Origin of the sequence: Pedobacter punctiformis, assembly GCF_027213715.1 — a bacterium.
Lineage (GTDB): Bacteria > Bacteroidota > Bacteroidia > Sphingobacteriales > Sphingobacteriaceae > Pedobacter > Pedobacter punctiformis.
Map to the genome: position 1 here is coordinate 519,043 of NZ_JAPWGM010000002.1, position 57,671 is coordinate 576,713.

The window sequence follows — 57,671 nt, forward strand, 5'->3', positions numbered from 1 at the left end:
TTGTTTAAGCGCAGAAACGTTAAGGTCAAAAACATCATTGCCAGGTTGAACCACCGCCTCGGCAACATTACCCCCTGCGGCATTAACCAAAGCATCTATCCTGCCGAACTCTTTTAAAATTTTGGTATTCGCTTCAATCAGATCCTGCTCATTTAATACATCGGCAATAATATAAATGGCTTTACAGCCGGCCTGAATCACTTCTTCTACTCTTTGTTTTGCAATGTCTTCGTTACGGCCAATTACCACTATGGATGCTTCTGCGGAGCAAAGCCCGTTTATAAAAGCCTCTCCCAGTACACCTGTAGCACCTGTAACCACTACAACCTTGTCTTTTAGAGAGAAAAGGCTTTCAACTTCTTTAATCATTATTTAGATTTTATTTTTTACTCAACAACTAATGTGGTTATAGAATGTGGTAAGCTGGTTGTTGTTGCCGCTTGTCCTTTTATCCATAAACTGTATTTTAATTTATCATCTGTTTGGTTCATAACCACCACAGCCAGCTTTCCATCGGCATTTAAAAATGCCGTAGTTTGTAATTTATCACGGCTTGATGCAGAACCAATTCTTTTTGCACCCGGACGGATGAATTTAGAGAAATGGCCCATGTAATAATAAGCATTGGTGTAAATCAATTTATCATTTTTAGTATCGGCGTGTACCGGAGCAAAACAGAAATTACCCACATGGTTAGGTCCGCCTTTTTCATCTAAAAGAATATTCCAGTCTGTCCATGCTGCTGTGCCCGCATTAAAATCGTTAATCATAGAGTAGCCATAGCGCTCACCTAAAGTCCAGTCGTCAAGCTTATTTACATCATATTTTTCTTTACAACCTTCAGTAAAAATTAAGGCCTTATCCGGATAGGCTTCATGGGTTTGTTTAACATTTCCAAACTGCATACCGCTGCCTGTCCAGGTTTCGTACCAGTGAAAACCAATACCCCAAACATATTTTGCAGCCTCTTTATCATTCAGGATTGTACTTGCCCGCTGGAAAATCTGATCACGGTTATGATCCCAGGCGATTAATTTTTTAGCGCCCAAACCTTCTTTTTGTAAAGTTGGCCCTAAGAAATTCTTGATAAAATCACGCTCTTCTTCTGCTGTGAACACACAAGACTCCCATTTTTGTTTAGCCATAGGTTCGTTCTGAACACTTAAGCCCCAAATTGGAATGCCCATCTTTTCGTAGGTTTTAATAAACTTGACATAATGATTAGCCCAGCTTTGACGAAATGCAGGCAGTAAATGGCCGCCTTGTATTAAACTGTTATTATCTTTCATCCAGGCTGGTGGCGACCATGGGCTTACAAACAAAGGTAATTTACCACCTGCTGCTGTCGTAGCCTGTTTAATTAAAGGGATTTTGTAGGTTTCATCATGTGCAACACTAAAAGTTTTCAAATCTTTATCGTTGTCCTGCACGTAAGTATAACTTCCGCTGGAGAAATCGCAGCTTGCAATATTGGTACGGGCTATAGTATAACCAATTCCTTTATCGGCGCTGTAATATGCGGTTAATAATTCCTGTTGATTTTTCTTAGAAAGTTTGGCAAAAGTTTCAGCTGATGCATCCGTTAATGCCCCACCGATCCCCACTAAAGTTTGATATTTAACTGTAGGATCAACAAAAATACAAGGCTCTGTTTCAAAGGGTTGTTTATTTTCTATAAAACTCAGCGTTTCTGTTTTACTTAATCTATAATCAGAGTTCTCTGCCGTAGCGTACACTGTAACCTTCTTATTTCCAACCGTATAGGCTTGTGCTGTTTTTGTATTGGTTTTAATTCCCTTTTTGTTTTGGGCGGATGCAGTAAATGCAGTAGCCAGGATCAAGAGAATACTTAGGTTTTGTTTCATTCTGTTTTGCGCTGTTTTCATATAAATTAGGTTCAGATGCTCAAAATAAGGCATTTTTAAAGATCATTTTGTATGCAATACTATTAAATAATTAAGGTGAATAACCATAATTGTGTAAACATTTATCATCATTTTTGTATTTGGTGTTGTATTTATCTTATTTCAAAGTTTTATTAATCTGATTAAGCAGATAACCATTTAAATCAGAATCATATTCCCAAAACATTACCCCACCCATATTATTTTTCAAAACGTATTTACATTTTTCCTTCACCGATTTCTCATCATCATAAGTCATATATTCGCGAGTTGCAGGATTATAAATGTAGGAGGCTACTGCTTCTTTATCGTGATATGCTGTAAAGCCTTTTTGATTAATCAAACTATCTTTAATAAAAGTATAACCTTTTCCATATCTGCTACTTAATACCGAATCACCTAAACCTTTTATTGAATTTTCTTTCAAAGTAAATGAACGGCTATAAAACGCAATTCCCATCACCAGTTTATTAGCCGGAACGCCGGCTGCAAGAAACTCCCTAAAGGTTTTATCTGCGTAATTTTCAGCGGGATATTTCTTAGAGTTATAAAGGTTGGTGTGGTGCCCGGCAAAATCTACATTATAAAAATCGTAGGTCATCAGGTTTACATAATCCAGGTATTGATGCACTTTATCCATTTCGCTATGGCGGATAAAATTGGTAAATCCGCCTACTGCAATGGTTAGCATCTTTTTAGCCTTATGAAGCTGTTCCAGGCTATCCAGTTCCAAACGAAGCTCTTTAAGCATAAAAGTAAAATTCTGTTTATCTTCAGGCCTGAATACATTGCCCTGTTCGCCTGCAATTGCCGGGTATTCCCAGTCAATATCCACACCATCGAGGTTATATTTTTCGATAATTTTAACGGCACTCGCCGCAAAGGCTTTTCTGGAAGTATCTGTCAAGGCCGCATCCGAGAAATTCTCGCTCCAGGCCCAGCCACCAATTGATATTAAAATTTTAAGGTCAGGGTTTTTAAGCTTTAACTTATTCAGATTTCTAAGGTTCACAGTATCTGTTGCTTCGCGATTCAGAAAGGCCCGGTTACCTTTTACATTCACAAATGCATAATTAATATGCGTAAGTTTTTCTGCAGCTATTTTGGTTACATCTGCAAGACCTTTATAGCCACCTACATAACCAATAACAACTTTCTTTTTCGGCAATTTTTCTGATCGCATAGCCATTAATGTAAAAGCAATAAGGGCAACAACGATAAAATACGACTTAAAAACCTTCATCATTTCTTATTTATTGCTTCTTAACAAAGCTTCCAGATAATAGTAATCGGCATAGTTAATTGGCACATCTATTTCAGATTTTGCAGGACGGTGCCCTGTGCTGTGTTCTAATATAAACCCGTAATTTTCGCCCGGTTTACTTACATATTTTGTACTCAAAGATTTCAAAATTTTATCGGCAGCAGCTTTATATTTCTTACTGTTGTTTTTACTATAACCAGCCAGCTCATACAATGCAGAAGCAGTTATGGCAGCGGCAGAAGCATCTCTGGATACATTTGGAATCATAGGATCGTTATAATCCCAGTAAGGAATGCCATCTTCCGGAGTTACTTTACTACTTAATATAAAGTTTACAATACCATCTGCATGAGCTAAATAAGCTTTATTTTTAGTTTCACGATAACACATGGTATACCCATACAATGCCCAGGCTTGTCCACGTGCCCATGCCGATTCATTTGCATAACCCTGTGCGGTAAGTTTTTGACGAACGTTACCGGTTAAAGTATCATAATCAATTACGTGCCACGAACTGTAATCAGGTCTGAAATGATTTTTCATGGTGGTATTGGCATGCAATACGGCAATTTTATAGAAAGAAGAATCTCCTGTTAATTTTGTTGATTCAAATAAAAGTTCAAGGTTCATCATGTTATCAATAATAACGGGATACTTCCACTTATCCGTATTATGATCCCATGATTTTAAAACACCCGCCTTTGCATTAAACCTTGTAGATAATGATTTTGCAGCCTGAATAATCACTGAACGATAGGCCGTATCCTGCGTTAATTGGTAACCGTTGCCAAAAGGGCAATAAATCATGAAACCAAGGTCGTGCGTTCCTTTATTGTACTGCTCTTTTTTTATGTCTTCCGTATATTTTTTAGCCAAATCGAGCCATTTCTTATCTTTGGTATACTGATAGAAATACCAGAGTTCGGCCGGAAAAAATCCACTGGTCCAATCCTTTGAGATAACCATTTTAAACTGTCCTTTTTCTACCGTTCTTGGAGAAACCAGATTAGGCTTAACTTTTCTTGCAGAATCCACATTTCTAACCAATATATCAGTTTGCTTTTCTGCAGATTTAAATGCTTTTGCTATATCAATTTTTTGTGCATTTACTACACTGAAAGACAATAACATTAAACCTGATATCTTAATCTTTAAGTTCATATATATTACAATTACTTTTTACTTTCTTCTACTTGTTTTAAATACAACGATTGAGGATTTAAACCTGCCTTATTTTGCCCTTCCCAAATGCCATCAGGCCGACCTTTTAACCGGCCATTATATTTTTTTGCTTTTAAGCCAATTGCATAATTTTTTCCGCTTACATAAGGGTTTTGTACGGCAGCTTTGGCCGCCGTACAATTCCATAATACCTGATTAACGCCCGACCAGCCATGCCCGGTACCCCAGTTTCCCCGATCCTGAATATTAATCTCACCATCGGTTATGATGTTATCATATAAGGTACCCATTGCCCAGCGGTGGTGTGGACCAATATCTGCCTTTGCATTTTCTGATTTGCAATTGTAAAACACGTTCGGGCCACAAACTTTAGCTCCTGTAACATAGTCGTGCCTGCCTTCAGAAGCATAACAACCCATAAAAAGGTTAAGCTGTCCATCATTATTGAAAGAATACCTTCTGCCTCCTATGATTTGAGATTTTGGTGCTAAACATTTACTATCCATCACCGTGATTTGTTTACTGTCGTGCCCCAGGTTAACACACGAATATCCAAAATAGCGACTGGTTACGTTTTTAATCCAGCTGTTTTCTATCTTATTGAATGAAATTGCATCCCAGCCATGCTCCTCGTCTGTATCACCTTTATATTCAGATTCCAGGTATAAATTTTCGATTCCAACTTCTGCAATTCTTCCTTCAAAAGTATATTTATAAATTTCGCCGCCCCCGTATTGATCTTCCATAGCCATTACAATTGGGTTATCAATCGTAATTTTATCGCCTTGTATGGAAGTAATTACCCTTTCAAATTCCAGATTGTAATCAGCAGGAGTCCATTGTATTGTTCCGGTGCCTGGTTCAATCTGATCCATTTTTAAATCCTGAATCCATTTGGTGGTTCCCGGACGGTAAATCATAATCTGATCTCCTACTTTTAAACCCTTTGAAGAAGCAACGGTAAAGCTTTTGGTTCCAACCGGAACATAATGGTCTGTTATTTTTATTCTTGAACCTGAAATTTCATTAGCTCTTCCACTTCCTGACGCCATAATTGTTTTCCGTTTTCCTTTGCCAGAGGCAATCAGTTTTGTTTCATCACCTTCTCCACGAAGTACGATTCCGCCAGTTGCTATTTTTAAACTCCCGGGAATTTTATATGTTCCTTTTTTAAGCAAAACAGCACCGCGAATACCATTTTCATCTGGTTGTTTTTTGGCCAGATCATCAATAGCCTGCTGGATTTTTTCCTGGTCATGATCGCCCGTAGCCGAAAGTACAATTACCGTTTTTACATCCGGAATAACTTTATCATTTTGATGATAACCAACTCTGCTAAAGTCAGGTATAATATTTTTATTTTTATCTGCAATGTACTTTAACCGGCCATTGGATTGTATTTTTACAAATTGAGATTCCCATTGTTGTGCAAATCCTGAATGTGTGATGACCATCATGATCAGACACAATACAAAGCCTGAAAAGTTTCTTTTAATCAGCTGAAGATAGGGATGACTCTTTGCTTTAAATTTCATTTTACAACCAGATTAAAGGATTACGAACTGGTAAATTGCGGATCACTTCTTCTACGTGCGGGTGATGTTCGAGCTTTGCCCATGCCGCATACCAGTCTTTTTGCTTGTATTGTACCGCACCAAATAACAAAAAAGGCTGCGCTACCGGCCAATTATTCCAATACATAACATCCGGCTGTAAGGTCCATTTGCTTTTATCAGCAATAAAAGGATACAGATAAGCTATGCCTTTTTTAATTGATTTGCCATCTGAAGTTTCAAAATTCCAAAGATTATCCTTTGGTGTAGATATAATCTGGCAAAGCATGGTCATGGCATCCAGGTTAAAAATAGAATAACCATAAGGCTTTGTACGGGCCAGTTCCAGCGGAAAACTTCCATCAACAGCCATTTGATTGGGCAATAAATTGGTTTTAAAATTCATCCGGATAGAATCAAGCATATTTTCGTCTCCGCAAAGTTTTGCAAACGAAGCCACCTGCATTGCCCAGCAAGTGGCGTGATTGTTTTTTACCGTTTTCTCCTGAATACCTGGTTTACTGGTATTGAGCCACAAAATATAGTCGGCAAACCATTTTTTAACACCTGCCAATGTGTTCTTATCAAATGCTTTTGCATTTTCCATGACTAAAGTACCCTGGGCCACTTCCATTAAATGAATGGTATCAATAATTCCATAATTGCGGCCCGTAAACTTACCTTTTACTGCCTGTGCAAAAAGTAAATTGGGATTCATTAAGGTTTCTGCATTTACAAACCATGCCTTTAGATGAGAAACTGCTTGTTTAACGTACTTTTCATCGCCTGTAAGCTTATAAGCGGATGCGAGTGCCCCAATGACCTTACTAAAGCGAATCATGGCTTTACGGTGCTCTACAAAATTATCAGGATTGGTTAGGCCATCTCTGTTGATATAGGGTCCTTCCGGATTTTTTGGATCAGGCCAGAAATAATCTGCTTCCGAAAAAAAATCATGTTTACCACCTGCGCTTCTTGGCGAAAAAGATGCTGTAACGGTTATGGGCTGCTGTTTCATTGCCCAGGCGGCTTCTGCTAAAATCTCCTTTTTTAAAAGTGTTGCCGCTTGTCTTTCAAAATCAGAGGCCGTTTTGCTTTCTTGTTTTTTGCCTGAAAACGCAGTGCCTGTTAAATAAACAAGTGCAATGAGAATAATAGAAATGCTTCTTTTCATAATTTATAGTGAGGTAAAAACAGTGGATAATCCTTCTGATCCAACAGAAACTATACTTTTCCCTTTATTTAATTTTACTTTTATAATGGCTCTGCCATTGTAAGCCTGTACTTTTCTCGAACCTGATGAAGTGCCCTGATTATCAATTAATTTCCCATCGCCAGTTAAACCAAAATTAATCCAGTTAATGGCATCAAGGCATTGTACCCCTTTGCTGTCGTAAAGTTTAACTTCTACTGTGGCAACATCATCTTTTTCCGCAATTTTAGTCAGCTCCATTTTTGCAGGTTTAGTCCATTTTTCAGTCTGGTAATTAAATTCAAACTCATCTGTAATCACTTCCTTGCCCTTTTTTGCAATAACTTTTACTGTATTTTTCCCTTTAGCAAAAGGCAAATTCCAGCGTAAACCTGCTGCCGGGTAATCCTGGCTGTTTCTTTTCTTGGAGCCGAAACTTTTTCCATTCAGGAATAATTCAGCTTCCGGGCAATTGGAATATACCTTTACCATTTTTTCTTCACCCTCATCACCCCAGCGTACCGGCCAGCTGTGCCCGTAAATGTGTGCCATTGGTTTTTCCGTCCAATAAGATTGAAAAACATAATAGGCCTCCTTTTTGGTAAAATCCCGCTCTACAACACCTTTTTGGTTCATGTAAGGCACCGGATTATCCGGTCTTACCGGTGTAGAAAAATCTTTGAAAGGCCAGTAAGCCGAACCACTTAACCAGGGCATCGTTTCCTGTTCTTTTAAATGCCAGTCGATTAAATTGGTGATGTAAGATTCACTCCAGTCACCATCTTTAGAAATTCTGGCTGCTCCGCCGTACAAGGATGCATCCCCAGCCCTTTCATCGGTGCTGCCACCTGTTTTAATCTTACTTAAAGCCTTATCCGGGTTTTCCGAATGGCGTAAAGCGTGACTGTCGCCACCCCACTCTGCATGTAAAAAGCGTTTAACCTTAGCAAACTCTTCTTCTGAAGATTTTTTATAATCTGTATAAGCACCACGGTACCAGCCTGCCCAGATAGAGGGCGAGTACACGTCCACAATGTCGCTGCAAAAATCACAACGCCTGATTGCAGTATAACGTGAAGCATCGAGTTTATGAGAAAGATCGTTAAGTTCTTTCATAAATGTTCTGATCTTTTCTTTATCAAATTCCGGAAAATCGCCAGGCCAGTCGTTTTCATTACCCATTCCCCAAATAATAATTGATGGATGATTGTAATGCTGCTCTACCATGTTGGTTAACATTCTCCGGGCTTGCTGTTTATACACTTCGCCGCCTAAACCGCCACGGCACCATGGAATTTCTTCCCAAACCATTATGCCTAAACTATCGCAAAGGTTTAAAACGATACGGGATTGCTGATAATGACCCAGACGGATAAAATTAACGCCCATATCTTTCATCATTTGCATTTCCTCACGAATCATATCCTCTGTCATAGCTGCCGCTACCCCTGCATGATCCTCATGGCGATGGGTTCCACGCAGCAATAAGCGCTTTCCATTAAGCATAAACGGTCCTTTCTCAACAAAGTTGATATTACGGAAACCAACTTTTTCCGCTCCTTTATAATTTCCGGCAGAAGAAATTACTTCATATATCAAACGGTACTGCTTAGGTTGATCAGTTGTCCATAAAATTGGTTTTTTAAGCTCAAAGTTCCATAAATCAAGGTCTGTGTTTAAACCGTTTATTTTTTTTTCGGTGCCGGCCACTATCTTTCCAGCCGGATCCATCAGTTTAAGTTTAACCGTTGCATCATTAATACCTGCAGGGTTATAAAATCTGGCTTTAACAGTCAGTTTACCTAATTTGCCTGCGGCATCCACTTCGGCTTTGGCAAACATTTTATCTACAGAAAGTGCTGGTACATAAACCAGGTTTAAATAGCGGTAAATGCCTCCATAGATGTTAAAATCAGCAAGATCAGAAGGAATCATTTCCAGATCCCTTGAATTATCTGTACGGATAGAAACCGGAATTTTACCTTTGAACTGCTTTTTAAAAGCTTCTGTTTTTTTAAATGCGGCAACGGCGTCTGTAATGTCGGCGGTCCATTCATCGTAACCACCTACATGTGTTGCAACTTTGGTGGTGTACACATAAACCTCTGTTTTTTGTCCGGCACCTTCAAAATGTAATAATGTTCTTCCGGCTTGATCGGGATTATCAATGGTAAGCTGCGTACGGTACCAGGATTGGCCCTGATAATAATTTACATCCGGATCTACAGCATCTTCTGCATTAACACAATGTGGCAGGCTTACCTTTTGCCAAAGCGGAACAGACTCGGGATTGCCCATGGTAACCGGACGAACAGCTTCCCAAACGCCCCCTAAATCCTGCTTTAAAAATTCCCAGTTATTATTTAAATGAATACTTTGCTGTGAAAATAGTAACGAACTGTAAAACAGTAAACTTATAGTAATAATATATTTAATATTTTTTAACATCATATTTAAAAATCAAACCTATGGACAGGGAATCGTTTCGTTTTATAATCCTGTTAATAAACTTTTCTTAATTGCAGCGCATTTAAAACCGGTTTACCTTCAATTGGTGTAAAATCGATGGTTATTCCTTTTCCATTTTGTACAGTAAGCCTTGTTTTTTTACGAATTGCAGTGGTATAGCCAAAATCTTTTGCAAGGTTAGTATGGGTTAAAAATGCTGATCCATTTATGGCTACACTGAAAATCCGGTTTTCTTCGACTTCTTTTTTGTGGGTATTATCTAAATTATACGCTAAAGATTCTTTAGAAATACCGCCAACCAGTTCTGCGAAATACAATGAAAGTTCATATTCTCCATCCGGAACATCCATTTTAAACTGCTGAATGCCTACCTGCTGGGTTTGGTAAATAGGATCGTTATCCGTTTCTAAAATATTTTTGTCACTACCGTAGGTAATGCGATTGTTGGTGCCTTTATAAGGTTCGCCACCAATCCAGCCCCACGAACCTTTTCGGTATGGCTGATCCGGCATCCACAACTGGTGTTCTTTTTCATCCATATAAAAACGTTTCGACCCCAATAAAACATTCATGCTTTTAAAAGAAAGCCCATCTGTAAAACGATATGGCTGTAATTGAAAGTTAATATCTTCCTGATCGCTATGAGTTGCTGAAACTACACGCAACTGATTTAAACCATCAGCAAATGGAACCTGCCAGCTACAAATGTGATCAACGGCTTCTTTTGCGCCTAAGCTTTTGCCGTTTAAAAACAATTCTGCCGATTTTAAATTGGTAGCCACCTGCAAAGGTTGTGTGCTAAACAGGGAAGCAGAATCTGCTACTCCTGTTCTGTCTTTCCATTGAGCTGAAGTAATTTTCAAATATGGTTTATCCAAAAGGTAAGCCTTATACAAGAAGTAAGTATCTTTTGGTACCCTGCCAATGGTTAAAAGTCCTTTATTATTGATGTGTGGCATAGTTTCTTCCCGGGTTTCCGAATTAAAATCAGCTAAATTCCAGGCCATTCCGCCACTTACAAAAGGACGTTTCAGCATTTCATTTAAATAAATCTGATTAAAATAAATGCCATACTCAACACTTTTATCAAAACGCACAGGCGAAAACGAACGGATTCGTGGATCTGCATCTGCACCATACTCGGTCACCAGCATTGGTTTATCCGCCAGTTCTTTATGATGACGGTCAAGGAATTTTCCAAAATCGGCTGGCGTACCCGAATACCAGCCTGAATATAGGTTCCAGCCTACAATCATTGGGATTTTAGTTAAGCCAACCTTGTTGTAAATGTCCCATGCACCATGATTAACTAGGAGTGTATAACGCGAAGGGTCTTCTTTACGGGTTAGGTCATCTAATTTTTGAGCCAGTTCGCGTACGTGGTCAAAATAAATTTGCTGGCGTGGCTTATCATTGGCAAACTTGGTGCGCAGTAAAACTTCATTCATATACGCCCAAATGATGATACTGGGGTGATTAAAATTCTGTTTAATCATTTCTACCTGCATATTCAGGCAGTTTGCCGTAAAAGCTTCGGATTCGGTAATGGTATTTACAACCGGAATTTCTACTGAAGCCAGAATGCCTAAACGGTCGCAGGCTTCAAGTATCATTGGATCCTGCGGATAATGTGCAACCCTTAAAAAATTACCGCCCATTTGTTTCAGCAGCTCAATATCCCTGATTTGTAAGGCATCAGGGGTTGCATTGCCTAAGTTTTCGTAGTCCTGATGGCGGCTTGCCCCAATTAACTTTAAAGGTTTGTCATTTAAGAAAAATCCTTCATTTGCATCAAATTTAAACCAGCGAAAGCCCAATGGGTTAGAAACCTGATCTAAAACTAGTTTTGTTTTGGGGTCGATAATTTTAGTAACCACCCGGTACAAATATGGATTTTCCGGCGACCATAGCTCAGGTTGTTTAATGTTATTTAAATCCTGAACTAAGGTACTATTTCCTCCGGAAAGCATATTCAGGGCGGAAATTTGGGATGAGATTTCCTTTCCCTGCGCATTAAATAATATGGTCTGAATTTGAACCTTTTTAGCAGTTCCTGATGTATTTTCAATAGTGCTTTTAACCTGAACCTTTGCTGTAGCTGAAGAAACCTGTGGTGTGGTGATAAAAACACCAGCACTACCATTTTCCTTTTGCGAAAAATGAACGGAATTGGTGATTAACAAACTCACATGACGGTATATGCCGCCAAAAAAGGTAAAATCTGCTGTTAAAGGTAGAATATCTTCGTTAAACCTGTTATTGGCCCTTACCTCGATAATATCTTCTTTATAATTTAAGAAAGAGGTAATCGGAACAATAAAGCGGGTATAACTGCCAATGTGTTTCGCCGCTGATTTACCATTAACCAAAACTTCAGCTTCTTGCGCTACCCCATTAAAAACCAAATAAATATCTTTTCCCTTTGCAGATTCATCTAATACAAGTTTACGTTTGTAAATGCCCAAACCACGGTAATAACCAGGTTCATCATCCAGCACATCTTTATCGTTCCAGGTATGCGGAAGATTTACCTTTTCTGTAGTGCCATTTTCTTTGTGAAATTCCCATTGGTCATTTAAGCTGATCAGTTTTCGGCCTGTATCCTGCGCAAAACTGCTTACAGACCAAATAGTGGTCAAAAATGTCCATAAAATGAATTTCATCAATGGTAGATGTTTCTCTTCTTTTCCCGACATGTAAATCTTGTTTCTTGCTATAGTGTTTTTGATGATTTCGTTTATTTTAGTGTAAAATCTTTTTCCAGTTTAATGTTGTTTGAGGCTGTACCAATCATGAGTTTAAAATCTCCCGGTTCTGCAGTCCATTTCAATTGCTGGTTATAAAAAGAAAGCTTTTCTTTATCAATATTGAAGGTGATGGTTTTACTTTCTCCTGCTTTTAGCATTACTTTCTGAAAATCTTTAAGTTCTTTAACCGGACGAACCACAGATGCAAACTTATCCTGCAAGTACAACTGAGCCACTTCTTCCCCATCGTATTTACCGGTATTTTTAAGGGTAAAGGAAACGGAGATTTTATCATTCATGCCCATCTCAGTTTTACTTAAAACCAAATTGCTGTAATCAAAGGTGGTATAGCTTAATCCGTAGCCAAAAGCAAATTTAGGACTGTTCTGTATGTCGAGGTAAGCAGAACGGTAACGGGTATCCTGATCATTTTTAGCCGGACGGCCGGTACTTAAATAATTGTAATAAAGTGGGATCTGACCTTCATCACGTGGAAAAGTCATGGGTAATTTTCCGGCGGGATTATAGTCTCCGTAAAGCACATTGGTCATCGCATTTCCAGCTTCGCTGCCCAACCACCACGTGTACATAATGGCCGGAACGTGATCAGCTGTCCAGTTGAATATTAACGGACGACCAGCCATTAAAAGCACTACAACAGGCTTTCCCGTAGCCTGAATGGCTTTAATTAAATCTTCCTGAACGCCGGGAATGTGAATATTGGCTTTACTTTTTGCTTCGCCACTCATATCCAGTGTTTCGCCAACGGCCATAATTACCACATCAGCTTGTTTCGCAGTTTCTACAGCTTCGGCAAAACCTGCTGTAGAGGTACCCTCAATTTCACAACCTTTGGCATATAACAATTCGGTTTGATTGCCAACTTTATTTTTTAAGCCCTGGTACAAAGAAACCAGGTTATCATTTTGCCATTGGATTGACCAAAAACCCTGCATATCTTTTTCAGATTTACCAAGGGGGCCGATTACTGCAATCTTTTTTAAGTTTTTAGCAAGCGGCAAAACCTGATTTTCATTTTTAAGCAGAACCATACTTTTCTCTGCCATTAACAAAGCATCTTTTCTGTTTTGAGGAGAATTTAATTCCTTCTCCTGGCGGCTTTCATTGCTAAAACGGTATGGATCATTAAATAAACCCAATTCAAATTTCTTACGTAAAATCCTTCTTACTGCATCATCAATTAAAGCTACAGACACTTTTTTATCGGCAACCAGTTTTGCCAGATTGGGCAGGTAACTTCTGCTTTCCATATCCATATCGCTCCCGGCATTAAGGGCCAGTTCGGCGGCCTGCGATTTATCTTTTGCATAACCATGGGCAATCATTTCACCGATTGAACCCCAGTCGCTTACCACAAAACCGGTATATTTCCACTGGCCTTTTAAAATATCACGTTGTAAATAAGCATTTCCTGTTGCCGGAATCCCGTTCAACGTATTAAAGGAGTTCATAAATGTTGCAGCTCCTGCATCTACAGCAGCCTTAAACGGTGGCAAATACACTTCCCAAAGGGTGTGTTCGCTCATATCAACCGGATTGTAATCTCTACCAGCAATTGCTGCACCATAGGCGGCAAAATGCTTTGCACAAGCCATAACAGCATCTAAATTTCCTAAACCTTTGCCCTGAAAACCTTTAACCCTTGCTGTAGAAATTTGCGAACCCAGATAAGTATCTTCTCCTGCGCCTTCCATCACCCGTCCCCAACGCGGATCACGTGCAATGTCGACCATGGGCGCAAATGTCCAGTGCACACCTGATGCGGCCGTTTCTCTGGCTGCAACCCTTGCACTGTTTTCAATTGCTTTTAAATCCCAGCTGGCGGCTTCTGCCAACGGAATCGGGAAAGTTACCCGATAACCGTGAATCACATCCAGACCAAAAATCAATGGAATTTTCATTCTCGATTGCATGGCCACTTCCTGTACTTCACGCGTTTCTTTAGCGCCACGAACATTAAGCATCGAGCCCAGTTTACCATCTTTTATGTCTTTTAGTTTATTCGGATTGTTGGTAATGGGTCCGGTAGCATCCCGGTCTCCGGTGTATTGATTAAGCTGACCAATCTTTTCATCCAGCGTCATCAGTTTTAATACGGAATCAATTTTCTTTTCAATCTTCTTATCCTGAGCTGATGCAGCAGAAAAAGTGAAGGACAAAATAAGGGCTAAGGGCAAGTAATGTTTCATCTATATTTTATTTAACACCGTCTAAAATTCCCTGATACGCCGCTTTGCGCTGATATTGAGCATCAAAGGGTAAAGGCCAGTCCGGGCGGCTATAATTTGAAGGAATCCAGCTGTCTCCATCGGTTACATTCCAGGTGGTTATTCCAAATTGCTGGCTTTTTGGAATTGCATTATAAGCCTTAACAATGACTTTATATTTTTCTGCCTGTTGATCTGCTAAAGCAGTCGTATAAGTCATGGTTTGTACATTATCCGGATTTAGAGCAATATCCAGTTCAGAAATGTGAATTTTTAAACCTGTAGCGGCAGCTGTATTAATGGCGGCGGCCAAATTAGCATCAGTTTGCGTAACACGGGTGTGCATTTGCAAACCAATTCCATCAATCGGAATACCTTTAGCCTTTAAACTGGTTACCAGATTTAAAATGGCCGTTCTTTTTGTTGGTCCAAATTCATGGCCATAATCGTTGTAAAAAAGTAAAGCATCAGGATCAGCTTCGTGTGCATACTGAAATGCCCGGCCAATGTAATCTGCACCTAATTTTTGAACCCAGATGCTATTTCTTAAAGTTCCGTCATCATTAATAGCTTCGTTTACCACATCCCAGGAAATTACTTTACCTTTAAAATGGCCAACCACAGTTTGAATGTGAGTTTTTAATAAATTTTCCCAATCGGCTGTTGTACCCTGAAAATTATTAACCCAATCTGGCAAAGATTTATACCAGTTTAGCGTATGCCCATGGACTCTTTTTCCATTGGCTTTGGCAAAATCAACCAGATAATCAGCATCTGTCCAGGTATAGGTATCTTTTGAAGGATGCACAGATGCAAATTTCATTGCATTTTCTGGCGTTACACTGTTAAACTCTTTAATCACCAGATTACGGTAATTGCTATTTCCCTTTAACAAACTCACATTAACCGCAGCCCCCATTGCAAAGGGCATATCTTTTTGCAGCGTAGTTTCTGTTATGGTCTTTATTGCAACAGGTTCAATACTGGTAAATCCTCTTTTTGAACAGGCCGTGCTTCCTAAAAAAATAATAAACAGAAACACAAAAGGACTTTTAAGCCTGATGATGCTGTACATGGAAGCAACAATTGCCAAAAAAGAATTGATAATGCTGATAGAGATGATGGTTAAAGGGCTCATACTATTTATATTTTGTTTGCATTTGGTTATAAAAGTCTTTGAGTACAAAAAATGCCTTTTTCTTTTTCCCGGTTTCACTGATTAAACCTTTACGGTTCCAAAAGTTTTGATAAACAGGATGTTGCCTCCTTGGCGATCTGAAGTCGGTTAAAATCCAGGGTGTCATTCCACGCAGTGCCTCAATTTTAGTCAGCATAGCAATTTGATTTTTATAAAGTGATTCCTGGTATTCTTCACTCCATCGGGTATTTTCATCGGCATGGAAACCGCCTAAAGCATCGCCCCCAAACTCAGTAATTACCACTGGTTTATTGTATTTGATATTGAAACTATACTTGGTAATTTCTGCAGGTGTACCACCCCAATACCATCCGGCATATTCATTAAAGCTAACCAGATCTATTTTTTCACCCAGCGGGTCATTTAAAATAATGGTGTTGCCATCACGATGTACTTCAAGCGCTGCAGCAACCAAACGGGTATCGTCAAGCGAGCGGGCGGTTTCTGCCAGATTGCTCATAAAATTTAAGCGGGGGGTACTTAATGGGGTTTCGTTACCAATAGACCAGACAATAACACTTGCCCGATTTTTATCCCTTAAAATAAGATCGGTTAACTGCTGCTTTGCATTGGCGTAGGTTGCGGGATTTTCCCAGCTGATGGTCCAGTAAACCGGAACTTCTGCCCAAACCAATAAACCCATTTCATCAGCCAAACGCACCATTTCTTCATTGTGCGGGTAATGTGCAAGGCGAACGTAATTGCAGTTCATATCTTTGGCCCATTGCAACATCATACGCATATCGCCTTCAGAACGAAGCCTGCCAGCCAGTAAAGGATTTTCATCGTGAATGGATATTCCTCTTAAAAAAACAGATTTACCATTTAATAAAATATCATTTCCTTTTACCTCAATGGTTCTAAAACCCACCTGATCCTGAATATTCTCGGTAGCAGATTTAATGTTAACTGCATAAAGTTTAGGATTTTCGGGTGACCAAAGGTTCAGGTTATTCCAGGTAAATTCATCTGAAATTTTTCCTTCTGAATCGGTTTTATATTTTTTCTCCAGTTTTAATTCCGGAATGGTTAAGGTAATTTCCTGTCCTGCAAAGGCATCAGCCAGTTTTAGGGAGAAGTTTATGGCATTTTTTCGCCCTTTAGACAACTGAATTTTATAATCGTTGATGTAATGTTCCGGCAGTTCGGCTAAAAACACATCACGGGTTATGCCTCCGTAATTCCACCAATCGGTATTTACAGTAGGTATTTCATCTTGTTTACGGGTATTATCAGCTTTAACTACTAAAGAATTTTCGCCTTTATTGAGTTTTCCGGTTACTTCAAACTGAAATGGAGTAAAACCACCTTTATGAACGCCTAATTTCTTTCCGTTCAGGTAAATATGCGATTCATAATTCACCGCAGCGAAATAAACAAAATACCTTTTACCAGCCTCTGGTGTTGCATTAAACTTTCTTCGTAACCAAACGGTGCCTTCATAAAGTTCGAGTTTTTCTGACTGAGAATTCCAGTCGCCAGGCACATTCATTTGTGGCGACAGATCAAAATTGTATTCAATTAATTCAGATTTATCTTTCTGTACTTTATCATCAAAAAAACCTCCGGTTCCGGTTTTAGACTGATCAAAGGGGTCATGCCTGTAATCGTAATATCCGTTTTCATAAGGATCAACAATGTAATTCCATTTACCGTTCAGGCTTAAAATTTTACGGGCCTGAATGTTTTGAACAGAGCTTACCTGGGCGTAGCTAACTGACGAAAAAAGGGAGAGGCAAATTATAAATACTCTACAGATCAATTTTGACATAATGTGTTTTTTTAGCTTTAAGTAATTGAAGTTTTAAAACTAACAATTAATATACGGCCGGTGTTTCCACCGACCGCCTAAATTCGAGCAAAATCTAGTTTTTCCTTAATATCCAGGGTTCTGACCTAAGGCCGGAGCTTTGTTTAATTCGTTTTGTGAAATTGGGAACAAGTAATTTCTGGCTGTAAATGTTCTGTTTTCTACCGTAAATGGTGCATAACTAAAAGTGGTTGGTGTAAGCTGAACAATCCTCATTCCGGTAACTGGCTTATTAAAAGTTACTTCTCCTTCTTTCCAGCGGCGAACATCATAAAAACGTTGTTCTTCAAAACACATTTCTACCCTGCGTTCGTTATGAATGCGTTTACGCAATTCCTCTTTTGTAGGGGCTACATAAGCATTGCCAGATGGATTAGTTGTTTGCAAAAGAGGCATTTTAACTCCAGTCCTATCTCTGATTAAATTCAAAACTCTTATAATTTCAGTCGTTTGAGCAGCACCCTGAGCTTCGTTTAAAGCTTCTGCATAATTTAAAAGCACTTCAGCATACCGAAAGAAAATCCATGGTCTGCGTACGCTAGCCGCAGTACCTGCCCAGGCTGCACTTTCACTTAAATATTTGCGCATATAATAGCCGGTTTTAGTAGCATTTACATTTAAGCCTAAACCATCCTTACCGCCCACATAAGTATCAACGGTTTTACTTTTAAAAGTTGATCCGTTGTACATAATTGCAAAATTTAAACGTGGATCGCGATTGGTGTAAGGATTTGTTGCTACATAACCTGAAGTTGCATCGGTAATTGGTTTACCTGTTGTTTTCATTTCAAAAGCATCCACCAGTTCCTGCGTTGGATTTGTACGTCCGTTGGCTGCATCGTAACTAATTGGTGCATTATTTACCTCAATACTGTTTGTATTCAGGGTTGCTGTAGCAAAAATAGTTTCGGAGTTAAATGCGCCATTGTTCCACAACCAGATATTAGGATAAGAACTATAAATGGCGTGTTTGCCGGTATCCATAATTCTTTTAGCCGCATCGGCCGCTGCCTGCCATTTAGTAATGTCGCCGCCTGGATTGTACTGCGGACTTGCTGCATACAACAACAATCTGGCTTTAAGTGCCATTGCTGCTGTTTGCGTTGCTCTACCCCTGTTGGTGGTATTCCATTCTGTTGGCGAAAGCGGTAATCTTGAAATCGCATCTTCACAATCTGCAGAAATTTGCTTTACACATTCGTCGAAGCTGTTTCTTGGAACATCCAGGTTATCACTAACGGTTAAGGTGCGGGTAACAATTGCAAAAGAACCGTAGCGTTTTAGCAATTCAAATTCAAAAAATGCCCTTAAAAAATACGCTTGTCCCTTTAAACGGCTAATCTGCGATTCGTAAGTTTGATTGGCAGGCACATTGGCCGGTAATAATTCATCTAAAGGAATAATTGCACTTCCATCTGCTTTTTCTAAAAACATGTTGGCTTTACGAATGCCGGTATACATAGAGGCATATACATCATCAAAAGTTTTAACGGCACTCCAGGTACCATTGTTAAAAGTGTTAATGGAGGAGTTTAAGTTAGAATTAACGGCTTCATCACATCCTGCAGCCAGTATTGCGCCATCATCAAGGCTATAACGATCTGTGAGTGAAGCATAAACGTTATTCAAAAAGTTTCTGGCATAATCCGGATTTGCCCAAAGCTGTGCTTCGGTAATATCATTGGTTCCACTAAATGAACCATCCTGAAGAAAATCTGATTTTTTACATCCTGCCGCATAGATGGCTACAATGGCAAGGGCGATATAGAATATATTTTTTTTCATTGTCTTATCTGTTAAAATTTCAAATTCAAACCAACCGAATATATTTTCATATATGGATAAGATGCGCTTGATACCCCACCAATATTTGAATTGTAACCTGATTCCGGCAATTCCGGATCAAAAGGAAGGCCATCCAGTTTATCAAACGTTAATAAGTTTAAACCGCTGGCATAAAACCTAACCTGACTAAGTTTTAATCTTTTGATAAATGATGCAGGTAAGGAATAACCAATTTCTATGTTTTTTAAACGGATATAATCGCCTGAACGGACCCAGAAATCTGAGTTTGCCGTATTGTTGCCGCGATCAGATAAAAGCAATCTCGGAAATTTTGCACCGGGATTATCTGGTGTCCATCTGTCTACACTAAACTGGTTTAAGAATCCGTTATTCGTTGTTCCGGCATTAACCAGTTGCTGAATGTAAATTGAACGGCCGCTGGTACCCTGGAACAAGAAGTTCATATCAAAGTTTTTATAGGCAAGTGATGCCCCAAAACCGAAATATCCTTTAGGCACAAAGTTGAAATCTGTTCTTACCCTGTCCAGATCATTAATAATTCCATCACCATTTTGATCTACATATTTAATATCACCCGGTTTAACATCTTTTGCTAACAATTGCTTTGGAGCAGCATCTATTTGAGCCTGGTTTTGGAAAATGCCATCAGAAATAAGCATGGTACTGATATAACCCGGCGTTGTAGATGCTGTTGCAGAAGGCGCAATAACACTTGATATTGGATGGCCTAAAGCTTTTTGATAAGCAGGCAGATTAGCTGCCTCATTAATAGCTAAAATTTTGCTGGTGTTATAGGTATAGTTTCCAAAAACATTTAGGTCTAAAGCACCAAATTTTTTATTGTAGTTAATTCCGGTTTCAAAACCACTGTAAGAGGCCTCACCCTCGTTTACATAGGTTAAAGTTTGACCTAATAAACTTGGCAGCTGTGAGTTTGTAGCCAGATTCTTTCTATCCTCATAAAAATAATCAGCGCTAACTGACAGGGATTGTTTAAACATTTTAGCATCAAAACCTACACTGGTTTTATATGCTTTTTCCCAGGTTAAGTATGGGTTAGCAGCGGCCAATTGTCCTGTACCACCAACCCCGGTATAACCCGTTCCGAAAGTATAACCAGTGGTACTTCTGCTAAAGAAATCGTTAAATGCAAATCTTCTTGCTGAACCCAGCGCATCGTTTCCAACTAAACCATAGGATGCTCTGATTTTTAAGAAATCCAAAAATCCGGTGGTTGCTCCTTTCATGAAATTTTCATCAGAGATAATCCATCCTGCTGATGCAGCGGGAAAGAAACCATACCTGTTGCCTGGTGCAAAGTTTTCCGAACCTGAATAAGCACCAATTAAATCAATAAAATAGCGTTGGTTATAATTGTACGATAAGCGGTTAGACCAGCCTTCACGTCTCACATCCAATTGCCCAAACTGCGCATAATTTTGTCTGGAAACCCTTGTACTAAATTTAACATCATGTTTTCCAAAAGTTCTGTTGTAATCAAAGCCAGCCCAAAATTCACTTTTACGGAGGTTGCCTGAAAAAGCATTCGGAAGGTAATCTACTTTCACTGCTGTACCGTAGGTTTGGTAAACACCTGTTGGCAACAGTTCTTGCGTAGCATACGATTGTGTAAAACCTGAACGGTATAAACCTGCAATATCATAAGCATAAAATACTTCGGCAGATAATCCTTTTAAAATTCCATCCATTTTTTGCTTTGCACTAATGGTTGCAATCATGTTACGGGTTAAATCTGTACTTGCACCTGCAGATTCTATCATGGCCTTAGGGTTGCTCGACGGAAATATAGAGGTACCGCCATAAGAACCATTAGGATTAATAATTGGAAAAGCATTGGGAGGTGTGGCATAAACAGCACTTAAGAAACCACCTGTACCCGGTCCGGGGAAAGTAAGGTTGGTAATTCTTCCACCAATATCTAAAGCTACATCTAAGTTTTTATTTACATGTAAATCAATATTGGTTCTTAAATTATACCTGGTAAAATTGGTGTTGGCATCATAGGTTTCATTTTCCCCACCTTTGTAAAAACCACCCTGCTGATAGGCGCTTAACAAAGTATAATATTTAATAAAAGCATTACCCCCTGTAACACTGGCTACATAACGCTGCGTTGGTGCTGCCTGTTTGGTAAAATCTTCAATAAAATTGTTATTTGGGTATTTAATCGGATCAGAACCGTCTAAATAGGCTTGTAAAGCAGCAGGACTATAAACCGCTGAACCTCCGCTGTTTACTGATGCTTCGTTGTATAAAGTTGCGTAAGTGTAAGAATTTAAGGGTTTAACCACCTGTAATGGTGCCTGTATACCTGCCTGAGCATCAAAAGTTACTTTGGTTGAAGTAGCACTTCCGCGTTTGGTTTTGATATAAATTACACCATTAGCGGCATACATACCATACCAGGCTAAAGTTGCGGCATCTTTTAAAACACTTATGCTTTCTATTTCTCCTAAATCCATCGATCTGAAATCGCGTTCAATTCCATCAACCAAAACCAACGGATCCTGATTACTGTTGTATGAAGAACGGCCACGGATCAGGAAACTTGAAACATCATATCCCGGTTGTTGAGATCCGCTTGGATAAATTGCTAAACCCGGTAAACGACCTGCAAGTACATTTGTTAAGGACGAAGATGGAATTTGCGGAAGATTAGTTGCACTCACCGTACTGATTGACGATGTGAGTTCGCGTCTTTTACGAACCCCGAAAGGAATATAAACATCGTCATCATCACCAGCATCTATCAGCGATTTGATTAATACCATTTCTCCATTGTTTGCTTCGGGTGCTGGTTTTAGCAGCATTCTGTAGCCAACAAATTTAAAAACCAATACGTCGCTGGTGGTTACATCAATGGTAAAACTCCCATCGGCACCCGTAGTTACTGATTTATTGGTTTTATCTTCCTGAACGGTTACAACCACACCGGGAAGCGGGCGTTTATCCTGATCTACAACTTTTCCATTTACAGTTAATTGCTCATCAGGAGTTTGCCCGTAAACCTTAAGCATACCAACGAGAAAAAACAGCAGGCATACAATATATTTTGAGTTTAATAATTTCATTTTGAATAAATCTTTTAGCGTTATTGATCAACTAACTATTCCCATCCTGGATTTTGCACCAATACTCCCTTACTTTTATAAACTTCGGTTCTTGGAATTGGATACATATTTTGCTTTTCTGCCCAGGTTTTTTGAAAAGTCTGGCTTAAAACAAATGGTGTATAAGTAAAAGAACCATTTGCATTTTTAACCACATCCATACCTTTCATCGGAACAGCGATGGTTTGAGCACCAATTTTCCAACGCATAATATCATACCAGCGGTGATCTTCAAAAGCAAGTTCTATTGCTCTTTCATGTCTGATTACCACACGCATCTCATCCTGAGTCATATTTGCTTTTAATCCGTAAAGATTATTAGCGCCTGCCTGTATGCCACCTCTTTTACGAATGGCAATCAGCTGATCATACACAGTGGCATCAGGGCCAACAGCTTCATTTTGTGCCTCAGCATAGTTTAACATCACTTCTGCATAACGAAAATAAATGTAGTTCAACAATGTTGTACTTCCACCTACGGTTCTGTAAACCTCCGGCCAGTATTTTTTACAATAATACCTGGTTGCCGTGAAAGTAATTGTTGGGTTATAATCTTTACCATAAAGTACAGTAGGTTTACCCTGTGCATCTAAAGTTGGGAAAGACCACATCTCAATTTTACCGCCCTGCCATGGCAAATCGTTGTAAATTATATTGTTGTAAAAACGAGGCTCTCTATTTAAATAAGGTTTTTGAGGATCATAACCTGATGTTGGATCAGTAATTGATTTTCCGTTTGCCATTTCGTACATATCCACGTGATTCTGTGTAGGATTCATTTGTCCCTGTGCTCCTCCTGAACCTGGTGACATAGAAAAATCCTGCATCATTTCGCCTGCAAGTGGTGTATTGCCTTTAATTCTGATCATAATGTACTCAGGTGATGATGGTACATTTAATAAATCGCCATAAGTTGCCTGTAAAGAATAGCGGCCATCCATAAGTATCGTTGCGGCATCGGCAGCAGCCTTCCATTTTGCTTTATCACCCGAAGGATTGTTTAAAGGACTTGCAGCATAAAGTAAAACACGGGCTTTTAGTGCCTGAGCTGCACCCTTTGTCGGTCTGCCATACATAGAAGCAGTATAATCTGCATCATTCCCCAATTTGGTTATAGCAATATCGATATCATTCAGAATGTATTTGGTTACCTCGTCGAATGTGTTTCTTGGCAAATTAAGTTCTTCATTTACATCGTAAACTCTGTTTACAATAGGAACGCCACCAAATCTTTTGGTCAGTTCAAAGTAAGATAAAGCACGTAAGAACCTCATTTCTCCCTCTACTCTAACCGGATCAAAAATTAATACCGTTGCAGGTGGCGCAGGTGGAACTTCTGATAATCTGGTTAGCATTTTAGTTTCAATTGCAATACCAGCATACATTAAATTCCAAACCCCACCAATATCATTTAAGATTGGCCCTGTTGAATGTTCGTGATATAAACCACGGTTTAATGAAGTAACCGAGCCTTCAGAGTTGCCTGAAACAGCTTCATCTGAGGCCTGCGCCGTACAACCACGGTGATCGTTAAAACGCACATATTTGGTAATGACATAGTTATATGCATTGTCTGCAAATTTAGCTGCTTGTGCAGGATCTGCAAAAATTTGATCTTCGTCTAAAGCAACACCCGGCGTTCTTTCCAGGAAATCCTTTTTACAAGAAATAGAAAAAAGCGTTATAAACAAGATTGCTATATATTTAGTATATTTTTTCATGCGCTTAAAAAGTTATGTTTAAACCAAAATTGTAAACCTTAGATGTTGGGTAAAGTGCCTGTAACGGAAAAGCTGTATTTACCGTATTTACGTTTTCAGGATCTACATACATCCTGTATTTGGTCCAGGTATATAAATTTTGTCCCTGCAGGTAAAGTCTAACATTACTTACTTTAAGTGCAGTACTCCATTGTTTTGGTAAAGTCCAGCCCAACTCCACATTTCTTACTTTTAAATAAGCAGAATTTTGTAAAGTAAAGTCGTTTAAAGAATAATTTAGCGACGAGGTACCTCTGGCGTGTAAAGCAGGCCATGTAGCCGTAGCAGCATTTTCAGGTGTCCAGGCATCAAGCATAAAAGGATACATTTGCTGACCGTTATTTTGCTCACTTAAAATCACATTTGAGCTTACATGTGCTACGCCCTGAAATAATACTGAAAATGAGAATCCTTTATAAGTTAAACGCGGACTAAAGCTATATACATATTCAGGATTGCTGGTGTAACCAATCGCCTGCTGATCAAGCGTGGTAATGATGCCATCGCCATCCAAATCCTTCATTTTTAAGTCGCCGGGAATTGGGTTAAAACCTTGCTGTTTCGGCGATGCCTCGATATCTGCCACAGACTGGTAAAAACCATCCGTTACATAACCAAAAAACTGACCTACGCTTGTTCCTTTTCTAATTGATGCAATTGGCATTCCATCTGGCTCATCGTTTTCAAGGATTTTGTTTTTAGCATAACTGATTTGTGCATTTAAACCTAACGTTACAGAACCGAGTTGTTTCTGAAAATCCACCTCAACCTCGTAACCTTTGTTGTAAACAATACCTTTGTTAAATTTAGGATATGAGTGTCCGAATAAGGCTGAACCACTTAAAGAGTTGGTTAAAATGTCTTTACGGGTTTCATCAAATACATCTACGTTCAGTTTTAATGCATTGTTAAAAAACATAGATTCTAAACCGATGTTTCTTTTGGTTCCGGTTTCCCAGGTTACCAAACCATTACCCAATGCGTTATCTGCAATATATAGTGTTGGGAAATTTGATATAGATTGCGGATTACCAAACGGAGCCGAAGTATTATTTGAATAACTGGTTAAGTATAAGAAACGTAAATCCGAAATCTTATCGTTACCCACTAAACCATAACTACCTTTAATTTTTAGGTAATTTAAAATGTTGTTCTTTTTCCAAAAAGGCTCATTGGTTAATGTCCAGCCTGCCGAAACTGCCGGGAAGAAACCATAACGCAATCCCGGAGGAAAGTTTTCAGAACCATTGTAACCACCATTAAATTCTGCAAAATAACGTTCGTCATAATTATAGGTTATACGTGTAGCCAAACCCTGTGTAGCTCTTGGAGGTGCAGTGAAAGCGGTGGCACCAGTTGTACGAATCAGTTGGCGGGTACCCAATGCCAAACCACCTACCCGGTGTTTCCCGAAGCTCCGGTCGTAATCAAAGCCCACCTGCATATTCATGTTTGTACTACCCGAAGTAACACCACCATCCTGAACACCACCCAAAGGCTCGTCGCGGTTTCTTGTATCGGTAGATAAAGTTGCTGTTCCGGTTGCTGCATTATATACATACGCCGCCCAGTTTGCATTTCTTCTTTCAATATTGTTATAATAAGAATCATAACCAAAAACAGTTTTGAAGCCCAAACCTTTGGTTATAAAATTCAGTTTATAATTCAGGTTAAATGTACTTTCTATTGTATTTGTATTATCGTTACGGGTACCAAAGCGGGTTAATACCGCATAAGGGTTCCAAATGTTGGTACCGATATTTGGATTGGCCGTTATTCTACCATCAGGCAGTGTAACCGGATAAGCATAGGCCGGAACCTGAAGAATACGTGAAATCATACCTTCAATGGTATCATAAGAAAATGCTGAAGCCGATAATAATCCAGCAGGTTGATACCGGTCAGAAAAACGGCCACCTAATTTAATCCCTACTGTAAAATCCTTATTCAGCGTAAAATCCAGGTTAGAACGGAAATTGTAACGGTTGTAATTTGGAACAGTATTAATGCCATAAGGAGAATCGAATTTCTTAAAAATACCATCCTGAAAAGCATAACCTGCAGAAACAAAATATTTTGCAATTTTAGTTCCGCCACTGATGTTAATATTGTGTTGCGTTTGCGAATAGAATTTTTTGGTCAGATAATCAAACCATCTTACATCCGGATGTCCAAGCGGATCAGATCCGTCTTTAAACTTCTGAATGTCATCCTCTGTAAAAAAAGGTTTTTTATTGTCATTTACATACGATTGGTTTAACAACACAGCACTGTCATAAGCACCTAAGCCAACCGCTAAACCGGTATAAGTTTGTTGTGCAAAATTTCCTGAATAACTTACTTTTGGTTTACCAATTTTGCCTTGTTTTGTAGTTACTACGATAATACCGTTTGCCCCTCTGATACCATAAATAGCGGTAGCAGCAGCATCTTTTAAAACCGATATAGATTCTATTTCACTTTGATCCACATCTGCAAAACTTGGGCGCTCAATTCCATCTACCACCACAATTGCGGCATTGTTTGCACCATACGTTGCTACCCCCCTTACTTTCAGCGAAGCGGCATCAGCCCCCGGTTGCCCGCTGGTTTGTACGGCCAGTAAACCCGGTAACCTTCCTATTAAACTATTGGTTGGATTTGGCGTTGGCGATTTCATAATCTCCTCCGAACTGATCTGAGCAACAGCCCCGGTTAAGGTTGATTTCTTTTGCTGCCCATAACCTACTACTACAACTTCATCCAGCCCCTGCGAATCATCTTCCATAACAACTGCAACGGAAGTTCTGTTGTTTAACGGTACCTCTTTACTTGTAAAACCTATGTAAGTAAGAACTAAAGTAGCATCGCCAGCCGCCTTGATTGAAAACCTGCCGTTCTCATCCGTTACCGCTCCTGTTTGCGTTCCCTTAACCCTTACACTCACACCCGGCAGGGTAACACCTTTATTGTCTTTTACCGTACCTGTAACAGTACTTTGTGCAAATGCACACAGACAGCTAAAAAGAAACAGGAAAGTTAAAGCGTAAAAGATCTTGGTCTTTTGAGCAAGCTCAAATTTAAAAGACGGCAAAACCCCTTTCAAAATGTAAAGTCTATCCATAATTTTTTAAATATTAAATCTATTTGGTTAAAAATTAATGCACTATAAATTCTATAGAATACTGAAAGTCAAGTATTTTAATAATCATTTTGAATACGTGCAAGCTATTTTGATATAAACGCAGGCTTATATCGATCTTAATTTTCTAAAAGGGTTAAGATTTTTTAAAATCAGCTTTTATAAATTTTCTGTTTTTCGGGTAGGTGTATACAGTTTTAGCCGGGTGCATAAGTCCGTTAGTAAATGTAGTTAGTAGTTGTTTGATCATATTTATTTGGTTAGTTAGGAATACTGATAAACGAATTTATAAAAGCTAAAACGATATAATGACTCCAAAACCAACAAAAATGGATAAAATCCACTACCATGGTATTTCAAACGTTTGAAATAATTTTTCCATTTTTTTTTCTTATCTATGCAATGAGATTGATAAAGATGATGAACCACACCCCTGTTACACTAAAATTCTTGGCAGAACGGCTAAAGATGTCAGTATCAACAGTATCTAAAGCCCTTAATAATTATCCCACCATTAACGAGTATACCAAGAAGCGTGTACAGGAAATGGCCAGAGATTTACATTTTACACCCAACAAATCAGCAATCAATTTAAAGGAAAAAAAATCTCGGATTATCGGCATTATTCTACCCAATCTTTTGGATCATTTCTTTACACGCAGCATTTATGGTGTAGAGCAATTTGCCATGAAACACGGCTACAATGTAATCATCAGCCAATCGCATGATGAGCTGGAAAAAGAAATACAGCTGGCAGATATGCTGATGAAAAGTCGTGTGGATGGTTTAATTATTGCCATCTCTAAAAATACCCAGGATTTTAAACACCTTGATCAGTTCGAGAATATGGGCGTTCCGGTGGTTTATTATACCCGAAACCCAAGTTTTAACTTAAACTGCCATAAAGTTTTAGGCAATACCTTTCAGGGCTGTTACCAGGCTACTAAATTCCTGATTGACAGAGGACATAAAAAGATTGCTTATCTGGGTGGTCCAAAAATGATTAATTTTACACATGACCGTTTTAATGGTTATATCAATGCTTTAAAAGATAATAATGTCCCTTTTGAAGCAGATTTGGTTGCCTATACCGATTTTGACAAGGAAAATACAGTTTCAGCCATACAGAATTTATTCACCAATCCGGATACCACACCTACAGCTTTAGTGGCCTTTAAAGAACCGATTTTATTCGACGCCATCAAATATTTGCGTTCCATTAATCATCCAAAGTTTAATGAAATTGAATGTATCGGTTTTGGAAACACACCTTTTATCAGTTACCTGGACTCTCCTCCTGTGGCTTCAATTGAAGAAAATCCTGAATCTGTTGGCGAGAACGCAATTAAATTATTACTACAATTAATTAACCGTGAAATTGAAATACAGGATTACCAAAAAGTAATGGTCGACTGTAAACTTGTTGTTCACTAATTGGCAAAATGTACTCTGTTTCTTTTTACTGAATGACGATTTTTTTCGTTGTAGATGTAAGCAACTACAATTAACAATCCTGCAACACCTTCAAAGGCAACAACGGTTTGCGTTCCAAACTGATGTGCAAAATAGCCCATTAATAAACTACCAATAGGCAAAACACCCTGATAAGCCATAATATAATAACTTAACGTTCTGCCCCTCATGGCGTCATCAGCATGGGTTTGCAGGTAAGTATTAATAGATGAGGTTTGCGCCATTAGGCCCAAAGCAGCTAAACCGGTACAAAAAAGTGCTAAAATTAATGAAGGCGAAATCGCCAGTGCAATTACAGAAACAGCCAGTAGTAAAGCAGAGAAAATAATGATTTTCTGCATATTGTTCCTTTTTTTTAAGGTCGCCATATAAATTGCCCCGAAAAATGCACCAAAACCTGCCGCACTTTCAAACCATCCAAAAGTTGTGGCTGTACCGTTAAAAATATCCTTGGCAAATACCGGTAATAAAGTGGTAAAAGGAATAACCAATAAACTGGAAGCGGCCATCATGATAATCATGGAAGCTAAATCAGGCGAAGACCTAAGGTATTCATAACCCTTTCTTAAATCTACCCAAATGTTTTCTGTAGATTTTTGAACGGCCTGCAAATTTAACTTCATCATTAACAAACAAACCAGTACTGCAATAAAGCTTACAAAATTGATCAGAAAACAGATATCTTCTCCTAACGTACTTAAAATAACCCCTGCAAGTGCGGGGCCGACCAACCTGGCAGCATTAAATACTGATGAGTTTAGCGCAATTGCATTTGGTAAATCTTCTTTATCTTCTACCAGATTAACCATTAAAGACTGTCTGGCCGTTACATCAAAGGCATTAACTAAACCCTGCACGAGCGATAAACCAGCAATCCAGAACATGTCATAATATTTAAACCAAATCATCAACGCCAAAGCACCCGCCTGTAACATTAAAATAATTTGGGTTATAATCAGAATTTTAAATTTATTATGCCTGTCTACATAGCTACCCGCGTACGGAGCCAGCACTAAAGAAGGAATTAAACTCAAAAAAGTAATTAGCCCCAATAAAAACGCCGATCCGGTTAAACGGTATACCAACCAGCTTACCGCTACACGCTGCATCCAGGTACCCACCAGTGAAATAGACTGACCTGTAAAAAACAATCTGTAATTATAATGCCTTAGTGAACGAAAAATTGTCATGTTTAAATTAGTAAAGTAACTTTACAAAAGTAAAATTTAAAAAAGACTTCACAAAACTAAAATCACTTCTATTTATCACATTTAAATCATAATACATAATTAATTAAATCATCGTCTCCTGATTATTAAAAAATAATGCTTTATCTTTGTAAAGTTTATTTACCATTATCATGCCTTCAAAAACACAGGAAATTGCTGCTAAATTAAGAAGCACCGTAACCCGGTTAACGCGTCAGTTGCGTAAACAAAATGTAAGCTCAGAGTTCAGTAATGCAGAATTATTAACCATGTCGCTATTAGAACAGCATGGAAAATTATTATCCACAGAACTTGCAGAAATGGAAAGAGTAAGTAAACAAGCCATATCTCAAATCATTAACCGTCTTTTTGATGCAAAATGCGTAGAACGTTTTCCTAGTGAAGAAGATAAAAGAAAAATATACATCGGTTTAACCAAATATGGCGAAAAACACATCATTGCAACGCGAAAAATTAAGGAAGAATGGCTAGCCAAAACGATGGAAGAAATCTTCTCGGCCGAAGAAATTAATTTAATCCAGGCCTTCCTTCCACTCCTCTCCAGACTTGTAGAATATAATGGCATAAGAGTTTAATTATTTTACGCAATAATTAATCTGGTGCTTTGCCTGCTCCATAAATTAGCCTTATCTTGCAAATCAAATGGCACTTTATTTTACATCAATAAATTCGGGAAGTAACGGCAATTGTTACTATGTGGGCAACGATCAGGAAGCAATTTTGGTTGATGTAGGTTTGTCTTGTAAAGAAGTAGAAAAAAGAATGTACAGACTTGGTTTATCTGTAACCAAAATTAAAGCCATCTTTATTTCGCACGAACATAGTGATCACATCAAAGGATTAACTGTTTTTGCTAAAAAACACAATCTCCCGGTTTATATAAGTGAAGCCACACTAAAAAGCAGTCGTTTGCTTTTAAACGAAAACAATGTATTTTCCATAACTCATTTACAATCTGTAACGATTGGAAAACTAAACATTTCGGCTTTTTCTAAATTTCATGATGCTGCAGATCCTTATAGCTTTACCGTAGAACATAATAATTATAGAGTTGGGGTATTTACGGATATTGGTTCTGTTTGTGATCGTTTAATCCATCATTTCAAAAACTGCCATGCTGCATTTCTGGAAGCTAATTATGATAAAGAAATGCTTGAAAACGGTCACTATCCTTATTATTTAAAAAGAAGGATAACCAGCGGACGGGGACACTTGAGCAATGCCGAAGCCCTGGATTTATTTTCAAAGCACAGACCGGAATATATGAGTCATTTATTGTTGAGCCACTTATCTAAAGACAATAATGATCCCCAGCTTGTTGAGCAGCTATTTAAAGCCGTTGCCGGTGAAATTGTAATTAAAGTGGCCTCGAGATATGAAGAAAGTGAAGTTTATTTTGTTGGAGATTCTGATTCTGCCAAAAAATACCATTTCGATCCATTACAATATCAACCTGAACAGTTAAACCTGTTTTAATCGCCTTTTTTATCGAAACAAAAATAACACCTAAAGAAATAAAACATTTTTTATAGCTGTTGGTTATATATACACTTCATAAATAGTTTGTTTGGTTTATTTGGGGCTTATGGATTTAAGCCCCTTTCTCTTGCCCAAACATTTTCAGATATCCTCTCAGGTGTGTGAAAAAATATTTTCAAAGTTGTGCAACTATTTATTTAGTTTTTCGTCTTATGGAATAAGAATGCTTCATGCATCAAATTAAAAACTAATCTAAACCGTACTATTTGCACTTACTTAACATGAGATTTAACTTCTACTCCCTTCTAATCGTTTTTATTTTATTTTCTTTTACACAGTTTGTTAAAGCACAAGACCTTCCCGGTATTATTAAGGGTGTCGTTATAGATTCAGCCAGTAAAAAGCCCATAGAATTTATGACAATTGCCTTAAAAAAAGATAATGTAGTTGTCAAAACCATCGTAACTTCAGCGAGCGGAAATTTTAGTTTCGAAAAAATTGCAGTTGGAAAATATACTGTACTGGCCATTGCAGTTGGTTACAATCCAAAAAACAGCTCTGTGGAGGTGACTACTCAAAATCCGGTAGTAAACCTGCAAAACATAACTGTGTCTTCGCAGGTAAATAATTTATCGGAAGTTTCAGTAAATGCATCAAAACCATTAATTAAACAAGAAGTCGACCGGATTTCTTACGATATACAAGCAGACCCGGAAAGCAAGGTACTAACTGCTTTAGATATGATGCGTAAAGTACCGTTGCTTTCTTTAGATGCCGATGATAACATTAAACTAAAAGGAAGTGGAAATTATAAAATATTAATTAATGGTAAACCATCAAGCATGGTGGCCAGAAGCCCTAAAGATGTTTTAAGAAGTATGCCTGCTGCTTCCATTCAAAAGATTGAGGTGATTACAACACCTCCGGCAAAATACGACAGCGAAGGCCTTTCGGGAATTATCAATATCATTACCAACAAAAAAATTGACAACGGTTACAACGGAAATTTAAATCTTCGTCACCAGTTTCCTGTTGGTGGTCCGGGTATTGGTGGAATGATTACCGTAAAACAAGGAAAATTTGGTGCAACAGCTTATGGCGGAACGGGATTCTATAATTCTCCTGAAACACAAAATGCCAGTTCAAGAATTACAACCGGGGCCAATCCAACCAATTTATCAATTTTAGGAACAAGAGAATTTCACAATAATTACCGTTATGGCGGTGCAGAGTTAAGTTACGAAATAGATAGCTTGAACCTGGTTACTGCAGAGCTAAATCCTTACGGAGGTTATAATAAATCAACAAATAACCAGGATTATAATTTAACTGCACTTAATCAAACTACATCTTATGATCTTTTTAATAAATCCCGTTTTGGCTGGGGTGGTTTTGATGCAACCTTAAATTATCAGCTTGGATTTAAAAGCGATAAAAATAGATTACTAACTTTTTCTTACAAATACAGCAACTCAAGCAATCCACAGGATAATAACCTGACTTTTAACAACAGGGTTAATTTTACGGATCCAAACTACATTCAACATAACGAGAGCAAATCAACAGAACAAACCGTTCAGTTGGATTATGTTCACCCGGTCAAAAAATTAAATATTGAAGGTGGATTAAAAGGTATTTTAAGAGACAATGACAGTAATTTCGAGTACAAAAGCCAGAATAGTTCAGGTGGCGATTACGTTATTGATCCTGCAAAAACTAATATTTTCAACAATAATCAGGATATTATTGGGGCATACAACTCTTATACTTTAAACTTAACCAATTGGGGTTTTAAAGCGGGCGTTCGGGTGGAAACCACTTTTGTAAAGGCCGACTTCATCAGCAATGCTTCAAATGTAAACACCGATTACACCAATGTGATCCCATCGTTTTCAGTAAACCGAAAATTTAAAGACAACAGCAATTTAAACTTCGGTTTTACTCAAAGAATTGAGAGACCGGGTATCGACAATTTGAATCCTTTCGTTGATCGCTCCACGCCTAACTTTGAAACTACGGGTAATCCCGATCTTAAGGCCGTATTGAGCAATAACTTCGAATTATCTTACAGCAAATTTAAAAAAGGATCTATCAACCTTGGATTAAGCTATAATTACGCAAATAACACTGTACAAAGTGTTTATGTATACGATAATTTAACCAAAATAACCCGAATGACTTATGACAATATCGGAAAGGACAAAACGCTGTTAACCAATTTAAATGTAAACTACCCAATTACACCAAAATGGAATTTAAGTGTAAGCGGTAATATTGGTTACATCTGGATTGAGGGGTTAATTAATGGTGTACTCACTAAAAACAAAGGAATAACGGGTTATGGATATGTAAACACAGGTTACAAATTTGAGCATCAATGGCGTGCAAATGCGAGTTTTAGCTACAACAGCGCTAATGTAATGCTTCAGGGTAAATCAGGCGACTATTACTACATGTCTTTCAGTGGCAGTAAAGAAATCATAAAAGATAAATTAACGATATCTGCAGGAATTAACAATCCATTTATGAAATTCAGGTATTACAGAACCAATACAGAAGGTGAAAACTTTGCTCAAACTTATAGTAGTCAAAACTTTGCCCGCTCTTTTAATGCCAGCCTAAACTGGAAATTCGGTAAACTTAAGGGCTCTATTAAAAAGAATGAAAGAAGCATTAATAATGACGACGTAAAAAGTGGTGGAAACAAATCGGGCAGTTAATTTCCTAATCCGTCAATACTTACAAACGGGTATTCAATTAGTTTTGGACACCCTTTTTTATTTGGAGAAATTCCATTTCAAGTGCATGGAATTTATTTGATGTTATTTTTAATGAAACCATATCGAAAATAACTTGTTGTAATACAAAAACAACATAACCATGAAAAAATTAATTTATGTATGCACACTAGGTTTGGCCGCATTGGCTTTCCAGGCTTGCAACAACACTAAAGACGCAAAAGAAAGCGCAGATAGTTTAAATAAAACGAAAGATACAACAACAAATGTTGCAGCTACAGGTGGTATTGCGGTGGATGAAGCAGATGCTAAATTTGCTACTACAGCAGCTAATGGTGGCATGGCTGAGGTTGCGCTAGGCAAACTCGCCTTACAAAAAAGTACAAATGCCAAGATAAAAGAATTTGCAACCATGATGGTTAACGATCATGGCAAGGCAAACGAAGAGTTAATATCTTTGGCAGCTACAAAAAATATTACCCTCCCTGCAGATATTGATGAGGAGCACCAGAAAAAAGCGGAAGAATTAGGCAAATTGACCGGAACAGATTTTGATAAAAAATATGTGGATGCGATGGTTGATGGTCATAAAAAAACATTAAAATTAATGCAGGACGAAGCTAAAGATGGCAAGGATGCAGAATTAAAAGCTTTTGCCGGCAAAACAACTACTGTTGTACAAACACATTTAGATGTAATTAATAAAATTCACGATAGCTTGAAATAAATCAGGGTAATCTGAAAGGAAATCCCGGGGGAAACTTCGGGATTTTTTAGGTTATAAACACTCTACTCATCCCAAAAATACATGATTAAAATTATTTTAGTTGAAGACCATAACATTGTAAGAAATGGCATAAAAATGCTGCTGGAATCTGAGCCTGGCATAACCATAACAGACGAAGCTGAAAACGGTAGCGAAGCACTGGAACTGATACGAGATAATGATGAGGTGGATCTTGTTTTAACCGATATTAATATGGCAGAAATGGATGGCCTTACCTTAATTAAGGAAGTTAAAAAACTAAATCAAAGCATAAAAGTAATTGTGCTTTCTATGCTTGATGACGAAAAACAAATTATTCAGGCTTTTAATGAAGGTGCGGAAGGTTATTTATTAAAGAATATTGTAAAAGAAGAACTCATTTTTGGCATTAAACAGGTGTATAGAGGCGGAAGATATTTAAGTGCCGAAATTGGGTTAAACCTGCTAAACAAATCTGCTAAAAATGCAACCTATTTAAGCGCTCACACACAACACTCTCTGGATTTTTCTTCCCGCGAACTTGAAGTACTCCATTTAGTAGCCGAAGGCTTTACCAATAACGAAATGGCAGACAAACTTTTCCTAAGTAAACGCACTGTTGAAGGACACAGACAAGCTTTAATAGATAAAACCGGAATGAAAAACACAGCGGCATTAATTCGGTTTGCTTTAGTGAATGGTTTAATTCAATAATTTTCTGGCTTTTGGCATTAAGTGATCAATCAGTTTGGTCATTCCTTATTTATGCCTGGAGCTGTCGTTATATTGCCAAAGCACATTAATAATTTTCCATGAATTATTCAGTTTTACAAGATGCATATAGTCAATCCATTCATCTGCCAATAGTTTTACTGAAGCAGTTCTGTCAGAAATATCAAGAAACTTAACTTCCTTTTTTGGAACAGCGGGAAATTTATCTTTTTTCTTGTTATAGCTTTCCGCTAAAATAACCATTGATTCTGCAGATGTTTCCCGAACATAATCTTTATTAGTTTCTTTGTCTTTCCAGAAAGTCCGTTTAACCAGCCTGGGATGCAATGCTCGCTCCATTTGTGAAGGGTTTGGTGTATGTTGAGATTCTATATAATCGAGAACTGCTTGTTTAATATCCAAACTGTCTTGTTTTGTCTGGCCGATACATTTTACACTTAAAATGAATAAAGAGATAAAAACGATGCTGCATTTCATATTTGTCTGTATTTTAATTGATTAATGACTTTATTCGGTTTCGGTTTGGTGTAAATCTTTTTACATTTTGGGTTAATCAACCGCAATCTACGCACATCTTTACAAACTTTAGGTAGCTAACGATTAACAAATTTTTAATACATTTATTTTGGACAAACATCTACTGGTAAAGTTGATGGAACAGGATAATATTCACAGCAATTAAAACAATACGATCGAAAAATGGCAAAAAAGACATTAATAATTTTGGCGCTTACAACATCATTCGGTTTTGGTTTCGCATTCAATTCAATTTTGGCTAAAACAAATAAAAATCAAATAAAAATGAAACGAGTAACAGGAATTGGGGGCATTTTCTTTAAATGTAAAGACCCTGATAAAATCAAAGAATGGTATAAAACTCATCTCGGTTTAAACACAGATCCATACGGAGCAAAGTTTGAGTGGAGACAAGAAGCAGATTCAACGAAGAAAGGCTATACTTTATGGACACCTTTTTCTGATAAGACCAAATATTTTGAGCCCTCACCACAGGACTTTATGATTAATTACCGGGTTGAAAACCTTGAAGCACTTGTTGAAGAGTTAAAAAAGGAAGGTGTAACAATTTTAGATAAAATAGAAACCTATGATTATGGAAAGTTCGTTCATATCCTTGATGTAGAAGGCAACAAGATTGAATTATGGGAAGCTAAAGATGAATAGTGTGTATAAAACAAAGAAGCCTCTGAATCAATGATTCAGAGGCTTCTTGTTTAAGTCGGGGTGGCAGGATTCGAACCTACGACCTCCTGCTCCCAAAGCAGGCGCGATACCGGGCTACGCTACACCCCGAAATGGTATCGATCTTTCAAAATAATTTGCAATTACATCTGCAAATTGTCGGGGTGGCAGGATTCGAACCTACGACCTCCTGCTCCCAAAGCAGGCGCGATACCGGGCTACGCTACACCCCGAACTGGTATCTTCTTTTCCCTTTTTCGAAGGGATTGCAAAGAAACGATTTTAAAATGACTAAAACCAATTTATTTTGCTTTTTAATTTGCGGAGAGGGCGGGATTCGAACCCGCGGTACCGTTGCCAGTACGACAGTTTAGCAAACTGTTCCTTTCGGCCTCTCAGGCACCTCTCCGTTTCCTTCAAACTTGTCCTACCGACTTGCTTTTGGGTGTGCAAATATAGTAAAACAACCTATTTTTCAAAAAAAAATTATGATAATTGTTGATAATCTATACGCACATGATAGATGCTCATTAGCATAGTCTTGAAAATCAATTTGATAGTTTCAATATCTTTTAATGTCAAATCGCAATTATCCAATTGATTTTGTTCCAATTTGTAATTAATTATCCGTTCAACCAGGTCATTTATGTTCTGAGCGTCGGGATTTTTAAGACTTCTTGAGGCCGCCTCAACTGAATCGGCGAGCATTAATACACCTGTTTCTTTACTAAAAGGAATAGGTCCGGGATAGCGGAAAATATTTTCATCCACGAATTTTTCAGGAGAGTTTTTTAAAAACGATTGATAAAAATAATCTACTCTTGTATTTCCGTGGTGTGTTCTTATAAAATCGATAATGGCTTCGGGTATTTGATTCTTTCTTAAAATCTCAATTCCTTTATGTACGTGCTGAATAATAATCTGTGCACTTTGCTCGTAAGGAAGTTTATCATGTGGGCTAACCGCTGTATTTTGATTTTCGATAAAATATTGAGGGTTATCTACTTTTCCAATATCATGGTATAAAGCTCCTGCCCTAACCAATACGGAGTTACCTCCTATTTTAAAAATCGCAGCTTCGGCCAGATTTGCGACCTGCAAAGAGTGCTGAAATGTTCCCGGCGCTTTAAAAGCAAGCTCTCTGAGCAGCCTGTTATTGGTATTGGTTAACTCAATCAGTGCAACATCGGAGGTAATACCAAATACCCTTTCAAACAAATATATTAGTGGGTAAGCCAACAGTGAAAGTAAAACACTGAAAATAAATGGAACAAAATTAACCCATTCAATTTCCCGGAAAGATCCTTCCCTCAGTAAGGCAATACCAACAAATGCCACAAAGTAAGCCAGGAGGATATAAAATGCGGACACCAGAAATCTCTCTCGCTTTACGAAATTCTTAATACTGAAAATGGCTACCATACCAGCGGTAACCTGATAAAACACAAATTCGAAGCTATTGGCTACAAAAAAACCGGCAATTAAAATAACCAGCATGTGCAGGTAAAGTGCCAGTCGGGTATCAAAGAGAATCCTGATAATAATGGGTACTACACAAAATGGAATGTAGTATAAACTAACGATGTTCATTTTGAGCGCCCAGGTAAGCGCAAGCAGCATTCCTGTGGTTACAATCAGAATTAAAGACAGCTGACGGTTATCTGCAAAAATATCTTTCCTGAATAGAAAAAGGAACGACATCAAAATTGTTAAAATAAAGCCAACCAAAACAACTTGTCCAAGATAAACAAGCGTTAAACTTCCAATGGTTTTGGTTTGGGCATCGTAAGTTGCTTTATAGGAATCCAGTTTTTGATAAATTTCGTCATCAATAACATCATTTTTAGCGACTATAAGTTCTCCCTTTTGTACCATACCCTTTGTGGTGGATACATTGCTTACGGTATTTTCCTGAATAATCTGTGTTAAACGATCATCAAAAACAATATTTGGAGTGATGTGATCTTCTGCCAGGTTGCTGATCAAATCATTCATGACCTGATTGGTTGCCTTAAAATTATCTCTAAAAAATTTTAGCGCCGTTTCTGCCGTAAAAACATCCTGTGTATTTCTTTGCTTCGAAACATTGTTTTCCAACATAGAAAAATCATAGTTTTTATCGCTGGTTTGATGCTTGACATTTAAGCCTATAATACCCTTTTCATAAATGGTTTGCAAAATTTTATAGGCTTCACCTTTATACAGAACCTTTTCTTTCTCATCAAGCTGCTTAGAACGCCACTTAATATCAAATTCGTTCAAAAAACCTTCAAGCGCATTAGCCGTAATGTCTTTATCAAACTGATAAACCGGTAAAACATCCTTTAAGGCATTCTTTTTATCTGTACTTACCTGCGGATTGGTTTTTAAAATTGCGAAACTAAAGGGCGAAATCAGGTCTTTATTCATCCACACTTTCCCTTTTTCAAATTCGTACCTGAAACGTGGTTGTTTTGGTAAAAAAAGCGTGATTATAAAAACCGTAAATATCATCATCACATACTTTAAATTGGATGAATACTTGCGGTAAAGGATCTTATGAGAATTTTTCTTGATTTTAGCCAAAACGGTACATTTAAGATAATGTCAAAAATAACATTTTTATCTAATATACATTTTACTGATTTTGTTTGCAATTACGGATTTTTATATTTTACTTTATGATATCAAATTAATATCACTATGTATCAAGAAAAAATTATTAACCCGCCATCCGGGTATTTAACATTTGCCTTGTTCCTGGCATTATTGGGAGCGGCTATCTTTTGTTTTGTTACAGAAAGCTTTATTTGGGGCGGCTGCATTCTGGCCTTTAATTTTTTTCTGGTTTTACCAGGACTCATTATCAATAACCCAAACGAATCTAAAGTTTTAACGCTTTTTGGCAAGTATGTGGGCACCGTAAAAACTGATGGTTTTTTCTGGGTTAACCCGCTAACAACTAAAAGAAAGGTTTCTTTAAGGGCTAACAACTTAAATGGACAGCAGCTTAAAGTGAATGATAAACTTGGAAACCCGATTGAAATTGCCGCTGTTGTAGTGTGGAAAGTAAATGAAACCGCAAAGGCCATTTTCTCTGTCGAAAATTACATGCAATATGTAAACATTCAAAGTGAGGCTGCAGTTAGACATTTGGCAAACATTTTCCCTTACGATCATGCTGAAGGCGAAGAAACCAGTATTACACTTAAAGATGGAGCAGAGAAAGTAAGCGAACTTTTGGAAAATGAACTGAATGAACGTTTATCAAGAGCCGGAATTGAGGTTTTGGAAGCCAGAATTTCACATTTGGCTTATGCCCCTGAAATTGCAAGTGCTATGTTACAACGTCAGCAAGCAACTGCAGTTATCGCTGCCCGGAAATTAATTGTTGAAGGTGCAGTGGGTATGGTAGAAATGGCACTAGAAAAATTATCTCAAAAAGGAATTGTAGAACTGGATGAAGAACGCAAAGCGGCCATGGTTAGCAATTTACTGGTTGTGCTTTGTGGCGACAGACATGTTCAGCCGGTTGTAAACACCGGAACATTATATAATTAAGGTAATGGAATTTGAAGAGAAACAGCATTTAAGATTATGGTGGCTTTACATTTTATTAGGTGTAGAAACCATCGTAGTTTTAAGTATTATCCTGTTTGATAAAGGCGGGATGAGCTTTCAGCAACTAAGGGAGATTTATTTTCTTCCATTTGCAGCTATTCTTCTTCCATTTATACTCATATATGTAATCCAGAAAAATACGTTGACTTTAAATATTAATGCTGATGGAATTTCTTACAAATATTTTCCATTCAGGATTTCAAAAAGACTTTTCGACTGGAAGAGCATAACCAAAGTATACATTAGAAAATATGATGCTTTAAGCGAGTACGGCGGCTGGGGCTACCGTACCCGCCTTTGGTTTAAATTTAAAGATAGGGCCTATCTATTAAATAATGAATCCAGAGGATTACAGATTGAATTTAGTAACGGTAAAAAGTTATTGTTCAGTTCAAATAAAATTGATGAACTGCAATTATTCCTCATCAATTTAAAAACAAAATATAATATACAAGCAATACATTAAGGATGGCTGAGAAAGATAAAAAAGCTTTTGTATTAAGAATAAGTCCTGCTCTGTTAAAAGAAGTAGAAATTTGGGCTGCTGATGAATTCAGGAGTACAAATGGACAAATTGAGTTTCTGCTGCACCAGGCTCTTAAATCCCGAAAAAGGGTTAAGGATAAAGAAAATAATGATTAATCAGATCTGCATTTAATTGTGTACATTAGATTTTAATCAATCTCACCTAAGGCGTATACGCTAAATTGCGATCTAATCGTTATTGCAATATTAAAAAATGCATAACTTAGCAGCCTAACCAAAAATTCATAAAATAAAATAGTACATGAAAGAAGTTGTAATTGTATCGGCTGTGAGAACGCCAATAGGTAGCTTTGGAGGTTCATTATCCTCATTTTCTGCCACTCAATTAGGCGGCTTTGCAATTAAAGCTGCAGTAGAAAAAGCCGGACTAAAGCCAGAACACATTCAGGAAATTTATATGGGCAACGTGCTTTCGGCCAATTTAGGTCAGGCACCGGCTACGCAAGCGGCTAAATTTGCCGGATTACCGGATTTACCTGCAACAACGATTAATAAAGTATGTGCTTCGGGCACAAAAGCCATTATGCTTGCTGCACAAAGTATTGCCAATGGCGATCAGGATATTGTTGTGGCCGGAGGAATGGAAAGCATGAGCAATGTTCCTTACTATTTGGATAAAGCCAGAAATGGATATCGATTAGGGCATGGACAAATAACAGATGGTTTGGTAAAGGATGGTCTTTGGGATGTGTACAATGATTACCACATGGGGTCTGCCGCAGAGTTATGTGCAGCAGCGTGCAATATCAGTCGTGAAGATCAGGACAATTTCGCTATCGAATCTTACAAAAGAGCTCAGGCAGCACAAACCGCCGGTAAATTTTCGGAAGAAATTATTGCTGTAGAGATTAAAGACCGTAAAGGTGATGTTACTCTTTTAAATACTGATGATGAGCCAACAGCGGTAAAATTTGACAAAATACCGTCGTTAAAACCTGTGTTTAAGAAAGATGGAACGGTAACAGCTGCAAATGCATCAACCTTAAATGATGGTGCCGCTGCTTTAGTTTTAATGAGTGCCGACAAGGCAAAAGAACTGGGCATTAAACCACTGGCTAAAATTTTAGGCTATGCAGATGCTCAACAGGCCCCAGAGTGGTTTACCACTGCCCCATCGAAAGCCATTCCTTTAGCTTTACACAACGCAAAAATAGATATTAAAGATGTAGATTTCTTTGAAATTAATGAAGCTTTCTCTGTAGTATCTATTGCAAACAATCAAAAATTAAACTTAAAAGAAAATCAGGTTAATGTTAATGGTGGTGCTGTTGCCTTAGGTCATCCACTGGGTGCATCCGGAGCCAGAATCGTAGTTACCCTATTATCTGTTTTAAGCCAGAACAATGGCAAAATCGGTGTTGCCGGAATTTGTAACGGTGGCGGTGGTGCAAGTGCACTGGTTATCGAAAAATTATAAGATTAAACAAATTGCTTCGCAATTTAAATATACGGGCCGTTAAAAGCGGCCCGCTATTATTCACAGATATATAAATGAAAATTCTCAGATTCTGTTTATTATTTCCGGCATTGTTAATGGTGTTTTGTGTTAAGGCACAACAAACGCCAAATAAATTAAATGCAGACCAGGATAGTTTAATAAAACTTTCAAACGCGGTAAATGCTGCAGAAAGCGATGAACAAAAATCAACATTAAACAGTGTTTTTGTAAAAAGACTTGTAGAAACATTAAAAACACCTAATTCTTTCAATTATCCTTTCGATTCACTTAAAAATGTTTCGGTTATTAAATCTCCTGATCAGGTTTTCCGCATCCTTTCCTGGTATGTGCAACAACAAAATGGAACCTACCGCTTTTATGGCACCATTCAAATGAATACTAAAAATGGCGAATTAAAATTATATCCATTAATTGATCAGACTGAGAATATCGCGGACGCAAATCAGGTTACAAACAATCAAAAATGGTATGGGGCCAGGTATTATGAAATTATTCCGATCAATTCTTCCGGTCGCCTGCCCTACTATATTCTTTTAGGCTGGAAAGGTAATTCGACAACTACTACAAAAAAAGTTATTGAAATTTTAGCTTTTGATAAAGATAATCTTACTTTCGGTGCACCTGTTTTTGATGGAAAAGAATTAAAAGGAAAAAACAGGATGATTTTCGAGTACAATAAACAAAATGCCATGCTGCTTAAAACAGATAAAAAGGCAGGAATGATTGTATTTGACCACCTCTCTCCTTTTGATCCTGAAATGACCGGCAGATATGATTTTTATGGAAGCGATGGAAACGTTGATGCCTTTAAAATTATTGGTGGGAGACTAAAGTTCCAGGACAATGTGATCTTAAAAAATGATCCGAATGCTAGTGACGAACTTTATGCTGATCCGGCAAAAAACCTTAAACCCATCAGAAAGTTTTAACTTAAGGATAATCTAACTCATTCATTACTTTAACAATAAGTGAAAAATTTGTGAGTTTGCCATTCGCTGCCTATATTGCGCCTTGCTAACTACCTTAAACAACACATAAATTCTGAATTCATAAACTAAAACCAACAAATGTTTTATGCAAACAACAATTGAAACCAAAGACGATTTCTTTAGCAGTAAAGTACTCGGTCACCCCTCGGGGCTGTTTGTACTTTTCTTTACGGAAATGTGGGAAAGATTTTCGTACTATGGTATGCGTGCCTTACTGGTATTGTTTTTAACTTCATCAATTTTAGGTAATAACCCGGGCTGGGGATGGCCAAGAGAGCACGCTCTTGCTATTTATGGTTCTTATACTTCTTTAGCTTATTTAACCCCCATTTTAGGTGGATACATTGCAGATAGATTAATCGGCTACCGTTGGGCGGTTATGATTGGAGCATTTTTAATGACATTAGGCCATCTTTCGATGGCTTTTGAGTTTAATCCAATTTTTATGTACCTGGGTTTATGCCTTTTGGTGTTAGGTAACGGATTTTTCAAACCAAATATGACGTCTATTTTATCTCATATGTACAAAAAACATCCGGAGAAAAAAGATGGTGCTTACACTATATTTTATATGGGTGTTAATTGCGGTTCGTTTTTAGGCATGTTATTATGCGGTTATATAGGCGAAAAAATAGGTTGGAGTTATGGCTTTGGTCTTGCAGGTATTTTCATGTTTGTTGGAATGTTACAGTTCTATTTCACTAAAAACATTTTTGGTTCAATTGGTTTAAAGCCGGTTAAAAATGAAACTAAAGTTGATGAAGACGAACATCCTGCGGAAGCAAAAAGAAATCCGTTTTCCATATTTGACATTGCATTAATTGTTTTTATTGCTGTAATTGGTCTGGTTTGGATTATTAACGATCCTTATTCGAAAGTTTCAGGGCATACTGTTTTTAACTTCAAAATAGGCAAATTAACGGGAGATAACTTCGCGATTATTGTTGCATTAAGCTTATTTATTTTCGTTCTGATCAAAAGAATTATACAATATACCCCACAACTCAGAGATAAAATGATTGCGGTTATTGTGCTTGCTTTTGTTGCCATTTTCTTTTGGGCTTCGTTTGAACAAGCTGGTGGTTCAATGACTATTTTTGCTAAAGATTATACCGCAAGAGTACTGGAAGGAAATGCAAAAATCATATTCAATATTACCAATACTTTAATCACGGTTATTCCCCTAACAATCATTTCTTACGTATTGCTTAAATTATTCAGGCAAACATTTTCCAGATTTGCATTGGGTAATATCATTTTAGCGGTTGGTTTCGCTATAATTTGGTGTATGGTAATCTATATGCTAAAAAACCAGTACAGTGATGTTAAAACTGAAGTACCTGCAACATGGTTTGGTATTTTAAATGCCCTGTTTATTATTTCCTGTGCACCTATTGTTTCTAAACTTTGGGAAAGCAAGTACAGCCCAACGGCTACGGTAAAAAACGGAATAGGCATGATTTTATTAGGTATTGGTTTTGCAGCACTGGCTTATGGTTCAAGTTCAATACCAGCAGGTGCAAAAGTTGCATCAGTAAGTATGGTATGGCTTATTTTGGCCTACTTTTTCCATACCCTTGCCGAATTGTTCATCTCTCCTATTGGTTTATCTTATTTAAGCAAATTGGTTCCGGGTCGAATGATTGGAATCATGTTCGGTATCTGGTATTTAGCCCTTGCCATCGGAAATAAAATTGCAGGTACTATGGGTGGTCTGATCGATAAAATTACAGCTCAGTACTCCATGTCTACCTTTTTTTTAATTTTCACATTAATTCCAATTGGTTTAGGTTTACTCATTATGATGCTTACTCCAGTTATGAAAAAACTAATGCACGGCGTTAAATAATGAATACAATGGAAGAAAAAACGATTTCAATAGAAGAAATTCAGAATTTCGAGGGGAAATATCCTAAACAGCTTTGGTATTTATCGCTGGTAGAAATGTGGGAGCGTTTCTGTTTTTACGGAATGCGTGGTGTACTGGCCTTTTTTATGGTGGATCAGCTACACCTTTCAGATCAAAAATCAAATTTACAATACGGTGCCATTCAGGCATTTGTTTATGCTTTCACCTTTATTGGCGGCATTTTTGCCGATAAAATCTTAGGGTTTAGAAAATCTCTTTTCTGGGGTGGTTCATTAATGATTATCGGAAATTTAATCCTGGCTTTTTCTCCTCAGGATTTATTCTACATCGGTATCACCCTATCAATTATCGGAACAGGTTTCTTTAAACCAAATATTTCGTCGATGGTTGGCGAATTATACCACGAGAAAGATAACCGCCGGGACGCTGGTTATGGCCTGTTTTATGCCGGAATCAACGTTGGTGGTTTTGCAGGTGGTGCACTTTGTATATACTTGGGTAAATATTACTCCTGGCATTTGTGCTTCCTTTCTGCAGCGGCTGTAATGGCTTTCGGATTGGGAACATTTATTTTTACCAAGAAATATTTAGGCCCGATTGGAAATTCTCCGCTGCTGCATCTTAAAAAATCTAAACAAAAGATTTTTGAAATCGCAGTTTACATAGGTTCTTTGTTATGCATTCCCCTGATTTATATCATGGTAAGAAATACAGATTACACCGATTATTTTATGTATACCATTGGTGTTTTTGCATTAATTTATTTCTTTATCGAATTGTTCAGAATTCAAGATGCAAAAGCCCGGTATAAGCTTTTAGCTGCTTTTGTATTTATATTCTGTTATTTTATATTCATGGCCATTTCTGAGCAAAGCGGGGGGTCACTCTCTTTATTTGCAAAAGATAACCTCGACCATAAAGTTTTGTTTCTGAATATTGATCCCAATGTGGTTAACAACAGTGTAAATTCATTTTTCGTAATTGTTTTTAGCCCTATTGTAGGTATCCTCTGGTTAGGTATGTATAAACGTAAAATTGAACCTAACACTGTGGTTAAATTTGGATTAGGCTTTATTTTATTAGCCGCAAGTTTTTATGTTTTTTATGCAACAAGATTTTTTGCCAATACAAAAGGTATCAGCTCATTAAACATTTTTACTTTTGCCTATTTATTATTAACACTGGGTGAATTGTGTATCGGTCCAATTGGAATGTCCATTATTACCAAATTATCTCCAAAAAGAATGTTTGGAATGATGATGGGGCTTTGGTTCCTGTTCAGTGCATTCGGACAGCTAGCCGCTGGTAAACTTGGAGCTAAAATGTCAAGTATAGAAAATGCTTCTTTAACAACTAAACTAATGGCATACACTGAAGGATATAAATCATTAGCCCTATATTCTTTAGTTGCAGGCCTTGCATTAATTCTCTTCTCTCAATTGGTTAAAAAGCTAATGGGCGAAGTGAGATAAATAATTTTAACAACATTTTAACCCGTATCAGCCATGTTGATACGGGTTTTTTCATATTTAATATTTACTTTCGCCCCATTAAAACTTTATACCATCACCAAGTGTCAGATAGTTTAGTCATCATTCCAACTTATAATGAAAAGGAAAACATAGAAAAGATTATCCGTAAGGTATTTTCTTTAACTCAACCTTTTCATGTTTTAATTATTGATGACGGTTCGCCGGATGGAACTGCTGATATTGTTAAATCATTACAAGCCGAATATTCAGGTCATTTATTTATCGAAGAACGTGCCGGTAAACAAGGATTAGGCACGGCCTACATTTATGGTTTCAACTGGGCATTACAAAGAGATTATGCCTATATTTTTGAAATGGATGCCGATTTTTCTCACAATCCTGACGATTTGGTTCGTTTACGTGAAGCTTGCCTGAATGGAGCAGATGTAGCCATCGGATCAAGGTATGTTAAAGGTGTAAATGTAGTAAACTGGCCAATGGGCAGGGTTTTAATGTCCTATTTCGCCTCAATGTATGTTCGCCTTATTACCCGGATAAATATTCAGGATGCTACCGCAGGTTTTAAATGTTACCGCCGGATTGTATTGGAAACCATCCCTTTAAATAAAATTAAATTTGTGGGTTATGCTTTTCAAATTGAAATGAAATTTACAGCAATTAAGTTTGGCTTTAACGTAGTAGAAGTTCCAATTATTTTTACCGACAGAACCGAGGGAACTTCTAAAATGAGCACCAGAATATTTAGAGAAGCTTTTTTAGGTGTAATCCAAATGAAGGTTAACAGCTGGTTTAGAAACTATAAAAAATAGCTAATCAATTAACTTAAAGGTCAATAAAATGCCTGAATAAGGAAAATAACTTAATTCAATTTGTTTTCCTATTAATTCTTTGTAATTGTTTTTCAACTTATAATCTTGTTGGTAATACAATTGACCATAAGAATTGTAAATATCAAAGCGATGCTGTTCTGGAAAAGGAATCGGCACAGATTCTTCTTCAAGCGTAATTTCAATAGTAACAAGCCTGGTTTTGTAGGCAACTAGTTTATTTACAGCAACTATTTTACCTGTTCTGATTATTTTTACCGCTTCATTTAAATCTTTTGAAATACTCTTTTTACCGCCAAATACATAAACTCCGAGAAAAATAAGCAGAATTAGGATACTGCTTCCATAAAAGATTTCTATTGGTGCCTTAAATATCCATGTAAATAAACCAAACAACGCCAGGTAAATCAATACAACGCCTATATATGATCTTGTGCCCTTTTTTTCTAGTTTTAAAATCTCTTCAGGGGTTATCTGTTCAACTTTTATCATATATTTTTACCTTTACTTTCTCTCATCATTGCACCAAAATCCTGTTGTTTATCCATAGCGGTTACCGTCATGGTAATACGTTTGGTTCGGGTGGTTTCAGTTTTAGCCTGATTGATCCAGTTGATATAATAGTTTTGATGTGATTTTGCCTGTTTTAAAAAGTTAGCCATCAGGTGTGTTTCTTCCAGCAAACAAATTTCCAGGTCTTCGGGCATTTCTATTTTAAAGTCTTTATCTTCTTCTAAGTGAAGTTCAACATTAGCACCCGCTTCTTTTTTGAGTTTTTTTCGGATTTCACCTTTTAAGGCAATAATAAAATCGCCCTCTCCCATTGGCATTGTTGCCATTCCGGAGACTTCCAGCTGATCTATCTTTCCTTTTACTCTAAAGCTTACTTTGCAATTTGCTTTTATCTGACTGGCTATGGCCGAAGGAATAAAAACGTAACTCCATCCGGTTTTTTCGCCCATACTTTCAAAACGTTCTATTTCTGCTTTAAAATAAATCATGCTTAAATATAGAAATTATAAGAAACTGTTTAAATTTCTGTTTAAAAATATACTCTACTCTGAATCTGCCTGAACAGGCATAAAATGAATTCAGGAATATAAAGATGTCTAATCAATGGCCACCGGATTCATGTGTATAGGCAGCTTGGCAAACTTAAGTACTTCAATGCTTGGAAAACCAAAATCCTCGACTACTTTTCCTAAAATTAAATAACAGCCCTTTCCTTTAAACGGATAAACCGGTGTGGCATTTGGAAAATGTGTGGTGTCAAAAAAATCACCGTTAACATCAACAAAGGTTCCAAACCACATTTTAGTATTCTTAACCGTATGCACTGTTTTTTCGCAAACATAATTACCCACCATTCTTACTGTTTCTCCAACCCGGTTATTCATTTCATTGGCCATTACATCTCCACGGTAATTGGTTTTTAGAAAATCGAACATCTTATAATTAAGCGGAAAACCCAAAAGTTCCAGTTCGGTATATGCATTTTCCAATTCAGAATCTTCTAAGGATGGTAATTCGTAGGTTTTATACTTTAATTTAAACAATTCAGCGTGATTAACTTTCTTTTGCTTAAAGCCAAGATAATTATGAATGTCCCATAACAATGTTTTACGATCCTTTCCGGTAAACCTTAAAGCACCTAAACGGATTAAAATAATGGCTTGTTCCAAAGTGATGCAGGTTCGTTGTACAAAATCTTCCAGGTCCAGGTAAAATCCATTCTGCCTGCGTTCCTGCACAATTCGGGTTACAAATTTATCTTCTAAACCCTGTATGCGGATAAAACCTAAATATGCATCGTTCCCTTTAATATTGACTACGTCATCACTGTTATTTACACAAGGTAAATGCACCCTGGCACCTGTTTTTTGTAACTCATACACATAAACCCATCTGCTGTAAAAGCCGCCATAGTTATTAATTACAGCCACCATAAACTCTTTAGGAAAATAGGTTTTAAGAAACAAACTTTGATAACTTTCTACAGCAAAAGATGCCGAATGTGCTTTAGAAAAACTGTAACCGGCAAAAGAAGATATTTGCCGCCAAACTTCGGTAATCAACTCTTCTGAATGTCCTTGCTTGCGGGCAGAAGCAAAAAATTTATTAACCAGTTCATCAAAGGCTAATTTAGAGCGGTATTTTCCACTCATTGCTTTCCGCAAGATATCCGAATCAGCTAAATCCAAACCCGCAAAATAGTGGCATACCTTAATTACATCTTCCTGATAAACCATTACTCCAAAGGTTTCCTTTAGCTGCTCTTCCATTTGCGGACACAAATATTGCACTTTATCCGGTGCATGGTACCGTTCAATATAAGCTTTCATCATCCCCGAACTGGCTACACCCGGCCTGATGATAGAACTTGCTGCAACAAGTGTTAAATAATTATCACATCTAAGTTTTTTAAGCAATTGCCGCATTGCAGGCGATTCAATGTAAAAACAACCAATTGGCTGCCCTTCTCTCAGTATCTCATTTAACCGGGCATCTTCTTTAAAGGTTTTAAAATCGTGAATATCGATTTCCTTACCCTGGTTAGATTTTATAAGATCTACCGCTTCGCGAATATGTCCTATGCCCCGCTGACTTAAAATATCAAATTTTTCATAACCAATTTGTTCTGCTTCATACATATCCCATTGCACTGTTGGAAAACCTTTTGGGGGCATATCCAGTGCCGTATAATAGGTAATCGGTTCTTCTGAAATTAATATACCACCTGCATGTATGGAGCGTTGATTTGGCATATTTTTCATGTAAGCATGCACAGCCAGCAATTTCTGATAAGTTGGGTTCTGCAAATTTTCACGTTCTCTTGTCGGATCAGTAAAACTATCAATCTCTTCTTTCGATAAACCCAATACTTTACCAATTTCCCGAATAATTGCCCGGTCTTTAAAAGTACTCATGGTACCCAAAAAGGCAACATGGCCCAATGGATATTTCTTAAAAATATATTCCTGTATGGTTTTTCGCTCATCCCAGGAAAAATCCAGATCAAAATCAGGTGGACTGGTGCGCTTTTCATGCAAAAAACGCTCAAAGTACAAATCCAGTTCAATAGGATCTACATCCGTAATCCTTAAACAATAAGCGACTAAACTATTTGCCCCTGAGCCACGGCCAACATGGTAAAAATTACATTCACCTATGGCGTGCCTGACAATATCAAAAGTGATCAGAAAGTAAGCACAGTATTTTTTAAACTCAATAATTCGAAGCTCTTTCTCCAGGCGCTCCCTGGCAATTATATTATGTTCTCCGTACCGGTATTTTAAACCAATCAAAGCAATCCTTCTGAGCAAAACCTTATCGTGGTCTAAACTTTTGGTATAGGTTAAACGGTTTTTAGATACAGGTTCACTCCCGGGCTCGAAATAATCAATCAAATCGCAACCATCCAAAAGCTTTCGGGTGTTCGCAACCATAAAAGGATATTGCTCAAATTGTTTAACCAGCCTGTTTTCGTCAATCAAATATTCATCTTTTTCGCATTTATCATTTTCAGCTACTTTACTTAAAAGGGTATTTAAGTCTATAGCTCTTAAGTATTCATGCAAACGATAAGTTATTTTATCTGCTACCGTAACCGGATGCCAGACCAGCATTTTTTCCTGTTGATTTAATATGGGGTGTTTGTATAAAGTGTTTAACTGATTGCTTCTGATCCCCACAAACTCATGTTCTTTTAAATCTTTTGCAAAAAGTTTATGGAAGGGATAAATAACATAAGCATCTTTAAAATCTGGTGGTACTTCAGGCAAAGGAATATTATGGATATTATGATGACTCAAAAATTCATTTAACTCCCGCATTCCTTCTTTACTTTTAGCAATACCAACATACAGTAAACGGTTCTGGATCCTGAATTCTATACCCACTACAGGCTTTAACTGATACGGAATATTACCTTTTTGCGCTTCATTTTTTTCTTTGGCAATATTTTGTTTATAACATTCCCGTATAAATTCTATGGCTCCGGTAGAATTGTTGATATCAGTAAGTACCATTTGATGAATATCCAGCTGACGGGCTGATTGTACCAACTGTCCGATACTTAACGTACCATATTTAAGGCTGTATGAAGAATGAACGTTTAAAAACATAAATTGAATTAATCATAAGATTTTCCGCCTGTGATTCCTTTTTCATTCATAAAATTTCTCATCCTTGATCTCTTATAATCTCCGGTCTGCTCCTTTTCGGCCCCCTCTCCCGTTTCAGTAATGATTTTCTTTTTCCGGGGATTATATTTAATCACCTTATTATACTGATCTCTGGGTGGTTGGGTTACAATACAGGCCTTAACCACCGCCTCATCGCCATAATGGTTGCGCACTTTATCCATGGCCTGATACAGACTATATTCTTCTTCACAAATATCATAAAGCCCAATTTGCTCATAACCACTCACCAGGTGTGAAAGTTTTACACCAATTAATCGTAAAAGCATCCGTTTAGCATAAAGTTTATCGAATAGATCGTGTGCTCTTTTAATCAAAAAAGAATCTAAAGACGTATAAGGAATGCGTTCTTGCCGGGTAACGGTTTCAAAATTGGTGTACCTGATGGTTACCGTGATGCAGGCCGTAAGTTTACATTGATTGCGCAGTTGAAAAGTTAAACCAGTTACCATGCCTGTAATAATGGCTTTTAGCTTGGCAATATCCATGGTATCGCTTTCAAAAGTTGCCTGTGTACCGATAGATTTTCGTTCCCGGTAAGGTACAACCGGAGCCAAATCTATACCGTTGGCTTTTTGCCATAAGCTTAATCCATGTTGGCCTAATATTTTAAACATAAGCTCTTGCGGGATTTGCGTAAGGGTTTGAATTTGCCTTACGCCCATCTCGCTGAGCTTTTTATAGGTAGAGTGTCCAATTCCGGGTATTTTGTGAATAGACAGAGGATTTAAAAATGGCTGAACTTCTGAAAAAATAACCTCCTTTTCACCTGCGGGTTTAGATTCGTTGGTCGCAATTTTAGCGACAGTTTTATTTACCGATAAACCGAAAGAAATTGGTAAACCGCTTTCTTTTATAATGGTTTGCCGCAATTCGGAGGCAAATTTCATACAACCGAAAAACTTATCCATTCCAGTCATATCGATATAATGCTCATCAATACTTGCTTTTTCAAATAAAGGCACCCGTTGTGCAATAATTTCGGTAATATCATGAGAAGCTTTGGAGTATTCATCCATATTCCCTTTTACAAAAATAGCCTGCGGACAAAGTAATTTCGCTGTACGGGCAGGCATAGCCGAGTGAATGCCAAATTTACGGGCTTCGTAACTGCAGGAAGCTACCACACCACGGTCAGATCCGCCACCAATAATAACAGGCTTACCAATCAGCCTGGGATTCTTTTTAATTTCTACCGAAACGAAAAAGGCATCCTGATCCATATGGATAATATGCTTATCTTTTTGCGTATTCATTGAAGTTTAAGCTTTTTCTCACGACACAAAAATACTAATATAATTAGTATTTAATAAAAAAATGAATATTTAACTAAAATAAATAGTTATTAATTATAGACATTGAACAACTGATTTGATAGAAGAAAGAATTTTTCTAATACTTATTGTAATCGTTAAAGGATTTCGATTTAGTATTTAAAGCTGAACTAAAACCTTTAATTAGGGTTTTAAGTAACTTTTTTGTTATATTTAACGCAAGTTTTTAAACAGCCTGGATGGGTTTATAGAAATGGAGACAATGCAGGGTACGAAAGTATCCTGCACATTTTTCAAATTTATTTAAGAATAAGAATGGTATCGCCATTTTTAAGCTTATAGTAATACTGTACTTCTTTTCCCTTTTTAAAAACTTCAACATTTTCCACTATCCCACTTTTTCCATGTTCATCCTGCACAAAATGCCCCGGTTTTATTTCATCAAGCTGCGCTTGCGCTAATGATCGTTTTATTATTATCATAATATGTAAATATAATATGCAGGCCAATCCGAATATGACGTATTATATTATTTAATTGACAATTATCAAATTTTTAACGTAAAACAGCATTACATTAAAAATATTACATTCAGGAATATAATAACCCAATCTCAGGTTTTTATGGTTTTCAGAGTATTTAAAAAGATCAAACTTTTTTTCAAATCAGGATGTTTTAATTTAAAATCAATCCTTATGAAAACTCCAGATAAAGTAAAAGACCCTGCGAATAAGTATCCTTCTCCCCCTTTTCCAAAGCAAAAACAAAGTCTGTCAGAAAAAGATATGAAACCATTAGTAGGATAAGTATTTAACAACCTGTGAATACCATTGATTCATTTAGTCATTTATTTCTTAAACAGTGCTTAAACCCTATTTTAATTTAAATTCTGATGACGCAAGAAAAGAAAAACAATTACTCCTTCTTCTACAGAAATGGTTTAACCATTTTTTTTATACTGATATTTTTAATTACTCTTTTTGCACAGGCTTTAACGGGTTGGCATGTACATAATGAAGAACTTTTGGAAGTAAAAGTTGAGGTAATAAGCTTTACAACTTATTTAAAATCAGGTCATTTTATTTCTGCAACCTTTGAGAATTTCGAAAGCGAATTTTTGCAAATGGCAATGTATGTTATTGCCACCATTAAATTAAGGCAAATAGGCTCTGCAGAATCAAAATCGTTAGAAGGTGATGAAGAAGTGGATCGGGAGCCAAAAATAACTAAAAATGCACCCTGGCCAGTTAGAAAAGGTGGTTTTATTTTAAAGGTTTATCAAAACTCACTATCCATTTGTTTTATAATTTTATTTTTAAGTAGCTGGTGGCTGCATTTTTATGGCAGCTGGCAAGATTATAACGTGGAGCAAAGGTTTAAAAACTTAAAGCCACCTTCTATGATGGATTACCTTACTGAACCCAATTTTTGGTTTGAAACCTTTCAAAATTGGCAAAGTGAATTTCTTTCTGTCGCAAGTATTGTATTTTTTACCATTTACCTGAGACAAAAAGGTTCACCTGAATCTAAACCTGTGGACGCACCTCATATGGAAACCGGAAAATAAAAACTTTAATATAGACTCATTGTTGTATTCAAAACATAACATTTAGAGAGATGAAAAATAAGAATCAGGAAAATACGGAGAAAAAAGACCAGGGTAAGACTAAAACTTCAGGGTCATCAAAAGGAAAAGCATCTTTCGATCAGAACGGAAAGGGAGCATCATCAAAATTTGGTGCAGCAGGAAGTACGACTAACGAATCCGGAGAGGAAAATGGTTTAGGCACTACAAATAAAAATCGAAATCAATAATTGGTGAATACCAATTATCAATTTCGATTTACAGTAAAAACAAGTTATTATTTTTCGTAAATACTCATTTTTTCAGCAAGTTCTATAATACTCTTAATTTTCAATTTTTGAAAAAGTCTAAGTTTATACGTACTTACCGTACCCATTTGTAAATTAAGTTTGTTGGATATCTCTAAAACACCAACACCTTTAGTTAATAATTCAGCAACTTCCAACTCTCTGCCAGAAAGTTTGGTAAAAGGATTATTAGAATCATTACCTAAGATACTGTTAAACATATTTTCTTTAACATTTCTGCTCGAGTAACGGCTTCCTGCTAAAATTGTGGTAATAGCAGTAACAATCTCAGATTCTTCAGCGTTTTTGGTTAAATAACCTGATGCACCAGCTTTTAAATAAGGAACGGCATAAATATTTTCATTAAGTGATGAGAATACCAGGATTTTAGCACCTGGTTGGGCAGTTTTAATCTGATCGATTACTTTAAGATTGTTTCCACCCGGAAGGTTTACATCTATAATAATCAGATTTGGGGATTTAGCACATTCTACAAGGGCTTGATCCATGTTTGATGCATTGATGATTTCAACGCCCGCCCAAAAATCAGAGATCAAGCTCTTTAAACCACGACGGATAATCTCATGATCATCAGCGATTAGAACCGTAAAAGTGCTTACAGCGTGTTTTGTTTTCATTTTGTGAAGGATAATTTCTTAATTAAGATTTAGGATATCTATTGTCAAAAACAAATGTAAGTTATATTTATGTATTAAGGACTTTTTTTGGTATATTATTTTGTATTAATCCCTATACACAAAAAACAAAATCTGTAAAAAGCAAAAAATTTGCAACTACAACCTTAACAAGAGGATAAATAATAATAATAAAAATAATTGAATTTTAGTTTGTTAAGTAACTGTATAGTTACAGTAAAACCGACTGTAAATTATATTTATAAATAAAAAACATGTTTGTACTTAAAGCTCTAAAATGGGATTACATCACAAATCTTATTTAAATTTAAGAGTAGCATTTATCGTACAAAAATACGTCATTATCAAGTATCATAAAAAATCTGAATACCTCAAAATTTAGATTTTTGCCCTCACCCTGCTTAATGTTTCCAATCTGATGGCTAAAAATGAAGCAATATATTTTAATGATACCCGGTTAATCAGGCCAGGGTAAGAAATCAGAAATCTCCTGTATCTTTTTTCTGCTGATGATATGCGGCACAGGTAAGCACGCTCTTCTGCAGCCCGATAATACAATTCCATCATTTTCCGTCCAACAATATTTGCTTCTGCAAAATTTTCATATAAATCATCGGATAATGAATGTGGAATGGCTATCAATTCTACATCTTCCAAAGCCTGTAAATATTCTAAAGATTCATTACCTAACCATAAATTACGGATGGTACCCACCACCTCATCCTCTTTAGCGATCCAGGTGGTAATTTCAGTCTTTCCATCTCTTATAAAACCCCTGACTACCCCTTTAATAATTAAAAAAAGGTATTCGTTACGATCTAAAGGTGAAATCAGGAATTTATTTTTCTTGTAGTTTATTGGAAAGGTGTACAGATTTATTCTTTTTTCAATCTCCTCATTAAGTTCGTGGTATCTTTTGAAAATAGAAATTAATGGAGAAAAGTTATTATACCTCTTCCATTTATCTTTATCAGATAAATTTAATGCAATCATTACTTCAGACTAGGGATGGATGATTTTTAACAGCTCGTTAAAAATAATACTGTAAGTATAGCAAGATAGATTTACATAAAGAAGTTTTTTTTGATTTTAACCTGTAAATATTCGGCTTACAGAATTTTTTCTACGCCTAATCCAAAAAGTGCAAAATCATATTTTACAGGATCGTTATGATCAAATTGCCTTAAATGTTCAGTTAATTCGACAGCCGTTAACCAATCGGTTTGCTTTCTGTTAATTAAGCCTAAAAGCCTGCCGACTCTGTCAACATGAACATCGCAAGGACAAATCAGGTCTTTTGGTTTTAATACATTCCAGATACCAAAATCTACTCCTTTATGGTCTTGTCTAACCATCCACCGTAAAAACATATTTAAACGTTTACAAGTCGATTTTTGTCTTGGCGAAGAAATATGTTTTTTTGTTCGGTGTGGAAAATCTTCGAGTGAAAAAAAATAAGACCGGAAATGATTTAAAGCTTCTTCAATACTAAAAGTAAGTTGAGCAGAGAGACAAACGTTCGAAAAATGATCGGTATCTTCTGAAGCTACGCCAGAATCTAAATAACCGGGTAAAAAGACATTATTGGAAGGCAAAAATGCTTGTTCCAAACTATCGAAGGCTGTATAATGTGCTTTAAAAAAGGAAATAAAATACAATAAATCTGTATCATTAAAAGTGCGGTGTTTAAAATTAAGCAACCGCTTTAAATCGTTGTCTGTATGCTGGAGAACAAAATCATGAGGAGCATTATCCATACGCTCCAACAGTTCTCTGCATTTATTAATAATGGTTTTCCGTTGTCCCCACGCCAAAACCGCAGCAAAGAAACCTGCTATTTCGATATCTTGTTTTCTTTGAAATAAATGAGGAATACAGACCGGATCGTTTGCTATAAAATCGGGACCGTTATATTGCTCAAC

General features: G+C 37.2%; 43 protein-coding genes and 3 tRNA genes (2 of these 46 only partly in view). 17 read left to right on the top strand and 29 right to left on the bottom strand.

Annotated features, from left to right (window positions below):
* The 15 genes from O0955_RS08160 to O0955_RS08230 form a co-directional block, all read right to left on the bottom strand.
* On the bottom strand, positions 1 to 369 hold the 5' portion of the coding sequence (locus O0955_RS08160) for an SDR family oxidoreductase (protein ID WP_269427048.1). It extends 456 nt beyond the left edge of the window; only the first 369 of its 825 coding nucleotides appear in the window; the start codon lies at positions 367 to 369; the stop codon falls past the left edge of the window.
* Positions 370 to 386: 17 nt separating this feature from the next.
* Positions 387 to 1,886, bottom strand: a complete 1,500-nt coding sequence (locus tag O0955_RS08165; protein WP_269427049.1) for a glycoside hydrolase family 30 protein — start codon at positions 1,884 to 1,886, stop codon at positions 387 to 389.
* A gap of 136 nt (positions 1,887 to 2,022) precedes the next feature.
* Positions 2,023 to 3,150 carry a glycoside hydrolase family 18 protein gene (locus O0955_RS08170; protein WP_269427050.1) on the bottom strand — a complete coding sequence of 376 codons (1,128 nt, stop codon included), beginning with the start codon at positions 3,148 to 3,150 and terminating at the stop codon, positions 2,023 to 2,025.
* Between the two features lie 3 nt (positions 3,151 to 3,153).
* Positions 3,154 to 4,329, bottom strand: a complete 1,176-nt coding sequence (locus O0955_RS08175) for a glycoside hydrolase family 88 protein (RefSeq protein ID WP_269427051.1) — start codon at positions 4,327 to 4,329, stop codon at positions 3,154 to 3,156.
* 11 nt (positions 4,330 to 4,340) lie between these two features.
* Entirely contained in the window at positions 4,341 to 5,885 is a 1,545-nt protein-coding gene (locus O0955_RS08180; protein WP_269427052.1) for a hypothetical protein, read from the bottom strand.
* A 1-nt stretch (position 5,886) separates the two neighbouring features.
* Positions 5,887 to 7,077 carry an alginate lyase family protein gene (locus O0955_RS08185; protein ID WP_269427053.1) on the bottom strand — a complete coding sequence of 397 codons (1,191 nt, stop codon included), beginning with the start codon at positions 7,075 to 7,077 and terminating at the stop codon, positions 5,887 to 5,889.
* A 3-nt stretch (positions 7,078 to 7,080) separates the two neighbouring features.
* Positions 7,081 to 9,546, bottom strand: a complete 2,466-nt coding sequence (locus tag O0955_RS08190) for a glycoside hydrolase family 2 TIM barrel-domain containing protein (RefSeq protein ID WP_269427054.1) — start codon at positions 9,544 to 9,546, stop codon at positions 7,081 to 7,083.
* 50 nt (positions 9,547 to 9,596) lie between these two features.
* Positions 9,597 to 12,260, bottom strand: a complete 2,664-nt coding sequence (locus O0955_RS08195) for a glycoside hydrolase family 2 TIM barrel-domain containing protein (protein ID WP_269427055.1) — start codon at positions 12,258 to 12,260, stop codon at positions 9,597 to 9,599.
* Between the two features lie 41 nt (positions 12,261 to 12,301).
* A complete protein-coding gene (locus tag O0955_RS08200; RefSeq protein WP_269427056.1) occupies positions 12,302 to 14,521 on the bottom strand; it encodes a glycoside hydrolase family 3 N-terminal domain-containing protein in 2,220 nt (739 codons plus the stop codon).
* A gap of 7 nt (positions 14,522 to 14,528) precedes the next feature.
* On the bottom strand, positions 14,529 to 15,677 hold the full coding sequence (locus O0955_RS08205) for an endo-1,4-beta-xylanase (RefSeq protein ID WP_269427057.1): 1,149 nt from the start codon (positions 15,675 to 15,677) through the stop codon (positions 14,529 to 14,531).
* Position 15,678: 1 nt separating this feature from the next.
* Entirely contained in the window at positions 15,679 to 17,508 is a 1,830-nt protein-coding gene (locus O0955_RS08210; RefSeq protein ID WP_269427058.1) for a glycoside hydrolase family 2 protein, read from the bottom strand.
* A 105-nt stretch (positions 17,509 to 17,613) separates the two neighbouring features.
* Positions 17,614 to 19,332, bottom strand: a complete 1,719-nt coding sequence (locus O0955_RS08215) for a RagB/SusD family nutrient uptake outer membrane protein (RefSeq protein WP_269427059.1) — start codon at positions 19,330 to 19,332, stop codon at positions 17,614 to 17,616.
* Positions 19,333 to 19,343: 11 nt separating this feature from the next.
* A complete protein-coding gene (locus O0955_RS08220) occupies positions 19,344 to 22,445 on the bottom strand; it encodes a SusC/RagA family TonB-linked outer membrane protein (protein WP_269427060.1) in 3,102 nt (1,033 codons plus the stop codon).
* A gap of 35 nt (positions 22,446 to 22,480) precedes the next feature.
* A complete protein-coding gene (locus O0955_RS08225; RefSeq protein ID WP_269427061.1) occupies positions 22,481 to 24,205 on the bottom strand; it encodes a RagB/SusD family nutrient uptake outer membrane protein in 1,725 nt (574 codons plus the stop codon).
* A 4-nt stretch (positions 24,206 to 24,209) separates the two neighbouring features.
* A complete protein-coding gene (locus O0955_RS08230) occupies positions 24,210 to 27,347 on the bottom strand; it encodes a SusC/RagA family TonB-linked outer membrane protein (protein WP_269427062.1) in 3,138 nt (1,045 codons plus the stop codon).
* Between the two features lie 438 nt (positions 27,348 to 27,785).
* Between O0955_RS08230 and O0955_RS08235 the strand changes: the two genes are divergently transcribed.
* Positions 27,786 to 28,799: a LacI family DNA-binding transcriptional regulator gene (locus O0955_RS08235; protein WP_269427232.1), complete on the top strand. Its 1,014-nt coding sequence runs from the start codon at positions 27,786 to 27,788 to the stop codon at positions 28,797 to 28,799.
* Here O0955_RS08235 and O0955_RS08240 read toward each other — a convergent pair.
* Positions 28,796 to 30,028, bottom strand: coding sequence for an MFS transporter (locus tag O0955_RS08240; protein WP_269427063.1), 1,233 nt, complete (start codon positions 30,026 to 30,028; stop codon positions 28,796 to 28,798). The genes O0955_RS08235 and O0955_RS08240 overlap by 4 nt on opposite strands.
* 170 nt (positions 30,029 to 30,198) lie before the next feature.
* Between O0955_RS08240 and O0955_RS08245 the strand changes: the two genes are divergently transcribed.
* From O0955_RS08245 to O0955_RS08265, 5 genes are all read left to right on the top strand, one after another.
* Positions 30,199 to 30,642, top strand: a complete 444-nt coding sequence (locus O0955_RS08245; RefSeq protein WP_269427064.1) for a MarR family winged helix-turn-helix transcriptional regulator — start codon at positions 30,199 to 30,201, stop codon at positions 30,640 to 30,642.
* 67 nt (positions 30,643 to 30,709) lie between these two features.
* Positions 30,710 to 31,543, top strand: a complete 834-nt coding sequence (locus O0955_RS08250; RefSeq protein WP_269427065.1) for an MBL fold metallo-hydrolase — start codon at positions 30,710 to 30,712, stop codon at positions 31,541 to 31,543.
* A 284-nt stretch (positions 31,544 to 31,827) separates the two neighbouring features.
* The gene (locus tag O0955_RS08255; protein ID WP_269427066.1) at positions 31,828 to 34,266 is read left to right on the top strand and encodes an outer membrane beta-barrel family protein; all 2,439 of its coding nucleotides are present in this window, start codon (positions 31,828 to 31,830) and stop codon (positions 34,264 to 34,266) included.
* A gap of 160 nt (positions 34,267 to 34,426) precedes the next feature.
* Positions 34,427 to 35,011 carry a DUF4142 domain-containing protein gene (locus O0955_RS08260; RefSeq protein ID WP_269427067.1) on the top strand — a complete coding sequence of 195 codons (585 nt, stop codon included), beginning with the start codon at positions 34,427 to 34,429 and terminating at the stop codon, positions 35,009 to 35,011.
* Between the two features lie 81 nt (positions 35,012 to 35,092).
* A complete protein-coding gene (locus O0955_RS08265; protein WP_269427068.1) occupies positions 35,093 to 35,743 on the top strand; it encodes a response regulator transcription factor in 651 nt (216 codons plus the stop codon).
* 45 nt (positions 35,744 to 35,788) lie between these two features.
* On the opposite strand, the gene O0955_RS08270 is transcribed toward O0955_RS08265, so the two are convergent.
* On the bottom strand, positions 35,789 to 36,238 hold the full coding sequence (locus tag O0955_RS08270) for a nuclear transport factor 2 family protein (RefSeq protein ID WP_269427069.1): 450 nt from the start codon (positions 36,236 to 36,238) through the stop codon (positions 35,789 to 35,791).
* A gap of 324 nt (positions 36,239 to 36,562) precedes the next feature.
* On the opposite strand from O0955_RS08270, the gene O0955_RS08275 reads away from it, so the two are divergent.
* Positions 36,563 to 36,943: a VOC family protein gene (locus O0955_RS08275; protein ID WP_269427070.1), complete on the top strand. Its 381-nt coding sequence runs from the start codon at positions 36,563 to 36,565 to the stop codon at positions 36,941 to 36,943.
* 55 nt (positions 36,944 to 36,998) lie between these two features.
* Here the strand turns inward: O0955_RS08275 and O0955_RS08280 are convergent.
* The 4 genes from O0955_RS08280 to O0955_RS08295 form a co-directional block, all read right to left on the bottom strand.
* Positions 36,999 to 37,072 (bottom strand) — tRNA-Pro (locus O0955_RS08280).
* A gap of 48 nt (positions 37,073 to 37,120) precedes the next feature.
* Positions 37,121 to 37,194, bottom strand: a tRNA-Pro gene (locus O0955_RS08285).
* Positions 37,195 to 37,283: 89 nt separating this feature from the next.
* Positions 37,284 to 37,370 (bottom strand) — tRNA-Ser (locus O0955_RS08290).
* 77 nt (positions 37,371 to 37,447) lie between these two features.
* Positions 37,448 to 39,454 (bottom strand): HD family phosphohydrolase, encoded by a 2,007-nt coding sequence (locus tag O0955_RS08295; protein WP_269427233.1) that lies wholly within the window; start codon positions 39,452 to 39,454, stop codon positions 37,448 to 37,450.
* A 189-nt stretch (positions 39,455 to 39,643) separates the two neighbouring features.
* Here O0955_RS08295 and O0955_RS08300 point away from each other — a divergent pair, with 189 nt between their 5' ends.
* From O0955_RS08300 to O0955_RS08335, 8 genes are all read left to right on the top strand, one after another.
* On the top strand, positions 39,644 to 40,501 hold the full coding sequence (locus O0955_RS08300; RefSeq protein ID WP_269427071.1) for an SPFH domain-containing protein: 858 nt from the start codon (positions 39,644 to 39,646) through the stop codon (positions 40,499 to 40,501).
* Between the two features lie 4 nt (positions 40,502 to 40,505).
* A complete protein-coding gene (locus O0955_RS08305; RefSeq protein WP_269427072.1) occupies positions 40,506 to 41,027 on the top strand; it encodes a hypothetical protein in 522 nt (173 codons plus the stop codon).
* Positions 41,028 to 41,029: 2 nt separating this feature from the next.
* The gene (locus tag O0955_RS08310) at positions 41,030 to 41,203 is read left to right on the top strand and encodes a type II toxin-antitoxin system antitoxin (RefSeq protein ID WP_269427073.1); all 174 of its coding nucleotides are present in this window, start codon (positions 41,030 to 41,032) and stop codon (positions 41,201 to 41,203) included.
* A 145-nt stretch (positions 41,204 to 41,348) separates the two neighbouring features.
* Complete coding sequence (locus O0955_RS08315) at positions 41,349 to 42,524, top strand: acetyl-CoA C-acyltransferase (protein ID WP_269427074.1); 1,176 nt, start codon at positions 41,349 to 41,351, stop codon at positions 42,522 to 42,524.
* A 74-nt stretch (positions 42,525 to 42,598) separates the two neighbouring features.
* Positions 42,599 to 43,495, top strand: coding sequence for a hypothetical protein (locus O0955_RS08320; RefSeq protein WP_269427075.1), 897 nt, complete (start codon positions 42,599 to 42,601; stop codon positions 43,493 to 43,495).
* A 145-nt stretch (positions 43,496 to 43,640) separates the two neighbouring features.
* Positions 43,641 to 45,404 carry a peptide MFS transporter gene (locus O0955_RS08325; RefSeq protein WP_269427076.1) on the top strand — a complete coding sequence of 588 codons (1,764 nt, stop codon included), beginning with the start codon at positions 43,641 to 43,643 and terminating at the stop codon, positions 45,402 to 45,404.
* Between the two features lie 8 nt (positions 45,405 to 45,412).
* Positions 45,413 to 46,897, top strand: coding sequence for a peptide MFS transporter (locus O0955_RS08330; protein ID WP_269427077.1), 1,485 nt, complete (start codon positions 45,413 to 45,415; stop codon positions 46,895 to 46,897).
* A 101-nt stretch (positions 46,898 to 46,998) separates the two neighbouring features.
* Complete coding sequence (locus O0955_RS08335) at positions 46,999 to 47,727, top strand: polyprenol monophosphomannose synthase (RefSeq protein ID WP_269427078.1); 729 nt, start codon at positions 46,999 to 47,001, stop codon at positions 47,725 to 47,727.
* Here the strand turns inward: O0955_RS08335 and O0955_RS08340 are convergent, their stop codons facing one another.
* From O0955_RS08340 to O0955_RS08360, 5 genes are all read right to left on the bottom strand, one after another.
* The gene (locus O0955_RS08340) at positions 47,728 to 48,237 is read right to left on the bottom strand and encodes a hypothetical protein (RefSeq protein WP_269427079.1); all 510 of its coding nucleotides are present in this window, start codon (positions 48,235 to 48,237) and stop codon (positions 47,728 to 47,730) included.
* Positions 48,234 to 48,746 (bottom strand): YdeI/OmpD-associated family protein, encoded by a 513-nt coding sequence (locus O0955_RS08345; RefSeq protein ID WP_269427080.1) that lies wholly within the window; start codon positions 48,744 to 48,746, stop codon positions 48,234 to 48,236. Before O0955_RS08345 ends, O0955_RS08340 begins: the two co-directional genes overlap by 4 nt.
* 108 nt (positions 48,747 to 48,854) lie before the next feature.
* Entirely contained in the window at positions 48,855 to 51,869 is a 3,015-nt protein-coding gene (dnaE, locus tag O0955_RS08350; protein WP_269427081.1) for a DNA polymerase III subunit alpha, read from the bottom strand.
* Positions 51,870 to 51,877: 8 nt separating this feature from the next.
* Positions 51,878 to 53,203 carry a DNA polymerase IV gene (dinB, locus tag O0955_RS08355; protein WP_269427082.1) on the bottom strand — a complete coding sequence of 442 codons (1,326 nt, stop codon included), beginning with the start codon at positions 53,201 to 53,203 and terminating at the stop codon, positions 51,878 to 51,880.
* A 317-nt stretch (positions 53,204 to 53,520) separates the two neighbouring features.
* A complete protein-coding gene (locus tag O0955_RS08360; protein WP_269427083.1) occupies positions 53,521 to 53,703 on the bottom strand; it encodes a hypothetical protein in 183 nt (60 codons plus the stop codon).
* Positions 53,704 to 54,113: 410 nt separating this feature from the next.
* Here O0955_RS08360 and O0955_RS08365 point away from each other — a divergent pair, with 410 nt between their 5' ends.
* Positions 54,114 to 54,788, top strand: a complete 675-nt coding sequence (locus tag O0955_RS08365; protein WP_269427084.1) for a DUF6766 family protein — start codon at positions 54,114 to 54,116, stop codon at positions 54,786 to 54,788.
* Between the two features lie 50 nt (positions 54,789 to 54,838).
* A complete protein-coding gene (locus tag O0955_RS08370) occupies positions 54,839 to 55,036 on the top strand; it encodes a hypothetical protein (RefSeq protein ID WP_269427085.1) in 198 nt (65 codons plus the stop codon).
* Between the two features lie 47 nt (positions 55,037 to 55,083).
* Here the strand turns inward: O0955_RS08370 and O0955_RS08375 are convergent, their stop codons facing one another.
* The 3 genes from O0955_RS08375 to O0955_RS08385 form a co-directional block, all read right to left on the bottom strand.
* On the bottom strand, positions 55,084 to 55,731 hold the full coding sequence (locus tag O0955_RS08375; RefSeq protein WP_269427086.1) for a response regulator: 648 nt from the start codon (positions 55,729 to 55,731) through the stop codon (positions 55,084 to 55,086).
* Between the two features lie 396 nt (positions 55,732 to 56,127).
* On the bottom strand, positions 56,128 to 56,742 hold the full coding sequence (locus tag O0955_RS08380) for a Crp/Fnr family transcriptional regulator (protein ID WP_269427087.1): 615 nt from the start codon (positions 56,740 to 56,742) through the stop codon (positions 56,128 to 56,130).
* Positions 56,743 to 56,858: 116 nt separating this feature from the next.
* Positions 56,859 to 57,671, bottom strand: the 3' portion of a protein-coding gene (locus O0955_RS08385; protein ID WP_269427088.1) for a TIGR02757 family protein. It continues 39 nt past the right edge of the window; only the last 813 of its 852 coding nucleotides appear in the window; its start codon lies beyond the right edge, outside the window; it ends in the stop codon at positions 56,859 to 56,861.

Excerpts from the sequence above, each read along its gene's own strand:
- O0955_RS08165 (WP_269427049.1), bottom strand. The coding sequence starts at position 1,886 with ATGAAAACAGCGCAAAACAGAATGAAACAAAACCTAAGTATTCTCTTG.
- O0955_RS08170 (WP_269427050.1), bottom strand. The coding sequence starts at position 3,150 with ATGATGAAGGTTTTTAAGTCGTATTTTATCGTTGTTGCCCTTATTGCT.
- O0955_RS08175 (WP_269427051.1), bottom strand. The coding sequence starts at position 4,329 with ATGAACTTAAAGATTAAGATATCAGGTTTAATGTTATTGTCTTTCAGT.
- O0955_RS08180 (WP_269427052.1), bottom strand. The coding sequence starts at position 5,885 with ATGAAATTTAAAGCAAAGAGTCATCCCTATCTTCAGCTGATTAAAAGA.
- O0955_RS08185 (WP_269427053.1), bottom strand. The coding sequence starts at position 7,077 with ATGAAAAGAAGCATTTCTATTATTCTCATTGCACTTGTTTATTTAACA.
- O0955_RS08190 (WP_269427054.1), bottom strand. The coding sequence starts at position 9,546 with ATGATGTTAAAAAATATTAAATATATTATTACTATAAGTTTACTGTTT.
- O0955_RS08195 (WP_269427055.1), bottom strand. The coding sequence starts at position 12,260 with ATGTCGGGAAAAGAAGAGAAACATCTACCATTGATGAAATTCATTTTA.
- O0955_RS08200 (WP_269427056.1), bottom strand. The coding sequence starts at position 14,521 with ATGAAACATTACTTGCCCTTAGCCCTTATTTTGTCCTTCACTTTTTCT.
- O0955_RS08205 (WP_269427057.1), bottom strand. The coding sequence starts at position 15,677 with ATGAGCCCTTTAACCATCATCTCTATCAGCATTATCAATTCTTTTTTG.
- O0955_RS08210 (WP_269427058.1), bottom strand. The coding sequence starts at position 17,508 with ATGTCAAAATTGATCTGTAGAGTATTTATAATTTGCCTCTCCCTTTTT.
- O0955_RS08215 (WP_269427059.1), bottom strand. The coding sequence starts at position 19,332 with ATGAAAAAAAATATATTCTATATCGCCCTTGCCATTGTAGCCATCTAT.
- O0955_RS08220 (WP_269427060.1), bottom strand. The coding sequence starts at position 22,445 with ATGAAATTATTAAACTCAAAATATATTGTATGCCTGCTGTTTTTTCTC.
- O0955_RS08225 (WP_269427061.1), bottom strand. The coding sequence starts at position 24,205 with ATGAAAAAATATACTAAATATATAGCAATCTTGTTTATAACGCTTTTT.
- O0955_RS08230 (WP_269427062.1), bottom strand. The coding sequence starts at position 27,347 with ATGGATAGACTTTACATTTTGAAAGGGGTTTTGCCGTCTTTTAAATTT.
- O0955_RS08235 (WP_269427232.1), top strand. The coding sequence starts at position 27,786 with ATGAACCACACCCCTGTTACACTAAAATTCTTGGCAGAACGGCTAAAG.
- O0955_RS08240 (WP_269427063.1), bottom strand. The coding sequence starts at position 30,028 with ATGACAATTTTTCGTTCACTAAGGCATTATAATTACAGATTGTTTTTT.
- O0955_RS08245 (WP_269427064.1), top strand. The coding sequence starts at position 30,199 with ATGCCTTCAAAAACACAGGAAATTGCTGCTAAATTAAGAAGCACCGTA.
- O0955_RS08250 (WP_269427065.1), top strand. The coding sequence starts at position 30,710 with ATGGCACTTTATTTTACATCAATAAATTCGGGAAGTAACGGCAATTGT.
- O0955_RS08255 (WP_269427066.1), top strand. The coding sequence starts at position 31,828 with ATGAGATTTAACTTCTACTCCCTTCTAATCGTTTTTATTTTATTTTCT.
- O0955_RS08260 (WP_269427067.1), top strand. The coding sequence starts at position 34,427 with ATGAAAAAATTAATTTATGTATGCACACTAGGTTTGGCCGCATTGGCT.
- O0955_RS08265 (WP_269427068.1), top strand. The coding sequence starts at position 35,093 with ATGATTAAAATTATTTTAGTTGAAGACCATAACATTGTAAGAAATGGC.
- O0955_RS08270 (WP_269427069.1), bottom strand. The coding sequence starts at position 36,238 with ATGAAATGCAGCATCGTTTTTATCTCTTTATTCATTTTAAGTGTAAAA.
- O0955_RS08275 (WP_269427070.1), top strand. The coding sequence starts at position 36,563 with ATGAAACGAGTAACAGGAATTGGGGGCATTTTCTTTAAATGTAAAGAC.
- O0955_RS08295 (WP_269427233.1), bottom strand. The coding sequence starts at position 39,454 with ATGATATTTACGGTTTTTATAATCACGCTTTTTTTACCAAAACAACCA.
- O0955_RS08300 (WP_269427071.1), top strand. The coding sequence starts at position 39,644 with ATGTATCAAGAAAAAATTATTAACCCGCCATCCGGGTATTTAACATTT.
- O0955_RS08305 (WP_269427072.1), top strand. The coding sequence starts at position 40,506 with ATGGAATTTGAAGAGAAACAGCATTTAAGATTATGGTGGCTTTACATT.
- O0955_RS08310 (WP_269427073.1), top strand. The coding sequence starts at position 41,030 with ATGGCTGAGAAAGATAAAAAAGCTTTTGTATTAAGAATAAGTCCTGCT.
- O0955_RS08315 (WP_269427074.1), top strand. The coding sequence starts at position 41,349 with ATGAAAGAAGTTGTAATTGTATCGGCTGTGAGAACGCCAATAGGTAGC.
- O0955_RS08320 (WP_269427075.1), top strand. The coding sequence starts at position 42,599 with ATGAAAATTCTCAGATTCTGTTTATTATTTCCGGCATTGTTAATGGTG.
- O0955_RS08325 (WP_269427076.1), top strand. The coding sequence starts at position 43,641 with ATGCAAACAACAATTGAAACCAAAGACGATTTCTTTAGCAGTAAAGTA.
- O0955_RS08330 (WP_269427077.1), top strand. The coding sequence starts at position 45,413 with ATGGAAGAAAAAACGATTTCAATAGAAGAAATTCAGAATTTCGAGGGG.
- O0955_RS08340 (WP_269427079.1), bottom strand. The coding sequence starts at position 48,237 with ATGATAAAAGTTGAACAGATAACCCCTGAAGAGATTTTAAAACTAGAA.
- O0955_RS08345 (WP_269427080.1), bottom strand. The coding sequence starts at position 48,746 with ATGATTTATTTTAAAGCAGAAATAGAACGTTTTGAAAGTATGGGCGAA.
- dnaE (WP_269427081.1), bottom strand. The coding sequence starts at position 51,869 with ATGTTTTTAAACGTTCATTCTTCATACAGCCTTAAATATGGTACGTTA.
- dinB (WP_269427082.1), bottom strand. The coding sequence starts at position 53,203 with ATGAATACGCAAAAAGATAAGCATATTATCCATATGGATCAGGATGCC.
- O0955_RS08360 (WP_269427083.1), bottom strand. The coding sequence starts at position 53,703 with ATGATAATAATAAAACGATCATTAGCGCAAGCGCAGCTTGATGAAATA.
- O0955_RS08365 (WP_269427084.1), top strand. The coding sequence starts at position 54,114 with ATGACGCAAGAAAAGAAAAACAATTACTCCTTCTTCTACAGAAATGGT.
- O0955_RS08370 (WP_269427085.1), top strand. The coding sequence starts at position 54,839 with ATGAAAAATAAGAATCAGGAAAATACGGAGAAAAAAGACCAGGGTAAG.
- O0955_RS08375 (WP_269427086.1), bottom strand. The coding sequence starts at position 55,731 with ATGAAAACAAAACACGCTGTAAGCACTTTTACGGTTCTAATCGCTGAT.
- O0955_RS08380 (WP_269427087.1), bottom strand. The coding sequence starts at position 56,742 with ATGATTGCATTAAATTTATCTGATAAAGATAAATGGAAGAGGTATAAT.